This window comes from Limnohabitans sp. TS-CS-82, assembly GCF_002943475.1.
The window spans coordinates 56,018-111,269 of the sequence record NZ_PTQX01000016.1 but is presented as its reverse complement, the minus strand read 5'-3'; the positions used below and the strand labels follow the sequence as shown (position 1 = coordinate 111,269).

Here is a 55,252-nt window from a genome sequence, read left to right as displayed (position 1 = left end):
AAGCCACCCCAAGTGAAAGCTTGCGGTGGCTTTTTCTATGTCCAAGCTCCCAGTCTTTGATCCCCAACAAGTTCCCGTCTTCCAAGTGGATGCGCACTTGCAAGCCGTGCCTGCGCACCACCTCACGCCTGCGGCTTTGCAGGCACGCTTTGCCAACCCACCTGCGTGGCAGCCCGAATTGGTGCGCGAGCGCAAGTTCATGGACCGCGCACCCGCCCAAGCCGCAGTGTTGCTGGGGCTGGTGATGCGTGACGAACCTACGGTGTTGCTGACCCAGCGACCTGCGCACATGTCTACGCATGCAGGGCAAATCGCCTTTGCAGGTGGCAAGTGTGACGAGGGCGATGCCGATGTGGCTGCCACCGCTTTGCGTGAGGCGCAGGAAGAGGTTGGGCTAGAAGCGCACCATGTGCAGGTGCTGGGTACTTTGCCTGAATACGTGACAGGCTCAGCTTTTTATGTGACGCCTGTAGTGGCTTTGATTTCGCCAGATATGACGTTGCAGCTCAACACCCACGAGGTGGCAGATGCGTTTGAAGTGCCCTTGGCTTTTTTGATGAACCCCGCCAACCACCGCTGGCATCGCTACGAGTTTGAGGGGGTCACCCGCGAGTGGCTGTCCATGCCTTACCAAGACGGTGAGCAACTGCGCTTTGTATGGGGCGCGACCGCTGGCATGCTGCGCAACTTTTACCGTTTCTTGCGGGCTTGAGGCTCTTAAATTGCGTGTACCTACCGCTATCATCCGACTATGAGTTTTCTATCCCTGCTCCTCGCGTTGTTGATTGAACAAGCCCGTCCTTTGGTACGCGGCAATTGGGTGCACGGCACAGTGCGCTCGTGGGCCAATTGGATCAGCCAGACCTTAGATGCAGGCCACCCCCGTTTGGCGTGGACCACTTGGTCATTGGCTGTGGGCTTGCCTGCCGTCATCGCCACTTTGGTGCATTGGTTTTTGATCGGCGTGTTTGGCTGGCCTGTAGCCATGATTTGGAGCGTGGCGGTGTTGTATGTCACCTTGGGTTTCCGTCAGTTCAGCCACCATTTCACCGACATTCGTGATGCCTTGGATGTGGGCGATGAGCGCTTAGCGCGTGAGTTGCTAGCTGAGTGGCAACATGTCGAAGTTGACAACTTGCCACGCAGCGAGTTGCTGCGTCATGTGATTGAGCATTCGGTGCTCTCGGCACACCACCATGTGTTTGGTGTGCTCACTTGGTTCTCTGTGCTCGCTGCCTTGGGCTTTGGCCCCGCAGGCGCTGTGATTTACCGCATGAGCGAGATGGTGTCGCACGCATGGCGTGCTGCGCCCAAACCTTCCAAAGGCTGGGTGAGCGATACCTTGCAAAACGCCGCACATGAAGCGTGGCGTCGTGTGGATTGGTTGCCTGCACGGTTGACCGCTGTAGCCTTTGCTGTGGTGGGTAACTTTGAAGAAGCCATCGACTGCTGGCGCAACCACGCGCAGCGTTTCCCCGACGACAACGACGGCGTAGTCCTGGCCGCCACAGCGGGGGCGTTGAATGTGCGTTTGGGCGGTGAAGCTTTGCGTGCAGATGATGCCAGCGAAGTCCACGATCAAGACAGTGAAAGTACGCCAGGCCGCACACCTGAGATGGCGCATTTGTCTAGCGTGGTGGGTTTGGTTTGGCGCAGCGTCGTGTTGTGGATGGTGTTGCTGGCCTTGCTTACTTTGGCCCGCTTACTGGGCTAAACCCCAAGGATCAGCGCAACATTGAATCGTTCGCTGATGAACACCCATCACAGGCTAGTAATTCACAGGCTGCGTGAGCTCGGCAAACAGCATGCCGTATAGCTTGTAGCGCGAGGGGCTGATAGCCCCAGCAGCTGCTGCGTCTTGCACACCACATGAAGGCTCGTGCAAATGCGTGCAGTTGTAAAACTTGCAGTTCGCCACATGCGGTTTGAAGTCTGGCATGTAGGCCGCCAACTGCATGGCATCAATGTGATGCACCCCAAACTCTTGAAAGCCCGGTGAGTCAATCAATCCTGTTTTGCGCTCAGCATCGACCCAGTGCCAGGTGGTTGATGTGGTGGTGTGTTTGCCTGAATTGAGTGCTTGCGAAATCTCTGCCGTGGCCACATTGGCGTTGGGCACAAGAGCGTTGATGAGCGTGCTTTTGCCTGTGCCTGAGGGCCCAAGCACCAAGGTGGTTTTGTGTTTTAGGCGTTCAGGCAAGTCGCCTAAATCACCCGATTTAAAGGCACCTTGCAGCACGGTATAGCCCATCTTCACATAAGGCTCTAAGCGGGCGAGGGCGCGGGCATGCAACTCGGTCAAGTCACGCTTGTTGAGCACGATGAGGGGCTTGATATGTTCGGCTTCCGCAGCAATCAAAGCACGCGTGAGCTGCATTTCAGAGAACTCTGGCTCAGCCGCCAACAGAATCAACACTTGGTCTAAGTTGGCCGCAAACGATTTGGTTCGAATCTCGTCTTGTCGGTAAAACAAGTTGTGGCGCGGCTCCACTTTTTCAATCGTGCCTTCGTCGGTGCTGGCCAACCATTGCACACGATCGCCCACGACCACCTGGCTTTTCTTGCCTCGCGGGTGGCAAATGCGGCGCTCACCATCGGGTGTTTCCACCACGCAATGTCGTCCGTGGCTGGCCACCACTAAGCCGGTTTGCTTCATGCGGCCATCCGCGCCAAGCGCTGTGAAGCAGGCGGGTGCGAGTAGTAAAACGCAACGTACCAAGGGTCGGGCGTGAGGGTGGAGGCATTGTCTTGGTAGAGCTTGAGCAGGGCGTTGGCCAGTGCTTTGCCATCGCTGTTGGTCACTGCATAAGCATCGGCTTCAAACTCAAACTTGCGTGAGCGACATGCCGACAAAGGCGACACAAAGAAGGTGAACAAAGGCAGCACCAGCATGAACAACAACAAGGCCAATGCGCTGTTGTTGTCGTTCAAATTGGGCATCACGCCGAGGCCTGTGTAAAACCAAACTTGTTGCGACACCCAGCCCAGCAAAGCAAGACCAGCAAGGCTGGTGGCAAAGCTGGTGGCCATCATTTTCAAAATGTGACGATGTTTGAAGTGGCCCAGTTCGTGGGCCAACACAGCTTCCATTTCATCGCCATTGAGTTTGGCCAGCAGGGTGTCGAAAAACACCACGCGTTTGGCGGCACCAAAGCCTGTGAAGAAAGCATTCGAGTGGGCCGAGCGGCGGCTGCCGTCCATTACAAAAAAGCCCTTGGCAGTAAAGCCAGAGCGTGTCATCAGCGCGGTGACGCGCTCTTTGAGCGTGGCGTCTTCCAGAGGTGTGAATTTGTTGAACAAGGGCATGATGACGTTCGGTGCAATCCACATCACAAACAGTTGGTATACCACCAAGGCAGCCCAGGTGTAGAGCCACCACAGAGAGCCACCTGCTTGCATGAGCCACAACACCAGCCAAAGAATAGGCAATCCCAACACCATGCCAACCAACAAGCCTTTGAGCATGTCGCTCACCCACAGCTTGGGCGTAGTGTTGTTAAAGCCAAAGCGTTGTTCAACACCAAAGGTTTGAAACAGTGACAAAGGCAAACCTATCAAGCCACCAATCAGGCTAAAGCTCACCACCAGCGTGATTTGCTGGCCCATGCCTTCGCCCATCGAGTCCAGCGTGACTTGGTTGAGCAGGTCCAACCCGCCGAGCAGTGTCCACGCCACCAAGGTGAGGGCATCCAGCCCCATATCGGCTACGCCCACACGCGCTTTGGCCATGGTGTAGTCGGCGGCTTTTTGGTGAGCCTCTAGGCTGATGGTGTGTGCGAAAGCCGCAGGCACTTGAGAGCGGTGTTGCGCCACGTGACGCACTTGACGGCCGCTGAGCCAGAGTTTGGTAAGCAGGTTGGCCACCAGCAGAACTGCCAGTGTCAAGGTCATCGCGAGAGAGGGATTCATCATGGGGGAGGAGTTTAGATGAAGCTGCCCGTGTGCGATGGGCGACAATCTAGCCCATGTCTGAAGTTGCAACCACTCCTGTTACCCCTGTCGTCCCCAAACTCGCCAAGTCAGACCTGAACTTGGTTTGGCTCGATTGCGAAATGTCTGGCCTTGACCCCGAGCGCGAGCGCTTGCTTGAAATCGCGGTCATCGTCACCAGCCCCGATTTGTCGGTGCGCATTGAAGGCCCAGTGTTTGTGATTCACCAAAGCGACGAGTTGCTGAGCAAGATGGACGCATGGAACAAAGGCACACACGGCAAGAGCGGGCTGATTGACAAAGTCAAAGCCTCCACCGTGACCGAAGAACAAGCGCAAGAGCAACTCATTGCCTTCATGAAGCCCTATGTATCCAAAGGCGTGTCGCCCATGTGTGGCAATACCATTGGTCAAGATCGCCGCTTCTTGAACAAATACATGCCCAAGCTCGAAGCCTGGTTTCACTACCGCAATGTGGATGTGAGCACCCTCAAAGAGCTGTCACGTCGCTGGAAGCCCGAGGTCTTGAACGCCTTTAAAAAGGCGCAGAAACATACGGCCTTGGCCGATGTGCACGAGTCGATTGACGAGATGATTCACTACCGTGAACACTTTTTGAAACTTTAATTAGGTAAAAACCCGAATTCGTGCCATAATTGCGGTCTTCGCTACAAAGCCGTAGCGAATTTGTACATCTCCCTTCATTCACCGGGCTCGCCAAATGAGCCCCAAGCACTGAATAAACCCCCAGCGGGTCAGAGCAGGTTCCGTTTGATGGTTGATGTTTTTTAACCTAGAACGGGGCAGCCGCACAACTTGCGGCGCTCACGTGCGAGAAAAAATCATGACTGACACTTTAAATGTGACAGGCGAATTTGCGCCTGCCGAAACTATTTCTATTCCCGCTCAAGAAGCGGTTTCTACTGAGGGCGTTCACACACCTGAAGTTGCTCACGCTGAAGCCGAAGCACCTAAAGTCGATGCGCCTAACGGCTTCGTCGAATTGGGTTTGGCTCCTGAGTTGGTGCAAGCCGTGGGCGATTTGGGCTACACCCAACCCACCACTGTTCAACTCAAAACCATTCCTTTGGCTTTGCCAAACGACAACGCTGATGCCAAAGCTGGCTTCATCGACTTGATGGTATCTAGCCAAACTGGTAGCGGCAAAACAGCTGCGTTCTTGTTGCCTGTGTTGCACACCTTGATTCAACAACAAGCCCAAGCCGAAGCTGCTGACAAAGCTGCTTGGGACAAGCTCGTGGCTGACGCTGCGGCCAATGGCGAAGAGCCACCTAAGCGCGCCAAGCGCAAAGACCCCACGAATACACGCAACTTCAAAGCCCCAACACCAGGCGCCTTGATCGTTTGCCCAACTCGCGAATTGGCACAACAAGTGGCGCACGACGCCATCGACTTGGTCAAGCATTGCCGTGGTTTGCGCGTAGCCAACGTGGTGGGCGGTATGCCTTACCAGTTGCAAATCGCCAAGTTGCAAAACGCTGACTTGGTTGTGGCCACACCTGGCCGTTTGCTCGACCTGCAACGCTCCATGCAAATCAAGTTGGACAAAGTCCAATTCTTGGTGGTGGACGAAGCCGACCGCATGTTGGACCTCGGTTTCTCTGATGACTTGGCTGAAATCAACCAACTCACCATCGACCGCAAGCAAACCATGATGTTCAGCGCTACGTTTGCGCCGCGCATTCAACAGTTGGCCACACGCGTCATGCGTCAACCACAACGCGTGCAAATCGACTCACCGCAAGAAAAGCACAACAACATTCGCCAAGTGCTGCATTGGGCTGATAACGCCCAACACAAGCGCCGTTTGTTGGACCACCTCTTGCGCGACACCACCATCAACCAAGCCATCATCTTCGCCAGCACCCAAATTGAGTGCGACGGCTTGGCCAATGACTTGCAACAAGAAGGCTTCTCTGCTGTGGCATTGCACGGCGCGTTGAGCCAAGGCTTGCGTAACCGCCGCTTGATGGCTTTGCGCCAAGGGCAAGTGCAGTTCTTGGTCGCCACTGACGTGGCTGCTCGCGGCATTGACGTGCCCACCATCACGCACGTGTTCAACTTTGGCTTGCCTATGAAGTCTGAGGATTACACCCACCGCATTGGCCGTACGGGTCGTGCTGGCCGTGATGGCTTGGCCATCACGTTGGCTGAGTTCCGCGACAAGCGCAAAATTTATGATATCGAAGCCTACACACGCCAGCAGTTCACTGCTGAAGTGATTCCAGGCATGGAGCCCACACAACGCGTTGAACAACGTGGCGGTGCTGGCCGTGACTACGACCGCAAAGGCGGCGGCAAGTTTGGCGGCGGCGGTGGACGTGGTGGCTTCGGCGGCGGTAACAAGTTTGGTGGCGGCGGTGGACGCTTCGAAGGCAACGGCCAAGGTCGCTTCGAGCCACGTTCGGAAGGTCGCTTCGAAGGCCGTCAAGACAATCACCGTTCTGACGCACCTCGTGGCAACAGCTTCGAGCCACGTCAAGGCGCACCACGCGGCAACTTTGGAGACAACCGCGGCTTCGGTGAAAACCGTGGTTTTGGCGGCGAAGGCCGCGGCGCACCTCGTGGCAACTTTGGCGAAGGCGCTCCACGCGGTAACTTCGGTGCTCCACGTAGCTTCGAAGACCGCGCTCCGCGCAGCTTTGATGACCGTGCCCCAGCACGTGGCCCACGCGCTCCGTTTGAAGCAGGCCGCACACCGTTTGACAAGCCAGCACGCCCAGCCGGTGGCAAGTCGTTTGGTGGTGGTTTTGACGCTAAAAAACGCGCACCTAAGCCACGTACACCTCGTTAATTAAGTGTCCGCCTAAACAGCGGGCTTAAAACGCATTCAGCCACCGCGTTGCACTTTGTGTGCAACTCCGGTGGCTGAATTGTTTGTGCGCCGTGTTTTGGGTTTGTACTTTTACGACTTGAGAGCGTTGGCTACAAAATCCAAACGGTCTTGGCCCCAGAACATCTCGCCATCAATCACATAAGTGGGGGCGCCAAACACTTGGGCATCGATCGCGCTTTGGGTGTAGCTGTCATAACGGGCTTGCACCTCGGGCGTATTGGACAGCGCCAAGCAGGCTGCATCTAACTTGTGTTCGCTCAGCAAGGCTGCCAGGGTGGCAGCATCAGCAATATCGCGTTCTTCGTGCCACACCGCAGCGAGTACCGCACCTGTGATGGCCAAGGCCGCATCTGTGCCGTGGTGCATGTCCACCGCAATGATGAGCTTGGCTGCAGGGTCGCCGGCTACAGGGAAAAACTTGGGGTGCAGATTCATTGGCAAGCTCAAGGCTTTGCTGAAACGTGCCATTTCTACCAGTCGATATGCTTGACGCTGTGGCGCACGTTTACCCAAAGGCAATCCACCGGAGATGGGAAACACTTGACCTAAGTCCATGGGCATGACACGTACCTTAGCACCTGCTGCTTTGGCGATTTGTACCAAACGTTGGTGGCCTAAATAAGTCCAAGGGCTTTGTGGGGCCAAATAGTAATCGACGGTTTTTGACATGGATGTCTCCTTTTGAAATTTTTAAATAAACACGATAGACAGCATGGCCGCATCGTCAATGAGGTTGATGACGGCGTAGGCGCTCAGCCGGTACAGCGTGGACAGTACAAGTTCACGCACTTCGTCCCCAGACGGCACCGCTTGCATGGTCTTCGTCATTGGCTTGATCGTAGGCTTAATAGTGGGGCGGTAGTTCATCACGCAGGCTGGTGAAGCCGCCCGATCCGCCGTCGGGTGTTTGTTGACGCAGTTGGCTCACTTCGCGAATGAGCGCATCGATCTGCTGCTGTTGCTGAAAGATGGTTTGGTTGAGTTGCTCCACCAAGTCTTCGGTGAAGCTGGCCTTGATTTCTAGGTCCATCAAGCGTTTGTCAATCTCGGTGTGTGGCATGTGTGCTGGCGTGTTATTCGCTGGTTTGATTGATTTCGGCCAGCTGGTTTCGCAGGCGCTCTAGCTCTTGCTTGTAGCTTTCGGCGTCACCAAAGTCCACAAAGCCGGTGTAGTAAGGGTGTGCTGCCATGATTTTTCGGGCATGTTTGATAGGGCACCAATACTGCTCGGTGCGCGCCACCACTTCGCGGCCATAGGCCATCAGGCCGTTGCCATACGAGCAGTACGCACAGTTGATTTTTTCAATCAGGTTGAGATAGGCCAAATGCGCGCGGTCGTACACAAAGTAGTCGCTGCGTTTCACGCGAGGAATGCCGTAGGCGCGAAAACAAATGTGCTGGTAGATCGTGACCGAGAGATCTAGCAACACCATGGGGAAAAACACGGCATAAATGATGGGTGCTGTCAGCGCGGTTCGCAAATCGGCAGAGAGGATGTATTTGAACAAGCCTGTTTTAAAGCGGCGCTGCTGTTCCAGCACCTCTCGCTCAAAGCGCACGCGCGTTTCTTCGAAATCGGCTTGCAGTTCAGCGCGCTTGCGCTTCATCTCTTGCTCGATTTCTCGCTCCATTTGTTGGATGCGGGCCAGTAATTCACTGATTTTTGGATTCATAAATCACCTTGTTTCACTAGATTATGGGCGGTTACATGCGAAAATGCAGCGAACCTGTGGCCTAATTAGGGCCTGTCACTTTTTTATTTGGAAAAATTTCATGGGAAACAAAATCGTCACCGAAGCCGATCGCCAACGCGCACCAAAGCCAATCCCCCTGCCAGGCACCATGCTGCGCACCGGTGGTCGTGGTCAACGTGTGAGTCTTGAGCGCGGTGTTGCGACACGTAGCAAAAAGAACCCTGGCAAGCGTTCAAACAAAGGCGGTTAATCCCCTTTTGCTTGTGAAAGCCAAATAAAAAGCGACCCTCGGGTCGCTTTTTGTTTTGTGGGCTATGAAGCTTTTTACTCTGGGAGTTCGATTTTGACTTCGAGCACTTCGAGGTTGTCATGACGCTCCAAATTGACCTTGATGTCGTTTGGATTGATCTTCACATATTTGGACAGAACGGCCACCAAGTCGCGCTGCAAATCAGGCAGGTAGTCTGGCTGCGGGTTGCGGCCTGTGCGTTCGTGGGTGAGGATGAACTGCAAACGTTCTTTGGCAACGTTCGCTGTTTTTTTCTTCTCACCAAGTAAGAGAGAGAGCAACGACATGGCTTACTTCCCGCCAAAAATACGTTTGAGCAAGCCTGGCTTGACGTGCTCAGTAAATCGCATGGGCAAATCTTCACCCAAGAAGCGGCTGATCACGTCTTTGTAGGCTTCGGACACATCGGTGTTTTCCAGATGAACCGCGGGCAAACCTTGGTTCGAAGCGGTCAACACAGTTTCTGATTCGGGAATCACACCGATCAAAGGAATGCGCAAGATGTCTTGGATGTCGTCTAGCGACAACATGTGACCTTCTTCCACGCGACTCGGGTTGTAGCGCGTGATGAGCAGGTGTTCTTTGATGGGTGTGTCGCCATCGATCGCTCGTTTGGTTTTGCTGCTGAGCATGCCCAAGATGCGGTCAGAGTCACGCACCGAAGACACTTCAGGGTTGGTGACAACCAAGGCTTCGTCGGCGAAGTGCATGGCCATCATGGCGCCCACTTCGATGCCGGCAGGGGAGTCGCACACGATGTAGTCGAACTTCATGTCTTTGAGTTCATTCAACACACGCTCCACGCCGTCTTGTGACAACGCATCTTTGTCGCGGGTTTGAGAGGCTGCGAGTACGAACAAGTTGTCGCACTGCTTGTCTTTGATCAAGGCTTGGTTCAGCGTGGCTTCACCGTTGATGACGTTGATGAAGTCATACACCACACGACGCTCGCAACCCATGATGAGGTCGAGGTTACGCAGGCCGACGTCAAAGTCGATGACCACCGTTTTGAAGCCGCGCAAGGCGAGGCCAGAGGAAAAACTGGCGCTGGTTGTGGTCTTGCCCACGCCGCCCTTGCCAGAAGTCACCACCACGATTTTTGTCATGAATAAAGCCCTAGTTGTTTCTGTTATTTAATTGCCGAATTTTACAGTGCTTGCATCACCAACTTATCGCCTTGAAGGCTGATTTGTGCGGCTTTGCCAGCCACATCGGCAGGTAAGGGCGCATCGCCACTGGTGCGGTAGGTGCCCGCAATCGAAAGCAGTTCTGCTTCAAGGCATGAAGTGAAGATGCGCGCTTGCTCATCACCACGTGCACCTGCGATGGCTTTGCCACGCAGTGGTGCGTAAACATGGATGTGACCATCGGCCATGATCTCTGCACCCGGGTTGACCATGGCCAACACGATCAGGTCGCGACCCTTGGCATACACGTGCTGACCAGAGCGCAGCGGCTTGTCGATGACCATGGCGGCGCCACCGCCCGTTTGTACTTCGCGTACCACTTCTACCTCTCGAATCACCTCTTGCACCACGGTTTCTACGCGCGGGGAGGCAGGCGCTTGAATGTTCAAATCACTGGCTTCAAACAAGCCCGCTTTGCGTGCGTTAGCTAATTGGTGTTCATTTGCGCCGCGCACAGCGACAGGCAGCATTTGGTGTGTGCGTAGCATCAGGCAGACCGATGGGAGGTCGAGCTGCTCGTGAGGATCTTCTAGGACGCTCAGATCGATTACCACAGGGTCGTTGTCAAAGAAGCCGGGGGTAGCACCCAGACGTCGTGCCATATCGGCTTGGAGGGCTGATGTGTCGGGAGTTTTGAGGAGAAAAGACACCAAGGGCAACGAGGCACTTTTGATTTCGTAGGCGTGTGGTGCGGCAGCTTGGCTCATGGAAGATGGATCAGAAAGAAAACCTGAACTTTACACGGCAAGGGTATTCATACCTCGGTAAACTTTTTGATATGCATTTCACGCCCACTGCTCGCACCGTTTTCATCCCATTTGCTTTAAGTGCCGTTGCCGCTCTGGCGCAGCAAACCACGGCACCTGCAACGACGGCATCCGACATGGGGCGCATCGAAATCACCAGTGGCCGCGACAACGACACGCAGCAGCGCCGTGAATCTACTGCCAGCAAAATTGTGATTGGCCGTGAAGAGATTGAGCGTCAAGGTGATTCCAACCTTGGTGAGATTTTGAAGCGCATGCCTGGCATCACCTTGGGTGGTGTGCCAGGCCGAGGCGGCGGCATCCGCATGCGTGGCTTGAGCCAAGGCTACACACAAATCTTGCTCGATGGTCAACGCGTACCACCGGGTTTCAGTGTCGAGTCCCTCACGCCGGAGATGATTGAACGCGTTGAAATTTACCGCGCTCCCACCGCTGAGACGGGTGCGCAAGCCATTGCCGGCACCATCAACATCATCACGCGCGAAGGCCGCAAAGGCATGCCCACTGAGTTGAAAGTGGGTTCATCGTTTCAAGGTGGTTATGCGTCGCCCTCGGCTTCTTTGGTCAAGTACCACGATGCTGAAGAGTGGTCTGGCAACTACACCTTGTCGGTCAATCGCTATTCGGCACCTGACCACAGTGAGAACGATCTAACCCGTGTCGATAACCTGGGCACTACCGTGCGTCATCGTGTGAGCGACAGCCATTACGACCGTGAAGGCATGAATGCCACCGCACGTTTGCAGCTCAAAGGTGATCCAGGTGAAACGTTTACCTTGATGCCATTTGTAGCGCTGTCGCAAGGCAAGACGCCAGGCACCATGCAGGCCACAGAAACGTTCAATGGCACGGCTGTGGCCAATAGTCCCGCGACAGCGAATAGCGAAAATAAAAATCACTTTGCAGTGGCGCGTTTGAACGGTCAGTGGCGACGCAAGCTCTCAACTGACAGCAGCATGGAGTGGAAATTCAACGTGGGTGGTTGGAACAGCCATAACGAATTTCAACAAACATCCACCAACCTGTCGCTCATCCCTCGAGTGACAGAAAACTCGCATGTGCAAGACCGCTCTACCAACCTCAGTGGCAAGTACACCAATGTTATGGGCGGCGGTCATCAATGGGTGAGTGGTGCTGAGGCTGAATCGGTGCGACGCACGCAAGAGGTGCAGGGGTCTTATCAAGGTTTTGCACGCAGCGCTGACTACCAAGCCAGCTCCATGCGCTATGCCGTGTATTCACAGGATGAGTGGCAGCTCACACCACATTGGGCCACGCATCTCGGCGCACGCTACGAAGGTTTGACCACGGAAGGCAGTACAGCGACAGGCGATGTGACGAATCGCAACAGCGTATTTACACCCTTGCTGCATGCCATGTGGCGCCCTGATCCTGATAGCCGTGACCAAGTGCGTATGAGTCTCACGCGCAGTTTTAAAACGCCCACCATGCCCACTTTGTTGGCGCGCCGTACGTACACGCGTGACGACAACAGCGCGACCAACCCCGATGTGGCGGGTAACCCCAATCTCAAGCCAGAAGTTGCCACAGGCTTGGATGTGGCGGTTGAGCGCTATCTGCCACAAGGTGGTGTGCTGAGCGCCAGTGCATTTCATCGCCGTGTGCAAAATTTGATTCGCAATGTAACCACGCTAGAGTCGGGGGCGAATGGCCGCTGGCTGTCTAGCCCACAAAACATCAGCGAAGCTATCACAGAAGGCATCGAGCTAGAAGCCAAGTTCCGCATGGACCAGTGGATCACTGATGCCCCGCACATCGACCTGCGCAACAACCTGAGTTTTTACCGCTCACGCGTGCTCAGCGTCATGGGGCCAGACAACCGGCTCGACCAACAGCCCAGCATGACCGCCAACTTTGGTGCGGATTACAAGCTTAAATCCGCACCGCTCACGGTGGGTGGCAACATCAACTACAACCCAGGCTACAGCACCCGTTTGAGTGCTGAGCAACTCACCACCATTTCGCAAAAACGCGTTATGGATGTGTATGGCTTGTGGCGCGTGGACGGCAACACAGCATGGCGTTTGACCTTGAGCAACCTCAACCCCTTGAACTACAACACAGGCAGTGTTTACAGCGGTAACGGTGTGACGGAAAACAGCCGCACCAGCAACCGAAGCTGGACCAACGTGCAAATTCTTCTGGAGAAAAAACTATGACGCAACGCGACGGCGCTTGGTATGACCGCATGTACAACAACCGCGCCTTGGTGCCCGAGCATGCGGCGCACTTTGCGCATTGGAGTCAGGCATCAGCACAAGTGCGCGCCACACACCGTTGCTTTCAAGACGTGGCCTATGGCCGTGGTTTGAATGAAACCTTAGACATTTTTCCCAGCGAAACAGCGGGCGACAAAGCACCTGTGGTGGTGTTCATTCACGGCGGTTATTGGCGCTCACTCGACAAAGCTGATCATTCATTCATCGCGCCCGCCTTCACCGCGCAAGGCGCGCATGTAGTGGTGCCTAACTACGCGTTGTGCCCTGCAGTGACGGTGTCTGACATCACGCTGCAAATGGTCAAGTGCGTGGCTTGGGTGTGGCGCAACATCCACCGCTTTGGTGGCGACCCCAGCCGCATCACACTGGTGGGGCATTCAGCCGGTGGTCATTTGGTTAGCATGTTGTTGGCCTGCGACTGGAAAGCCTACGCTGCTGACCTACCTGCGCATTTGGTCACTAAGGCGTTGTCAATTTCTGGTTTGTATGAGCTTGAATCTGTGCAAGCCACCCCGTACCTCAAAGACAGCCTGCGCTTGACGGATGAGGTGGTGCTACGCAACAGCCCCGCATGGATGCCAGCGCCTAAGCAGGGCACGCTCTACAGCGTGGCAGGTGGCATTGAGAGCGAAGAGTTTATTCGCCACAACTTTTTGATTCAGCAGTCCTGGGGCAAAGACCGCGTGCCTGTGGCCGAGACCTTGGACGGCTTGCAGCACTTCAGCATCGTCGAGGCGATGACGCAGCCTGGACACCGCTTACACACGCTGGCGCTTGAGTTGCTGCACAAGTAAAAACCACAGCAATAAAAAAGCCTGTCATGCGCAAAGCAGACAGGCTTTTTTGTTTGGCCATCAATTGGCCAAAGTGCGAGGTTTACATCAACAGATGTTCGCCAGCGTTGTCGCCGCCCAAGGTCACATAGTTCACCTTGCGGATGTCCATCAACTTGGTGCCGCCGGCATAGCTGATTGAGCTTTGCACGTCTTGCTCCATTTCGATGAGCGTGTTGGCCAGTTTGCCTTTGACGGGCTCAAGGATGCGTTTGCCTTCCACGTGCTTGTATTCGCCTTTGTTGAAGTCAGAGGCTGATCCGTAGTATTCCTTGAACAGTTCGCCATTAACTTCCACGGTCTTGCCTGGCGACTCTTCGTGGCCTGCAAACAGCGAACCAATCATCACCATGCTTGCGCCAAAGCGGATGCTCTTGGCAATGTCGCCGTGGCTGCGAATGCCGCCGTCAGCAATGATGGGCTTGGTCGCCACGCGGGCGCACCACTTGAGCGCTGACAGCTGCCAGCCGCCGGTGCCAAAACCAGTTTTGAGCTTGGTGATACACACCTTGCCTGGACCCACGCCCACTTTGGTCGCGTCAGCGCCCCAGTTTTCGAGGTCGATCACGGCTTCAGGCGTGGCCACGTTGCCCGCGATGATGAAGCTCTTAGGCAACTTGGCCTTGATGTAGCCAATCATGTCGCGCACGCTGTCGGCGTGGCCATGGGCGATGTCGATGGTGATGTATTCAGGTGTCAAACCAGCTGCAGCCAGAGTGTCCACGGTTTCGCGGTCGGGGCCTTTGACGCCCAAGGAGATCGAGGCGTACACACCCTTGGCGTGCATGTCTTTCACGAATTGGACATTGTCCAAATCGAAGCGGTGCATCACGTAGAAGTAGTTGTTTTGCGCCATCCACAAGCAGATGCTTTCATCCACCACGGTTTTCATATTGGCGGGGACAACTGGCAAGCGAAACTTGCGGCCACCGAGTTCAACACCTGCATCGCATTCAGAGCGGCTTTCCACGCGGCACTTGCGTGGCAGCAACAAGATGTTGTCGTAATCAAAAATTTCCATATCCCAAGCTCCAGAATAAAACGTTCGAAGATTGAGCGCTTGGCTTGGCCGGTTTTTTCAGGTGCAAAAGGCAGGCATAAAAAAACCGAGCGCAAGAATCTTGGGCCCGGTGGCTGATTCTAAACCCTAAAATTGACAGATGCATTTTTCACCTGATACCTCGCCCTTGCTCCAAGGCCTCAACAACGAGCAAGCCGCTGCAGTCACGCTGCCGCAGGCGCATGCCCTTATCTTGGCGGGGGCAGGGTCGGGCAAGACGCGGGTGCTGACCACACGCATTGCGTGGCTCATGCAAACGGGGCAGGTCTCGCCCGGTGGTTTGCTGGCCGTGACCTTTACCAACAAGGCGGCCAAAGAAATGCTCACGCGTTTGTCGGCCATGCTGCCTGTCAATGTGCGCGGCATGTGGGTGGGCACCTTTCACGGGCTGTGCAACCGTTTTTTGCGCGCCCACTGGAAGCTGGCCAACTTGCCCCAGTCCTTTCAAATTTTGGACACCCAAGACCAGCTCAGCGCCATCAAGCGCTTGAGCAAGCAGTTTCAGGTGGACGACGAACGCTTCCCGCCCAAGCAAACCATGCGCTTCATCGCTGGCTGCAAAGAAGACGGCCTGCGCCCAAAAGACGTGGTGGCTCGCGACCCCGACGACCGCAAACGTGTGGAGCTGTACGAGCTGTACGAAGCCCAATGCCAACGCGAAGGCGTGGTGGATTTTGGGGAACTCATGCTGCGCTCGTACGAGCTGCTGCGCGACAACGATCCGTTGCGCGAGCACTACCGCCGCCGCTTTCAACACATCTTGGTGGACGAGTTTCAAGACACCAACAAGCTGCAATACGCGTGGCTCAAACAACTCGCTGGCCCTGTCGATGGCGGCGGAGGTTCCATCTTGGCCGTGGGTGACGATGACCAAAGCATTTACGCTTTCCGTGGCGCACGCGTGGGCAACATGGCCGACTTTGTGCGCGAGTACAACGTGACGCACCAAATCAAGCTCGAGCAAAACTACCGCAGCTACAGCAACATTTTGGACAGTGCAAACCATCTCATCAGCCACAACAAAGGCCGTTTGGGTAAAAACCTGCACACCACGCAGGGCGCAGGCGAGCCCGTGCGTGTGTATGAGTCCCCCACCGACTTTGCCGAAGCGCAATGGATGGTGGAAGAGATGAAGCAACTCTTGCGCGATGGCAAAAACGGCGATGGCGCAACCGGTGTGCAACACCGCAGCGAAATAGCCGTGCTTTACCGCAGCAACGCACAAAGCCGTGTGATCGAAACCGCGCTGTTCAACGCCGCCATGCCGTACCGCGTGTACGGCGGTTTGCGCTTCTTCGAGCGTGCTGAAATCAAACACGCTTTGGCCTATTTGCGTTTACTAGAAAACCCACGCGACGACACCAGCTTCATGCGCGTGGTCAACTTCCCGCCGCGTGGCATTGGTGCCCGCAGCATCGAGCAGTTGCAAGACGCCTCGCGTGCCATGGGCTGCGCCATGAGCGATGCCGTCACTGCCGTCGCAGGCAAAGCAGGGGCCAACCTCAGCGCCTTTGTGGCCAAAATTGATGTACTCCGCGAACAAACGCAAGGCCAAAACCTTCGCCAAATCATTGAGCTGTTGTTGGACCACTCAGGCTTGATCACCCATTACCAAACCGAGCGCGAAGGCCAAGATCGCATTGAGAACTTGCAGGAATTGGTCAATGCCGCCGAGAGCTTTGTGACGCAAGAAGGTTTTGGTCGTGATGCCGTGGCTTTGCCCATTGATGAGCATGGCGAGCCTGTGGCAACAGATGGCAACACACCCGCCACACCGCAAACCATGATCAACGCCGACACGGGCGAAACCCTGTCGCCTTTGGCAGCCTTCCTCACGCACGCGGCGTTGGAGTCGGGTGACAACCAAGCGCAAGCGGGCCAAGACGCGATTCAGTTGATGACGGTGCATGCCTCCAAGGGTTTGGAGTTTGATTGCGTGTTCATCACGGGCATGGAAGAAGGCTTGTTCCCCCACGAAAACTCGATGAACGACTTTGATGGCCTCGAAGAAGAGCGCCGCCTCATGTATGTGGCCATCACACGTGCGCGCAAGCGTTTGTACCTCAGCCATTCGCAAACCCGCATGTTGCATGGCCAAACGCGCTACAACCTGAAAAGCCGTTTCTTTGAAGAGCTGCCAGAGCACACGATGAAGTGGATCACGCCTGCGCGTTCAGCCTTTGCCGATGCGATGCCAACGCGGCGTGATGCATGGCAGAACAACAACGGCTGGCAAAACAACGCATGGGGTGGTGGTGCAGCCACGGCGGTTGCGCCCAAGCCTGTGCCTCAGCGTGCAGCCCCTGTGACCAGTGGCCCGAATGCATGGGTGCGTAGCGGTGTGCAGGTGTTCCACGCCAAGTTTGGCGAAGGCGCAGTGGTGAGCATTGAGGGGGTGGGCGACGATGCCCGTGCGCAAGTGAACTTCCCGCGTCATGGCACCAAGTGGCTGGCGCTGAGTGTGGCCAAGCTCACCCAAGTTTGAGAAGCCGTGAAGGTGTGATGCGTTTTAAGCGCTGCTTGTTGCAACGCGCTTGAAAGTTTTTTACGCGTAAATCACGTCTGACGTGAAGCAGTCTTTGAAGCTGTAATACGTGGAGCTAAAAAACATGGAAGCCAACATCAGCATGGCGGGCAGCAGGGCCATGGCGGCAAAGTCGCCATCGCCCACCAAGCTGCCAATGATGGTGATCGCAAATGTGGTGCCCAAGAAGATGGCGGACCACATTAAACCAAACACCAAGAATGCGCGCCAGTTGCTCAAGCAGGCCACGGTGCTAAAAAACAAGCTTTTGCCCACTGGTACGCCGTGCCAATGCGTGAGTGCAGGCGCATGCCAAAACACCAGCGACAAAGGCAGGTACAGCATCATCGAAAGCCACATGGCGTTTTGAAAATCGGGCTCCATGATGGTTTCCATTTCCAGTGAGCCGCCCACCAAATACAGCTTGGCAAAGTCACCGCCGTCCACGAGTGTTGACAAGCCCATCACGCCCACAAAGCACAGTGCGTAAATGAGGCCCAGCATCAGCATGTTGCGCTTGCCTTCTGCGCCGGTTCTAAAACCTGCGGCCAAGATAAACGGCATGGGGAACTTGCCCAACTCCACTTCGCGTGTGGCGGCCATCAAGCCCAAGGTGGCTGCTGGCAGCAGCATCAAGGCAAAAAAACTGCCCAATACGGGCACGATGGAGAGGACGGACATGCTCGCCATGAACATGAAGAACAAGCCTGTGAGTGCCAGCGGTTGCTTCCAAAAAGCACGGATGCCTTGGCGCACCCAGAGTGAGCCAGTTTTTGCGGGAACGACGTTGAGTTTCATAGCTCAGAGTGTGACAGGGTGTGCCACACGTTGGCGCAACACACGCTCAAAGTGTGTCGGATCGTGGGGTTGCAACATGCTCGCTTCGCGCGGCAGGTGGAAGTCCCACAGGCGAGACGTCCAAAAACGCAAGGCGCCTGCACGCAACATGGGGTTGAGCAGCTGGCGCTCAGCTGGTGTGAAAGGGCGGACGGCTTGATAAGCGGCTATGAACGCTTGTGCCTTGGCGGCATCGTGCGTGCCCTCGGCGTGCGTGATGCACCAGTCGTTCAAACACACAGCCACATCAAACAGCCATGTGTCCACGCCTGCAAAGTAAAAGTCGAAGAAGCCTGTTAGCTCGGGTGCTTCTACGCTGCCATCAAACATCACGTTGTCGCGAAAAAGATCAGCATGCACGGGGCCACGGGGTAGAGCGGTGTAAGCCGATGACGCAGCAATGTGGTTTTGGTGGGCCAGCTCGGTTTGAATGAGCGCGGCTTGCGATTCGTTCAAAAACGGCAGCACCACAGGCACGGTCTCGTTCCACCAAGGCAGGCCACGTAGGTTGGGCTGTTGGCGGTTGTAGTCGCGGCCAGCCAAGTGCATGCGGGCAAGCATGTCGCCCACAGCGGCGCAGTGGGCAGCGGTGGGGCTGAGTTCGCTTTTGCCGCGCAAGCGGTTGACCACCGCAGCAGGCTTGCCTTCGACGGTCAGCAAGATGTCGCCGTCTTGGTTAGACATGGGGTCTGGCACAGGAATACCGCCGTGTGCCAAGTGTTTCATCAGGTACAGATAAAACGGCAGTTGCGCGTGCGTGAGGCGCTCAAACAGCGTGAGCACGTATTGGCCTTCGCTGCTGGTGAGGAAGTAATTGGTGTTCTCAATCCCGCCTTGGATGCCTTTGAGCTCCACCAACTCGCCAAGCTTGAGTTGGGTCAGCAGTTCTTGCGCGGAGGACTCTGAAACTTCGGTGAAAACTGCCATGACAACCAAGGGATTAAAAAGTTCGCACATTGTAGTTGGCGCGTAAGCGACAGTTTGGCTTGTTTTGCTGGGCTCGCTTGTGGGCTGAGGGATGAGCGGGTTCCTCATGCTGGGGTACCAGAAATCGTCACCCGCTCATCCCTCAACCCCCAAGACTACGGCCTGCTGGTTTGTGGCTCCGCTGTTGCGATTGCCGCATTAGTTCCTACGAACGGCAGTTGTGTTTGCGTTGCATGGCAATGTGCCAACGGCACGAGCCATGCTGCAGGCGTTCCAAAACCTGTGTCGCAGACTGGGCGTGGCTGGTGGGCGTCGCCATGATTTCTGGTACTCCAGCATGAAGCAGCGACGCCCACCAGCCGCGTCCAGCGAGCCCAGCCAAAAAAAGCACACAAGGCACAATCACAACCTATGAGTGAATCCAAAACATTGCTGCTGGTTGACGGCTCCAGCTACCTATACCGCGCCTTCCATGCCATGCCCGACCTGCGCGCTGTGCCAGGCGATCCAACGAGCGCTGCCACTGGGGCCATCCGCGGCATGATCAACATGATGCAGGCCTTGCGCAAAGAAGTGCCCACTCAACTGGCCGCTTGTGTATTTGACGCCAAAGGCCCCACCTTTCGCGACGAGATGTACCCCGCGTACAAAGCCAACCGCTCGCCCATGCCGGATGACTTGCGCTCGCAAATCGAACCCATCCACGCCATGGTGCGCATGTTGGGCTGGACGGTGCTTGATGTACCGGGCGTAGAGGCGGATGACGTGATTGCCACTTTGGCCGTGACTGCAGCCAAGCAGGGCTTGACAGTGGTGGTGTCGAGTGGTGACAAAGACTTGAGCCAGTTAGTGAACGAGCACATCACCATCATCGACACCATGAACGGCAAGAAGCGCGACGTTGCGGGCGTGACTGCCGAGTTTGGTGTGCCGCCTTCGCTGATGATCGACTATCAAACCTTGGTGGGCGACACGGTTGACAACGTGCCCGGCGTGGCCAAGGTGGGCCCAAAGACTGCTGCCAAGTGGCTGATGGAATATGGCTCGCTCGACAACTTGCTGCAAAACGCCAGCGCCATCAAAGGCGTGGCGGGCGAGAACTTGCGTCAAGCCGTTGAGTGGCTGCCCACAGGCCGTCAGCTGGTGACCATGAAAACCGATTGCGATTTGTCGGCCTACGTGCCCAACTTGCCAGCACTCGATGCGCTGCACTTGGCCGAGCCTGATAAGCCTGCACTCAAAACCTTTTACGAAACCTATGGCTTCAAAGGTTTGGCCCGCGCCATCAGCGAAGGTGGTGATGCAGCTGGCGCATCAGAAGCTAAGCCGAAGTTTGAAACCAACCCCAGCCTGTTTGACGAACCCGAAGCAGTTGTATCTGCCGTGACCGACAAGCATTACGACTGCGTGCTGGACTGGGCCATGTTTGACACATGGCTGGCCAAACTCAATGCTGCTGAGCTGGTGGCGTTTGACACCGAGACCACCTCGCTCGACGCCATGCGCGCCGAGATTGTTGGCCTGAGCTTTTCGGTCAAGCCTGGCGAGGCCTGCTACATCCCGCTGGCGCACAGCTATGGCGATGCACCCACGCAGTTGCCCATCAATGAAGTACTGGCCAAACTCAAGCCTTGGTTTGAAAACGCCGACATCAAGAAGCTGGGCCAACACATCAAATACGACCGCCATGTCATGGCCAACCACGGCATTGAGGTGAAGGGCTATGCGCACGACACCATGCTGGAAAGTTATGTGCTGGAAGTGCACAAGCCTCACGGCCTGGCTAGCTTGGCCGAGCGCCATGTGGGTCGCAAAGGTTTGAACTACGAAGACCTGTGCGGCAAAGGCGCGCACCAAATTCCGTTCTCGCAAGTGGACGTGGCGCGTGCCACCGAATACTCGTGCGAAGACTCCGACATGACGCTAGACGTGCATCAAGTGTTGTGGCCACGTTTGCAAGCCGACGACAAACTGCGCTTCATTTACGAACTAGAAATTCAAAGTAGCGAAGCGCTGTATCGCATCGAGCGCAACGGTGTGTTAATTGACGCGCCAACACTCGCCGCACAAAGTCACGCGCTGGGTCAACGCATCGTGCAGCTAGAAACTGAAGCGTATGAAATTGCAGGCCAGCCATTTAACTTGGCCAGCCCTAAGCAACTGGGCGAAATCTTCTTTGACAAACTGGGATTGCCCGTTATCAAAAAAACCGCTACCGGCGCACGCAGCACAGACGAAGAAGTGCTGGAGAAATTGGCCGAAGACTACCCACTGCCTGCCAAAATTTTGGAGCACCGCAGTCTTAGCAAACTCAAAGGCACTTACACCGACAAACTAGCTCTTATGGCCTACCCACGCACAGGCCGCGTGCACACGCACTACGCACAAGCGGTGGCCGTGACGGGCCGCTTGTCTAGCAACGACCCTAACTTGCAGAACATTCCAATTCGCACTGCCGAAGGCCGCAAAGTGCGCGAAGCATTCGTGGCTCCAGCGGGCTGTGTGATAGCTAGTGCCGACTACAGCCAGATCGAGCTGCGCATCATGGCGCACATCAGTGGTGACGAGGCTTTAGTTAAAGCTTTCCACGACGGCTTAGACGTGCACCGTGCCACTGCGGCCGAAGTGTTTGGCGTGGGTGTGGATGCAGTCAGTACCGAGCAGCGTCGGTATGCCAAGGTCATTAACTTTGGCCTCATCTACGGCATGAGCGCGTTTGGTTTGGCTAAAGCGCTGGGCATCGACAACAGCGCGGCTAAGAACTACATCACCCGTTACTTTGAACGCTTCGCGGGTGTGAAGCGCTACATGGACGACACACGCGAACAAGCCAAAGCACAAGGCTATGTAGAGACGGTGTTTGGCCGCCGCTTGTACTTGCCCGAAATCAACAGCCCCAACGGCCCACGCCGCGCAGGCGCAGAGCGTGCCGCCATCAACGCACCCATGCAAGGCACAGCCGCTGACCTCATCAAGATGAGCATGGTGGCCGTGCAAAAAGCCATTGATGAACAACAACGTCAAACCAAAGTCATCATGCAAGTGCACGATGAACTGGTGTTTGAAGTGCCCGAGTCAGAAGTGGAATGGGTCCGCACCGAAGTGCCACGCCTGATGGCTGAAGTGGCGCAGCTGAAAGTGCCGTTGTTGGCTGAGGTGGGGGTGGGGTTGAATTGGGATGAAGCGCATTAAGTTGATGCAACAAACGCAGAGATGTGTAACCTTTTTGGGATTAAAAACGAATAGATGAATAACGCTCGCGCACTCATCTATTCCATATGCATCCACTCCAGCCAGCTACTGTTGCAGCCAAAACCTCGTGCTTTAACCGCGCAGGCATAGTTGCATCGCTACAGCCACATTACTCGCTGCAGCCCGCTAGGCTGACTAAGGGTCTAGCCTTACAGCACCATCAAGATTTGGCGGACGTGCTGCCGTATTTGGCCTGCGGCGAAGAGTCGGCGGTGTATGCCTTTACAGGGCGTTTGCAGTCGGCATTGCCCGCAGATGCGGCGCAGGTACTGCAGCGCATTGCGGATGACGAGCAAGGCCATGCTAATTTGATCGCCGCCATTCAGGCTGAGCTGCCCGCTGCGGGGATCAGTATTTCGCCATTGCGGCTGGCGCAATTTTTTAGACGCATTGAAGCAGCCACCCCTGCCGAACATTTGGCTCGTGTGGCCGCTCTGGATTGGGCAGTGTGCAAACTTTTGCAGCCGCTGTTGCGCATTGGCGGGCCTGTTAGCCAAGCCCCTTTGCTTCATAGCGCGATGTGTGATTTGCGCCAAGACGAAGCGCGGCATGTGCGTTTGGCCCGCGGCTTGGCGCAGCAAATGGGTTTTAGCGCCACGCAGCAAACTGCGATCAACCTTGACATGCAGCAACGCCTGCAGCGGTTGATGCAGCCAGTGCACGCTGCGTTGCAGCGACTAAGGGGGCAGTGATGCAAGCGGGGCGATTGACCATGGCGCAAGGGCGGCGCACTTTGTTAGGTTGGGGCTCAGCGTTTCCGGGTGAGGCCATCAGCACGCAAGATCTATGTGATCGTATTGAAAGCCGCTTTGATATTCCCACCCAACGATTTGCCAGATTTTTAGCGGGAAAGTTGGGTGTGCAAGCCCGCCATTTGTGCCGCGACTTTGTGCATGCCCAAGAGTCGCCACGGGCTGGCGCACGTAACCCCGAGTTGGCTGCGCGTGCCATGCAGCATGCGTTGCATAAAGCACAACTTCCGGCCGATGGTCTGGCGTACCTCATCAGTCACACCACCACACCCGCGCAGTTGTTGCCCGCAGGGTCTGCAGAAATTTCGCGCTTGGTGGGCCACACTGGCGCACACATGGAGTTGCGCCAAGCCTGCACGGGTTTTGCCAACGCGCTGCAAATTGCATTTGCCATGACGGTTCACCCAGATGCAGCGCCTGTAGGCATCGTGGGTGTAGAGACAGGCTCGGTTTACTTTGACCCCAACAGCTTGCGTGAGCGCACAGCACAGTGGGTGAATTTTTTACAAATGGGCGATGGCGCAGCAGCTGTGGTGATCGGTCCTGACACGGGCGACATCAACAACAGTCACAGCCCCATGATTCACAGTGCTTACTTTGGCCAAGCGCAGCAGCCACCCAAGCCCGGCTTGCGTTTAGCCGTAGGCGGCTCCGATAAAACCTATACGCACGCGGGCACAGCACAGTTTGAGCACGATTTCGACAGCGTCATGCAAGAGGGCTTGGCCTTGCTGCAGTATGGTCGCGATGCGCTGGCCGCACAGGGCAATGCGCTGCATGACGCCGCTTGGGTAGTCCCTCACCAAGCCAGTGGTGCACTTGCGCCTTGGTTGGCTAAACGATGGGCTTTGCAGCCAGAACGGGTTAGCGCACATGGCGCACGTGTGGGTAATTTGGGCAGTGCCAGCATTTGGGCAGCGCTAGATGATGTGCTGCAGCAGCGTGCCCAATGGGCGGGGCAGAGCGCAATGTTTTTGGGGGCAGAAGCAACGCAATACAGCTATGGCGGTTTTGTGTGTAACTTTTTAAGGGGCTAGGGCGAACTCACTTGTAACTACATTGATACATGAGGAACCCCTATGAAAAAAACGCTCGCACTTTTGGCCATCACATTGGCTGCTTGGACCACCCAAGCTAACGCACTCAACATCGAACCCTACAGCGCCCAAGCGCTGGCAGACAAGCAGCAAGCAGGCGAGGTGGTGGGTCTGCACTTTCATGCCATTTGGTGCCCTACTTGCTGGTCACAAGAGAAGGTGTTTAAAACCTTCAAAGGTGATGCCTCAGTGCCCGGCACTCTGCTGGTGGTGAATTACGACACCGAGCGCGAGCTTCGTCGCCAACTCAATGTGCGTACGCAATCCACCGTGATTGTTTACAAAGGCAAGCAAGAGCAAAAGCGTTTGGCGGGTGACACCGATGACAAAGTGTTGCGCGACGTTTTCACCACCAACTAAGAGCGCTCGCCATGGATATCAGCATTTCTCAACTCAGCCTCAGTGTGTTGGCCGGTAGCTTGACCACTTTGTCGCCTTGCGTGTTTCCACTTTTACCCATGGTGTTGGGTGGGGCGGTGCAGGGAAACCGTTGGTCCCCTGTGTATATGGGTGTGGGCATGGCCGCTTCGTTTGCGTTGATTGGCGTGGTGTTGGGTTGGGCAGGTCCTGCACTGGGCATTGACAACGAACACGTGCGTACCGCGGGGGCTTTGCTACTGGTGGCGTTGGGTTTTGTGATGTGGGTGCCTGCATTAAACGAAGCGTTCACACGCGCCATGCAGCCCATAGCAAGTCGCGCACACCAAACCTCTGCTGCGCTTGATGGTGGCTCGCCTCTTAGCGCGTTGCTGTTGGGCGCTGTGTTGGGCTTGGTGTGGAGCCCATGCTCTGGCCCCTTGTTGGCATCGGCCCTGACATTGGCGGCCAGCGAGGGTGGTGCAGCCAAAGGTGCTTTGGTGTTAGGCGTGTTTGGTGTGGGTGCTGCTTTGCCTTTGGTGGCAGTGGCTTACGCATCGCGACGTGGCTTTGATGCGGCCAAAGGCTGGGTCATGGGCGCGATTGACCGATTGAAGAAAGTATTTGGCTTGTTGATTGCACTCACCGGTGTGGCCATCTTGACGGGTGCAGATAAATGGCTAGAAGCCCAAGTGCTGGGCTTGTTGCCAGAGGCTTGGTTACGTGCAACCACCTTGTTTTAAAGCATTGCATAGCGGCTCCTAGAATGGGTGGATGCTCACCCTAGACCAGTTACTAGCCTTCTTGCTAGCCGCCAGCCTCATCACCATTTCCCCTGGCCCCGACAACCTAATGGTGCTGAGCCTTGGCATGTCGCGTGGGCGCAAGCAGGGCATGGCGTTTGGTTTGGGGTGTGCGCTGGGGTGTTTAAGCCACACGCTGTTGGCGGTGGTGGGGGTTAGCTCGTTGTTGGTAGCGTCGCCTGTGGCGTTTGCGGCTTTGCGCATTGGCGGCGGGGCGTATTTGTTTTGGTTGGGTGTGCAGGCTTTGCGCAGCCGAGGCGGGGCCACCGTACCCACCCATGCCGCCGATGCGCCCGAACAGTCTGCCATGCAGCTGCTGTGGCGCGGTGTGTTTGCCAACGCGATCAACCCCAAAGTGATGTTGTTCTTCTTGGCTTTTTTGCCGCAGTTTGTGGCGGCTGATCGTGGTGATGTGCCTTGGCAGTTGGCGCAGCTGGGCATGGTGTTTACCGTGCAAGCGGCTGTGCTGTTTGGCGTGTTGGGTTACTTTGCGGGCACGGTGGGGCAGTGGTTTGCGCGCTGGCCGCTGGTGGCGTTGTGGTTTGACCGACTAGCCGGTGTTATTTTTTGCGGCCTTGGCGCACGTTTAATTTTTATCTCTTAGGCCTCGTCGGCCAATTTGTCATGCCACACCACTTGACGTGCCAGCTTGATAAAGCGCTCTTGCTCGGCCGCGCTCAAGGGGTGAAGGATGTCAGCTTGCAGCTCATGCACGACGGGCTGCAAGGCCAAGTAAATTTTGTTGCCCTTGGCTGTAAGCGACAGCTCGCGCGATCTGCGGTCTTGCTCGCTCACCACACGGCGCACCCAGCCTTTGGTGTCTAAGCGTTCAATCACGCCGCCAATGGTGGCGCGGTCGTAGCCAATGATTTCGGCCACGCTGGCTTGGTCGACATGCGGGTTGTTGGCGATGGCGTCTAGCGCGGCGTATTGCACTGAGGTCAGGTCATAGCCCGCGGCTTGGGTGCGCTGCGCAAAGATTTGGGTGGATTGCTGTTGCAGGCGACGTATCAAGTGCCCCGCCATGTCGTGCATTGCCATGCCTGTGTCTCCGTAGAAATACCAATATGGTAATCATACATACCATCTTGACGGCCATTAGTAAGTATAGTTATCATTTGTCTGTGCCGAGGTTTCGGCGAGGTTTCAACAATGGAGACAAGACATGCAGTTTTACAAAGACGGATTTCGCGGCGGTAGCCCAGACATCAAGCAAGCCGCACCCAACCGCCGCAACCGTGGCATCAACGAGCCCTTGCCCGAAAAAGTAGATGTGTTGATTTCAGGCACAGGCCCTGCAGGCCTTTGCTTGGCCGCGCAGTTGGCACAGTTTCCAGAGATTGAGGTGATGATCACCGAGCGCATGCCCAGCAACATCATCAAGGGCAAGGCCGATGGCATCAACACGCGCACGATGGAAATGTTCCAAGCGTTTGGATTTGCCGACAAGGTCAAGCGCGAAACGTATTGGGTCAACCAAACCGCGTTTTGGATGCCCGACCCGACAAACCCCGAGCACATCAAACGCGTGGGCCGCGTGCAAGACGTGGCCGACGACAGCTCGGAAATGCCGCACATCTTGATCAACCAAGCGCGCTTGCACGAGTTGTTTTTAGAGGTGATGAAAAATTCACCCTCACGCCTAGAGCCCGACTACAGCTGGGAAGTGGTGGGCCTGACCATTGACGAGACAACCGACGACCACCCCGTGACCGTGACCCTGCGCGACGCCAGTGGCTTGAACTGGGGCGCCACGCGCACCGTGCGCGCCAACTACGTGGTGGGCTGCGACGGCGCGCACTCCGCTGTGCGCAAGGCCATTGGCGGCGAGCTGCATGGCGATGCCGCGCACCAAGCCTGGGGTGTGATGGACATTTTGGCCAACACCGATTTTCCCGATGTACGACAGAAGTGTTTGATCTCGTCAGCGAGCGAGGGTAACTTATTAATTTTGCCCCGCGAAGGCGGTTATGTGTTTCGCATGTATGTAGCGCTTGACAAACTTCGCCCCGACGAAAAAGCTGCCCACCGCAAGTTCACCCAAGACGACATGATTGCAGCGGCCAATCGCATCATCAAGCCGTATGCGATTGATGTGAAAGAAGTGGTGTGGTGGTCCATCTATGACATTGGCCACAGCATCACCGATCGCTTTGACGATGTGCCCGAGGGCGAGGATCGCGACCCACGCGTGTTCATCGCGGGTGACGCGTGCCACACCCATTCACCCAAAGCGGGGCAGGGCATGAACGTGTCGATGCAAGACACATTCAACCTGGGTTGGAAGCTGATTCATGTGCTGCAAGGTCGCGCCAACGCCAGCCTGCTGCGCAGCTACACCCAAGAGCGTTTGACCGAAGCCAAACGACTGGTGGAGACCGATCACAAATGGTCGCGCGTCATGTCTGCCCCCACCACACAGGCCGAGCGCGATGGCACCGAAGAGCCTCGCATCATTCGCCAGTTCAAAGACAACTTGGAGTTCACAGGCGGCACAGCGGTGAAATACGACACCTCATATTTGTTTGCCGCCAGCGCACACCAAGCGCTGGCCAAAGGCGAGGAGGTGGGTCGACGTTTTCACTCAGCGCCAGTGGTGCGTGTGTCAGACGCCAAGCAAATGCAACTGGGCCATGTGGCACAGGCTGATGCACGCTGGCGCATTTATGCGTTTGCAGGCAAGGCAGACACCTCTAGCGCAGGCTCAGGCATTCACAAGCTGTCGGACTGGTTGGAAACCAACGCCAACTCACCCATCGTCAAGCACACACGCAAGGGTGAAGACATTGATGCGGTCATCGACTTCCGCGCCGTGTTTCAACAAACCTTCGATCAGCTCGCTTACGAACACATGCCCTCGTTGCTCAAGCCCAAAACAGGCAAGCTGGGTTTGCAAGACCACGCAAAAGTTTTCTGTGTGGACCACAAAGGTGTGGGCGATATTTTTGACATGCGTGGCATCGATCGCGACAAGGGCTGCATGGTGGTGGTTCGTCCTGACCAATATGTGGCGCATGTGTTGCCGTTGGATGGCTATGAGGAACTGTCCGCTTTCTTTGCGGGCGTTCTGCGCTGATTAGCTCTTGGCCCAGCACGAGTTGAGCCAGGGTTGACTGCAGCAGTCCGTCGCTCTGTAATTTTTTAGAAAACGTAGCTTTTAGAAAGACCCGCGATGCGTCTATTGGGTCTAGATATAGCGCTTTGACATAGCTAAAAAACCGAACGGTAGAGATGCACAAGGTACCTCTAACGTTCGGTGAAGGTGCTTTCAGCTTACAGATTGCCAGCAGTGGCTGCGTGCAAATTCATCGCTTGCACCGACGTTTGAGCTGATGCTTTGACGATGGTGTCTGATACCAGCTCAGCGGTCACGGCAGACAGCGTCCAGCCCAAGTGCCCGTGACCGGTGTTGTAGAACACGTTGGCGGCTTTGCCCTGGCCTACGCGCGGCATCATATTGGGCATCATGGGTCGCAAGCCAGCCCATGGCACCACCGAGCGGGTGCTGATGCGGGGGAAGCATTGTTCAACCCACTCAACCAAGGGACGAATGCGGTCCGCACGAATGTCACGGTCGATGCCATTGAATTCGGCAGTACCCGCTACGCGGAAGCGGTTGAGGCCTAAGCGGCTGGTGACCAATTTGGTTTCGTCATCCAGCAAGCTCACGTTGGGTGCGCCCATTTGGCTTTCTTCATCGTTGAGGTTGACCGTGATGGAGTAGCCTTTGACGGGGTAAATATTCACGCGATCGCCCAGCTGAGCTGCAAAGTTTCGGCTGGCAACACCTGCACATACAACCACGCTGTCAAAGGTATGAACACAGGGGGACGCATCCTCTTGTGCCACGGTGATGACGGCTTGTTGGCCGTTGCTTTGAACCGAAGTCACATCTTGGCCATACAGCGTGTGCACACCCAGTCGTGCTGCCGCAGCGGCGAGTCCGTTGGTGAATTTGTGAATGTCACCTGTGGCATCGCTTTCGGTGAAGTAGCCACCGTAGTAAGTACCAGCCAAGGTGGGCTCGATGGCTTTCATTTCCTCTGGGGTCACGGCATGGCGAGGAAGTCCACCCTTGGCCAGCATGACTGACACTTTGCCTGCATGGTCAAACCCTTTTTTGTCGCGGTAGATGTGGAGGATGCCTTCTTTCTTCAGGTCGAAATCAATGCCTTCTTCTTGTGCCCAAGCAAACAAATGTTTGCGAGCTGCGACAGCTAAGCGCGCTGTCTCGACCGTGTTGCGCTCGTAATGGGGCATGGCCGCAATGAACTCTGCAAACCAAGAGAGTTTGTGCCATGTAGGTGCTGGGTTGACCAGCAGCGGCGCGTCACTTTTGAGCATCCACTTGAGGCCTTTGAGGATGGTGGACCAATGCGTCCAAACTTCTGCGTTGGATGCAGACAGTTGCCCGCCGTTCGCAAACGAGGTTTCCATCGCAGCATAGCGATGGCGTTCAAACAAGGTCACGGCAAAGCCGCGTTTGGCTAAGGCGTAGGCTGTTGTGACACCCGTGATGCCGCCGCCAATAACTGCGATTGTTTTCATGATGAAGGAACTTTCAAAACGTCAAGGGTTGAGCTTTGGCATGCAAACACGCATACACAAAGCGCCCCCTCTGTTTTTGGACCTGAGAGATTCACGGTGGCGTGTGACGGCCATCGCTTGCTCCTTCGGTGCACTGACGGACGAATGCGTCAGCAGCTCTTCAGAGTTGGGTCATGTCACCGGTCCGTTTGCCTGAGAGTTTCCGGGGCGGTTGCTCCTTCGGCGCTGCCCAGCACGCTTGGGCGTTGGCAGTCTCTCCCGATGACATGTCGACACAAGGTCGAGTAAAAATCAAATATCAGTTTGCCAGAAATCTTTCTACCAGCGCGACCCAATAAGCAGCGCCAGTGGCAATGTTGTCGTCATTGAAATCGTAGCCTGGGTTGTGCACCATGCACGCACCAGCAGAGTCTGCATCACCGTTGCCAATCAGTAAATAGCTACCCGGTATTTTTTCGAGCATGAACGCAAAGTCTTCACTGCCTGTCAAGGCTGGGCCTTGCAAGGTCACGCGTTCGGAGCCTACTAAATCAAGCGCCACTTGTCGTGCAAAGTCTGTTTCAGATTTTGAGTTCAGCAGCACACAGTAGCCGGGACGCCAATCGATATCGGCACTCACGCCGAAACTCTCGGCTTGCGCAGCTACCAAGGCTTTGATGCGCTGCTCTAACAAACGTCGCACCTCTGGGTTGAGGGATCGCACGCTGAGCTCTAGGGTGGCCAACGCAGGAATGACGTTGTTGGCTTGACCTGCATGCAATGCGCCCACCGTGACGACGGCCGTATCGAGCGGGTCGACGTTGCGCGACACGATGGTTTGCAGCGCCATGACGATGGACGATGCCGCTACCAAGGGGTCTGCCGCGCGGTGGGGCATGGCTCCATGACCACCGGTGCCGTGCACGCGGATGGTCACGTAGTCGCTCGAGGCCATGGCTGCACCGTCACGAAACACAAAGTGCCCCGCAGGTGTGCCTGGCATGTTGTGCATGGCAAAAACAGCATCGCATGGGTGGTGCTCAAACAGGCCGTCCTCCATCATGCGCACCGCGCCGCCGCCGCCTTCTTCGGCTGGTTGAAAAATCAAATTCAAGGTGCCGGTGAATGACGCATCTTGCGCAATCGATTTGGCAGCAGCCAAGAGCATAGCGGTATGACCATCGTGGCCGCATGCATGCATCACGCCGGGTTTCACACTCGACCATTCAGCGCCTGTGGCTTCTTGAATGGGCAGTGCATCCATGTCCGCGCGCAGGCCTAAGCGGCGGCCTTGCCCTCGCGTCAATGTGCCCACCACACCTGTGCCACCCAAACCACGGTGAACAGCATAGCCCCAGCCCTCTAGCTTGGCAGCGACCAAGTCAGACGTGCGGTGCTCTTCAAATGCCAACTCGGGGTGGCGGTGGATGTCGCGGCGCAGTTGGATGAATTCACCCACTCGCTCGGTCAGTGCATCACGCAAGTAGGTCATATCACTGGGGCTGCAAGTCGATCGATTTCGCGATGGCGCGGAATTGTGCCGTGCCATCCACATAGGCTTTATCCACAGCCTTCAAGGACAAAGGCTTGGCAACCAATTGGCTATTGGCGGCCAGACCACTTCTGACGGCAGGATCTGACAGCGAATCAGTGATCGCTTTGTGAATGACTTGAACCACAGGTTCAGGCGTGTCTTTTTTCACAAAGTAGCCTGTCCAAATGTTGAAGGTGAAATTCTTGAGTGACTTGCTTTCGCTGATCGCGGGGTAGTCTTTGACCGACTCCAAGCGCTCGCTGTTGAGCATGGCGAGCACTTTGAGCTTGCCTTGCTTTTGCAACTCCTCATAAGCCTTACCAAAGGGGGCCAAAAAGATATCGACTTGGCTACCCATCAAATCTTGGTTTGCAGGCGCTGCGCCTTTGTAGGGCACATGCGTCATGGGAATGTTGGTCACTTTGGACAAGTGCTCACCCAGCAGGTGATAAAAACTGCCAGGCCCAACGCTGGCGTAGGTGATGGGGCGACCGGCTTGTGCTTCTTTTTTAGCGTAGACCAAAAACTCATCGACAGAGTTCACGGGCAAATCTTTGCGTGCCAAAAATGCAATTTGTGCTGTCGCGATCATCTGCACCAAACGGAAGTCTTCGCTCTTGAACTTCACAGCAGAAATAGCCAAAGGCGCCAAGATCAATTCGTTCGGCGAGCCTTGAAAAATGATCTGACCATCGGCCGGTGCGTTCAACACTTTTTGTGCAGCGATGGAACCACTGGCACCTCCCAAGTTGTCGACGATCACGGTTTGTCCCAGGTTCTTGGACAGTGTGTTGTTGACCGTGCGGGCAATCACATCAGACAAGCCGCCTGCTGGGTAGGGCACCAACAGCGTGACGGGTTTGCTTGGGTAAGCATCTGCTTGGGCTGATGCTGTAACAAACAGGCTGCATAGCACTGTGAGTAGACTCAGAGTTGTACGGCGATTGAATGTCATGGGTTGTCTCCTTGTTGATATGAATGAATCGTAAGAAGTGATGGTTTGTATGTCCAATGCATAATAATTAATGAATCCATAATTTAAATGCATTGATTGGAGCCGCGATGACTTTGGTGCAATTGCGACATTTTTTAGAGCTAGCCAATACAGCTTCGTTCAGCAAGTCTGCTGTCAAATTGCACTTGAGTCAGCCTGCGCTGAGTCGAAGCATCAAGTCTATAGAGGACGAGTTTGGTCACCAACTCTTTGACCGTGTGGGGCGAAAAATTGAACTCACTGCATTTGGGCAGTACTTCTATGCGCAGGCACGAGACTTAGTTGACCGTGCTACCAACTTGAAGCAAAGCAGCCATCAGTTGCTCAGTGGTCAAACGGGTAAGGTCAGAGTCGGTTTGGGGTCTGGTCCAGGCGCCTTGCTGACGTCGCCTTTGATGAAGTACGTTGCCAGTGAATTTCCAAAAGCCCATCTAGAGATCGCACGGGGTCATACAACTCTGTTGGTTCAGGCTTTGCGTGATCGGCAGCTCGATGCGCTGGTGTTGGACATTCGGTCTTTGAATCCGTCCAGTGACCTGGAGGTGGAAGGTTTGTGCGAACTGCCAGGTGCATTCATGTGTCGCAAAGGCCATCCTTTGAGCAAAGCGCGTCAAGTCACGTTAGCAAAGCTCAAGGACTATCCTGTTGCCTCAACACCTCTCAGCGATGAGGTCGCCCGCATCCTGGTGGATCGTTATGGTGCAGATGCACATCCTGATGTTCTGGTCAATGTGCGTTGCGATGAAATTTCAAGTTTGCTGGATGTGGTGCGATCGACAGATGCCATCTTGGTCGCTGTTCGATCTTTAGGACCAGACTTAGTGGCCCTCAAGATGTCGCCGGAGTTGAATGCAACGGCAAAGTTTGGCTGGGTCTCGCTCAGGTCCCGCAGTGAGTCACCTTTGTGCGGCTATTTACGCACGGCTACAAAAGAAATATTGAGCGGGCATTAGCCATGCTCCCTCAGACCATCAAGACGCCACTTGATGCCAAGTGGCGTCTTGATTCACTGGAACCTTTAAACGCCAAGTAATTTGGGCAAGGTAGCGTCAAGTGCCACTTGGCTAGACGGTCCTGTAAGTGCCACTAAACCTTTTTGCAGCACGATCGCTTGATCGCTGTGAGCCAACACACGACGGTAGTCGCGGTCAACAATGAGCGTCGCAATGCCACTGTCCCGGATGTTGGCAATGACGTTCCAAATTTCATTCACGATCAAGGGTGCCAACCCTTCCGTGGCTTCATCCAGAACAATCAAGTCAGGGTGCGTCATCAAGGCCCGTCCAATAGATAGCATTTGTTGCTCGCCGCCTGATAGCTGGTTACCCATATTGCTTAGTCGCTCTGTGAGACGTGGAAAAGTCTGCATGACGCGGTCAAAGGTCCAGTCTTTTCGGCCATCGGTTCCGGGGCGTGCAGACATCAATAAATTTTCTCGCACCGTCAGATTTGGAAAGATGCCGCGGCCTTCAGGCACATAGGCAACGCCCAAACGTGCGACTTGGTGGGGTTTGAATCGGGAGGCATCTTCACCAAACAGCGTGATCGATCCCTCGCGCTGCGTGAGATGACCCAATAGCGTTCGGATCAGTGTGCTTTTACCCATGCCATTTCGCCCGAGTAGGCCCATGGTCTGGCTGCGCTGAATCTTGATATCAATGCCATGCAGCACATGGCTTGACCCATACCAGGCATGCAAGCCTTTAGCGTCGATCAAATAGTCGTTGGTTGTCATGTCAGTGTCCTTCTCCAAGGTAAGCGTTGCGCACTTCAGGGCTCTGACGAATAAAGGCCGCGTCACCTGAAGCGATCTTGACGCCGTTGACCATCACCGTGATGACATCGGCAATGCGAAACACTGCATCCATGTCGTGCTCTACCAACAAAATGGCGTGCTCAGCACGCAGGGTGTCGAGTAGCTTGAGCATTCGGTCGGTCTCTTCTGCACCCATGCCCGCAAGTGGCTCATCAAGCAGCAGAACTTGTGGCTGAGTCGCTAAGCACATTGCGATTTCAAGCTGACGCTTCTGACCATGTGACAGCATGTTGGCTTGACGATCGAGCATGTGTTCTAAACCCGCACGACAGGCGGCATCGTGCGCTGCAGCCTGGGTCACCGGACACGCATTGGCTGATTGCCACCAAAGCCAGGGTTTCTGTGACTGGGCTTGAGCAGCCAATCGGCAGTTCTCGTAGACCGTGAACGTTGGGTAGATGGTGTTTCTTTGGTAGCTTCTACCCAGGCCTGCACGCGCACGACGCGCTTGCGTCCACTGCGTCACATCTTCACCCATCAAATGCACTGAGCCGCTGGAGGCTGGAATCTCGCCAGACAACATGTTGATCAGCGTGGACTTTCCTGCACCGTTTGTGCCGATGACGGCATGCACAGTGCCACGTGTCAACTCGATGGAGACATCGTTGACCGCAACCAGACCTCCCCAACGTCGTGTGATGTGGCTGCCGCGTAGCAAAACTTCTGAAGGCTTCATGATGTACCTTTCGTGGTGGTCAGGTCACCCAACCCTGAGTCATCTGACTGCGCTCCAACCAAACGGGTTCGCAGTTGCCCCGGAAGACTGACCAGCCCATTGGGTAAAAGTGCCACAGTGGCAATGATGGCCAGGCCTAGTCCTAAGTGCCAGTGCTTGGCGAACTCGCCAAACACAGACTCTGATTTGAAAAATTCTTGCAACAGTGCAAATGCAAAGGCACCAACAAGTGCACCGCGCAGATGGCCAAGGCCGCCCAGAATGATCATCACCAAGACCGCACCTGACAAGTGCCAGCTCATCATCTCGGGGTTCACAAAACCGTCTTTCACTGCAAACAAAAAGCCTGCCAACCCCGCAATGGCGCCAGAGAGGGTGAACGCTGCCAACTTATAGGTGTAGGTTGAAAAACCAGTGGCGAGCATGCGTTGCTCATTGACCCGAATACCCGCCAAGGCTCTGCCAAATCGGGAGCGTAAAAGCACCGCTAAAAATACAAACACCAGAAAAAGGCAAGCCAAGGTGAAGAAATACATCGACGTTGGAGAGTCAAGGTTGATGAGATCTCCCAAGACAGGCTTGATGTTGAGATAAATACCATCTGACCCGCCACCCAGTGGGGTGTCATGCACCACAAAGTAGGCCATCTGGGCAAATGCCAACGTCACCATGATGAAGTACGCGCCCTTGGTACGTAACGACAAGGAGCCGACCACAAAGGCATAGAGTCCTGCCGCCAGCACAGCCGCTGGCAACAACCACACCAGCGATGCGGCTTCAGTGTCTGACGACGCGCGAACTGCTACGTAAGCACCAATGCCAAAGAAAGCGGCTTGGCCAAAACACACCAAGCCAGCCCCTCCCACGATCAACTCAAGGCTGAGTGCCAAGATGGCGTAGATCATGATCTTGCTCATCAGATCAATGCCGAAATTGCCGCTCAAAAATGGGAAGCACGCAAGCGATGCAAAAAACAGCACGACAAAAGTGAGTTTTGGGTTCTTGTTGTCAGTCATTTCATCCACCCACTTTAAAAAGGCCATCTGGTTTCCATAACAAGATCCCAGCCATCAAGAGATAAATCAATACGCCAGACGCTTGAGGCAAGAGAACCTTGCCAAAGGTATCCACCACGCCGATCATCAGTGCCGCAGCCAGTGCACCTTTGATAGATCCAATGCCGCCAATGACCACCACGACAAAGCAGATGATCAACACTTGGTTGCCCATGCCCGGATACACCGACGACACTGGTGCAGCCACCATGCCGGCCAACGCTGCAATGGCCACACCCGCAGCGAACACCACGCGGTATAAAAACTGGATGTCAATGCCTAGCGATTGCACCATTTCTCGGTTACTGGCGCCCGCGCGAATCATCATGCCCAGACGGGTTCGTGTGAATACGAAAAACATCGCCAATGCCAAACCTAGGCAGACGGCTGACACGAACAGTCGATAAATGGGATAGGTCATGACCTCGCCCAGTTGCAGTGAGCCCGCTAAGAGGTCTGGCACCTGAACGCCATACACATCGTCACCCACCAGCAAACTGCGCAGTTCCTCAAACACGAGAATCAGCCCGTAGGTCATCAGCACTTGCTGCAAGTGTTCACGGTCGTACAGGTAGCTGTAAAACGCCCATTCCAAAAAATAACCCAACAGAACGGACAGCACCACGCCGACACATAAAACCGCAAAGAACCCTCCGCCAAAGGTGCCACTCACGAGGGGTGACAACGCGAAGGCCATGTAGGCCCCAATCATGTAAAAGCTACCGTGGGCCAGGTTGATCACGCCCATGATGCCGAAGATGAGTGTCAAACCTGAAGCGACCAGAAACAGCAATAAGCCGTACTGCACCGCATTCAGACACTGAATGAGAAAGTTTGTGAGATCCATAGAGCTGATGCGTTACGTCCTTTCCACGGTTGGAAAGGACGGGTGTTGACGAAGGGCCGAAATTACAGGCGGCAACCCGTTGCAGGATCTTCAAGCGCCTTGCTGGCAATGCCAATCACCTTGTTTTCCTTGCCGGAAACTTGGCGCAAGTACATGTCCTGAATGGGGTTGTGTGCTTTGGAAATCGTGAATTTCCCACGCGGACTGTCGATGGTGGCTTTGGTCAGCGCAGCGGCAAAGCCTGCCGTATTTTTTGCGTCACCCTTGACCGCAGTCAAACCTATGCCCAACATTTGCGCAGCGTCGTAGCCTTGGACGGCATACACATCGGGCTGCATTTTGAAGGTCTTCACATAGGCAAGACGGAAAGCGTTGTCACGTGGGGTGTTTAAGTTGTCCGCGTAATGCAGCGATGTCAGTACACCTTCAGCAGATGCACCCTGAGCTTCCAATGTGCCATCGGTCAGAAAGCCGGTGCCAAAGAGAGGGATGTTTTTCTTCAGGCCAGCACCGTCATAGTCTTTGACAAACTTCACGGCAGCGCCACCAGCAAAGAAGGAGAAAACAGCATCAGGTTTTGCAGAGGCGATTTCAGTCAACAGGGATTGGAATTCAACGTTCGGGAAGGGCAGCGTCAATTCTTTGGTTACCTTTCCACCCGATTTCTCAAAGCCTTCTTTGAAGCCTTTGGCCATCTCATCACCAGCGGCGTATTTCCAAGTGATGGTGGCTGCGGTTTTATGGCCTTTAGCCGCCATGGCTTGACCAATCGCGAAACCCGGCTGCCAATTGCTAAAGCTGCTGCGGAAAATGTTCACCGCACACATGGAGCCTGTGACGGCGTCAGCGCCACCGTTGGGATTGATCATCAAGGTACCAGTGCCCTTAGCGACGCGAGCCATGGCCATTGCGACGCCTGAGTGCACGCTGCCGATCAAAACGTCCACGTTGTCGCGTTTGATCAGTTTGTTGACGTTGTCAATCGCTTTAGATGGATCTGACTCGTCGTCGACTTTGAAAAATTCAACTTCACGCCCACCGATCTTTCCACCTTGTTCAGCAAGGTAAAGCCTGAAACCATTTTCAATGGCAGTCCCCAATGCGGCAAAAGTGCCAGTGGCGGGCAACATGAAACCAACCTTGAGTTTTTGTGAGGTCTGTGCCATGGCCATTGGAATGGTGAATGAAACCGCTGCGGCGAGTGCAGCTCGGCGAGAAAATTGCGAGATATTCATGGTGTTTGTCTCCTGGGATGTGCCGATCAGTGACGGCTTTTTATCTGTGGGTGAGGGGTTTTTATCAACGGAAAAATGCATCAACCTTGGTCGCCACCACCGACAGGCAGGACTGTTCCGGTGATGTAAGACGAACGATCTGAAGCCAAAAAGAGGATGGCTTCTGCTTGTTCGTCGAGCGTTCCGTAACGCTTCATCAAGGTGCTAGAGATCGTTTGATCGACAATTTCTTGGTACCAAGCTTTATCTTTGCGACCCAGATTTGACGTGTTGCGTGGAATGCGACGTGGGGGTGCTTCTGTTCCACCAGGTGCTATCGCGTTGACGCGAATACCACGCTCACCGTTTTCGAATGCCAAGCATGCAGTCAATGCATTGACACCACCCTTCGCTGAGCCGTACGGAACGCGGTTGACGCTGCGTGTCGCGATGGAGGACACGTTCACAATGGCGCCCTTTTTTTTCTTCAGCATGTAGGGCAACACTGCGCGACAGCTCCACAAGGTGGGAAATAGCGAGCGTCGTACTTCAGCTTCGATCTGTTTAGGGTCGTAGTGCTCAAATGGTTTGGTCCAGATGGTGCCACCGATGTTGTTCACCAAAATGTCGATACGACCAAACGCCTTATGCGTTCTCTCTGCTGCTTGTTCTGCGCCCTCAAATTGCTCAAGGTCTGCTTCAATGGCAATGACCTCAGTGATGGCTGACAGCTGCTCGCGTAATTCTTGAACCAGAGGCGATCTGTCAACCAGCGCTAAGCGGGCGCCTTGCGCTGCTGCAAGCTCAGCAACACGTTGGCCTATGCCTTGTGCAGCGCCTGTGATGAGCATGACTTTGCCTGCAAATTCTTTGTTCATATGGGTTACTCCGAAATGGGGTTGGTCGCATTGGGCGTGAACTTTTCATAATGAAAACTCACGGGACTCAAGGCGATGTCTTTGAAATGTTTTTGTACGGCATCCACCATGGGAGGCGGACCGCACAAATACACATCGACATCGCCGTCATGCAAGACATCTGGTGACATGTATTGCGTGACAAATCCTTGTTTGTCATGGCCTGTTTGCGGGTCGGCCACACAGGTGGTGAAGGTGAAGTTGGGCAGTCGGTTAGCAAAATTCACTAAACGATCGACCATGACTAAATCTTGATCGCGTGTCACGCCATAGATCAAGTGAATCGGCAGAGCGTGCGCTTGTTTCTCAAGGACTTCTAGCATTGACAAAAACGGCGCAAGCCCAGTGCCACCTGCTAGAAAGAGCAAGGGTCGAGTGGGAGTTCGCAGATAAAAGCTGCCCATAGGCCCTTTGATGTCAAGCGTCTCTCCTGACTGGGCGCGATTAAACCAGCCGCTCATCAGCCCCCCAGGAACTTGCTTGACCAAGAAAGTCATGCGGGCACTTCCCGGTGCTGAACTGAACGAGTAAGACCGGTGTTGGTCGCTGCCTGGAACGCCGATGTTGACGTATTGACCTGGTAAGAAGTCCGGTGCATCCGATGGGGCATCCAAGACCAACTCATAGGCAGCATCGCCAAGCGAGGAGACCTCAGCCAATGTGGCAGAGAACTGCGCCGTGCCAGTTTTACAAGCAGTGGAGGGCACAGGCACCGAGATGACGCAATCTGAACTAGGCACCATTTGACATGTCAGAACCAAGCCCTCGTTGGCTTCATCTTGTGTCAAGGCTTCATCAATGTATTCATCGCCCATGTCATACGAGCCACTTTCTGCTCGGCATTTGCATGTGCCACACACACCATCCGAGCAGTCCATTGGCAAATTGATGCGATTTCTGAAAGCACTGTCGAGCACTTTTTCGTTTGCGCCACACTCGATGAAGCGTGTGACACCATCCTCGAAGTTCAAGGCTATTCGATAGCTGGTCATCTTGTGAGCCCTTCTGATCTCAGATGTGATAGATGTCAATGACTTGGCTGATGTAGTCATTCTTTAAGACAATCTTTTTGCGCGTGATTTGGAAACTGCCGTCGCCCATCACCTTCAGCGTTAAAAAGATGGCGCCGAAAAAATGATCTGTGACCTTGTAGCGGTGGCTCAACGTGTGGAAGTTGTATCTGACGTCCAGTGAGTCACCACGGTCCGCCAAGATCTCCACATTGCTTATCATGTGATTGGTGCGCGGTTCTGGCATGGAGGCACTAGAGCGCTCCGTCTTGATGCGAAACACGCGATCTTCCAAGCCATTGCGGTTGGGGTAGTAAATCAGTGAAATCTCACTTTGTGGATCCTCTGTCAACTGATCGTCATCATCCCAAGATGGCATCCAGTATTGAACCTCTGGGGCATACATGTCCAACCAAGCGTCCCACTCGCGGTCGTCAAGGTGGCGCGCTTCTTTGAATAAAAAGCCGCAAACATCGCTGAATTTTTGGCTCATCACTTTGCTCCTTCTCGCTCTTTGGTCAGCGCTTTTTGCATGCTCTCTGCCCAATAGTTGTGTTGACAAACGAAAAGACCTTCGTCTTCACTTCGACCGCCGCTGACCAGTGGGGTCATACCCATTTGTCGGGCGTTTTCATCTGGACCATGCACCCAAAGCGGTGCACCGCGACTCAAATCATTCCAAGGTGCAACCTTGGCGGCATAACCTGTTTGGCAGGAGCGAAATTCCTCGAGGTCATCCGCTGTTCCCATGCCCGAGACGTTGAAGAAGTCTTCGTACTGACGAATACGGGTGGCGCGGCTTTCAGCACTTTCACCCTTAGGTGCGAAACAGTAAATCGTGACTTCTGTCTTATCCACACTGATGGGGCGCGTGACTCGGATCTGTGTAGAAAATTGATCCATCAAATACACATTCGGGTAAAGGCACAGGTTGCGCGTTTGGTTCACGATCAGATCGGCCTTGGCTTCTCCGAGGCGATCTTTGAGCTCTTCACGATGGTCATACACAGGACGCACTTCTGGGTTCATGGTCTTCGTCCACAGCAGGATGTGACCGTTTTCAAATCCGTACACACCACCCACGCTCTTGCTCCAGCCGTTTGCATCGACAGCCTTGGTGCCACCATCTTTGCGTCGTCCCATCGTCGCGGCGTAATTCCAATGGACAGAGCTGACGTGGTAACCGTCGCTGCCGTTTTCCATTTGAAGTTTCCAATTGCCGTCGTAGGTGTAAGTCGAGCTACCACGCAAAACTTCAAGTCCTTCAGCGGCTTGGTCAACGATTTGGTCGATCACAACTTTCGTTTCACCTAAAAACTCTTGCAGGGGTTGCACATCAGCGTTCAAGCTACCAAACAAGAAGCCTTTGTAGCTTTCAAATCGAGCCACCTTCTTCAGGTCATGCGAGCCATTGGTGTTGAATTGGATGGGATATTCCGTGGTCTTCTCATCTTTGACCTTCAGCAACTTGCCTGTGTTTGCGAACGTCCATCCATGAAACGGGCAGGTGAAGCTGCCTTTGTTGCCGTGCTTGCGGCGGCACAGCATCGCGCCTCTGTGCGCACATGCATTGATGACAGCGTTCAAGCTGCCATCTTTGGTACGAGTGATGACGATTGGCTGTCGGCCGATGTAGGTGGTGAAGTAGTCGTTGATCTCTGGAATTTGGCTTTCATGCGCCAAGTAAATCCAGTTGCCTTCGAAGATGTGTTTCATCTCGAGTTCAAAGAGATCCTCGTCCGTAAAAATATCGCGACGGCAACGAAAAACGCCGTTTTCAGGATCGTCTTGCAAGGCGTTGTTCAATAAGTTTTCCACGTCGGCATATTTGTCGACGGATACGTTCGTATTCATGGGTGTGTTTCCTTTGGGTAGGGGCGTCCGCCGCAACTGAGGTTGCGGTTTTTCGTCTGTCGTCATGCCTGGTGGTGCCGAATGAAAGTCATTCGGCCCACCTCGGTTGAAGATCAGGCTGCTAGGCGAGGGCGCTCAACGATCTGGTTATCTGAGCCATTGACCAAGGGGCTCAGCGTCATGTCGAATTTGATTTCACAGAATGGGCCACTCAGGCCATGCGCTTTGATGCTGGCTTCGTCCGCGTGTTCAACAACTGGGGGCACCAAGCCGTCTCGTGTTGCGTAGGCGAAATCATCATTCACCAATGGGTCACCATCAATGTTGATTTGTGTTGTCAACTTGCGGTGGCCATCTGCTGTGACAAAGAAATGGATGTGTGCAGGACGATTGCCATGACGACCCAACTGATTCAGCAACGCCTGAGTTGGACCGTCGGGTGGGCATCCGTAGCCCACTGGCACGATGCTCTGGAACTTATAACGACCCTGTGCATCGGTCATGATGGTGCGGCGCATGTTGAAGGCCTTTTGCTCGCCCGTGGGATCAAAGTGAGAATAGAACCCCTTGGTGTTGGCGTGCCAGACTTCAACAGATGCATTTGAAACAGGCTTGCCATCTGCACCAAACACAGTACCGTGCATGATGAGAGTTTTACCTGCTGTATCGCTGCCATCATCTAATCGCGCAAAGCCTTGAACGACAGGCGCACCAGCGACGTAAAGAGGGCCTTCGATCGCACGTGGTGTGCCGTTGGTCAAGCCAAGTGCAGCGTCTTCTGCGTCCATGCGCATGTCGAAATAACGATCCAGTCCCAAACCAGGAGACAGCAAGCCAGCCTCGCTGCGTGCGCCAAGCTGATTCAGGTAAGCAACGCCGGCCCAGTATTCATCCGATGTGATGTCCAAGTCTTCGATGGCCTTGAACAGGTCAGACAAGATGCGATGAATGATGGTTTTGGTGCGTGGATTGCCGCCTGTTTGTGTCAGGCCACTGGCTATCTTTAAAAAATCTTGAACTTCATTTGTTTTGAAAATTTGAACGGTCATGGTTATCTCCTAGAGGTTGGTCTTACTTGGTTGCTTGGGGAACGCCCCCTTCACATTGCAAAAAACTGTCTGAGTTAGTTAACGTGTTTGTTGCATGGGTTGAATTAAAGGGCAGTGCCATCAATCCATCCAATACCAAATTCATCCACCTCGATACCTTTTGCATATAGTGAATCGTTTTTGTGTTAAAAATCAGCCACTTACAACGCACCATATCTAGCGGGTATGGATTACCCTAATGGATCTTCGTCAATTACGTTATTTCGTAGCAGTTGCCACGACCAAGAACTTCACGCGCGCAGCTGAGCAAATGCACATTGCACAGCCACCACTGAGTCGACAGATTCAGCTCCTTGAGGAGGAGCTCGGCGTCCTGTTGATTCAACGCAGCAGCAGGCCTTTGCGTTTGACCGACGCGGGGCGTGTTTTTTACGAAGAGGCCTTGCAGGTGCTTCATCGGGTTGAACAAATGAAAGCGGGTGCCAAACGCGTTGGCCAAGATCGACGCCAATCCATTTCAATTGCTTATGTCGCATCGACTTTGTATGGGGGTCTTCCTGTGCTGATTCGCAAGTTTCGCAAGCGTTACCCCGAGACAGACATTCATTTGGTCGATCTGAGTTCGGTGCATCAGATCGCGGAGCTGAAATCAGGGCGTATCGACTTGGGATTCGGGCGGATCCGAACTGGCGACACGTCAGTGGCTCGCGTGGTTTTAAGGGAGGAGCGTTTGGTTCTTGCCTTGCCGCCAAGTTCTCCCTTAGCGAAGGTGCGTGGCAGGATCAGTTTGAAGGAGTTGGTCAATCAGAATTTGATCGTGTTCCCCAAGGATCCACGGCCAAGTTATGCAGACCACGTCTTGAGCTTGGTTCATGACCAAGGCATTCAGCTCGGTGAAATTCACGAAGTTCGTGAGATACAAGCCGCTCTGGGTTTGGTGGCATCAGAAATGGGGGTGTGCATCATTCCTGCGGCGGCTCGCGTCAGGTCCGATCTGGTGTATCGCGTCATAGATGATGAGCGTGCGACTTCTCCGATCATCTTGAGTCATCGTCTCAATGACGATTCTTGGTATATCGCTGCTATCAAAGAACTGATCGTGGAGATGTATGCAGAGAATCCGCCATGGTTAGACCTAGAGAACAATGCATTCCCATCCCTGTTGGGCAAAGAGGTGCCCATCACAACGTCTACAAAAGTCAGTCGACGAAAAGAACCCAGTCAAAAGCTGTCGTCTAACTAAATTTGCTGCCACTTTGGGTCTGACTTCCCAGTTCCTGCACGAAGGCTTGGGCTGCCATTGAGCGTGATGCGCCCTTGCGCCACAAAATCCCAGCGTGTCGCAGAGGCTGTGGGGCATGTAATGAAATTGCCCGAAATTGCGTTTGGTTCATAGATGCGGCTCGTTCAGGAACGATCGTGGCCAGCGTTCCCGTTTTGCAGGCCTCGATCAACGCATTGACGGATTCCATCTCGACACGAATTTCGGGTGAGATGTTTGCTGATTTGAAAGCTTCATCGAGCATTCGCCGAGTCGCAAAACTTTTGGGCAGCAAACACAAAGGGACGTTTTTTAAATCTTGCATGCGCAGCGAACGGCGTTTGGCCAAACGGTGATCCACGCTGACGAGCAGCTGTAACTGTTCGCTGAACAAATGCTCGGCATCAATATCTGCATGTTGTGTTGGATGGAAAGCAATACCCACATCGAGTTGTCCTGAGACTAAGTGTTTTTCAATCAGGTCAGCACGAAGATCCCGGATCGAAACACGAATGCCAGGGTAGTTTGCACTGAAGTGCGCCACAGCAGCAGGCACAAGGGTATCCATGAACGTGGGAATAACGCCGACGGTCAATGTCCCAGATTGCAGTCCATTCAATTGAGCGAGCGCCATGCGACCTGCTTCTAGCTCTTGTATTGCTCTGCCTACAAAACTTTTGTAGGCCAATCCAGCCTGAGAAATTTTGAGACCTCGTCCAATTCGGTCAAACAAGACCGTCCCCAACTCATCTTCCAATTGACGCAGACCGTGGGAGAGTGTGGATTGGGTGATGAACAGGGCTTGTGCAGACTGCGTGAGATGTTCAGTTTCGGCAAGACTGAGGAAGTATCTGAGTTGTCGAAGTTCCATGGTTCAAAATATAGTTCGATTGAAACGAACATTATGTTCTAAATAATTCATTTGATGAATTGATTTGTGACACATAGGATTGCGATGTCGATGTGCTGAATTTTTGATTTTCTTCAAAACGGTGCGCGTCGATAGATCAAGAAACATCCATTCCAATTTCATCACTGAATAAGACGCCATGCCTCACATCATTTCGCTGCAACCGCGCATCATCGATATTCCAACAGTTCGGCCTCATAAACTGTCCTTTGGTTCAATACAGCAACAAAGTTATTGCATCGTTCGGATCGAGTTGTCCGACGGTGCAGTGGGGTGGGGCGAGGCGGCCACCATTGGTGGTGCGTCTTGGAATGAAGAGTCCCCCGAGAGCATCTTGCATGCAGTCAAGGCGTATTTGACGCCAGCAGTTCTCAACCAAGAAGCAGGTGGTTTTGAATCGATTTTGCTTCGCATGGATAAAAGCTGCCGTGGCAACTACTTCGCCAAAAGTGCCGTTGAGATGGCGCTCATTGATGCAGTGGCTCGGTCTCAGAATTTGCCAGCTTGGCAATTGCTTGGCGGTAAGTTGCATGAGCGTTTGCCTTTGGCTTGGACTTTGGCGACAGGCGATGTTGGCAAAGATCTAGAAGAGGCTTACCGAAAACTAGAAGAGCGGCGTCACCGCATCTTCAAAATAAAAATTGGCGCACGTTCGCCGCAAGACGATGTCGCACTGGTCAGTGCCATCGCGCGCGAATTGGCTGGTAAAGCACGATTCACGGTGGATGTGAATCAGGCTTGGGATGTCAATACGGCTCGAAGATACGTCCCCGAATTGGCAGATGCTGGTGTGGACTTGATTGAGCAACCTGTTGCAAAGTGGAACATTGAAGGTTTGACTTCGTTGGTCGGTATGCAGATGCGCACGCTCATCATGGCTGATGAGAGCGTTTGTACGCCTCAGGAGGCACTCATGTTGTCAAAACAAAACGCGTCACATGTTTTTTCACTGAAAGTGGCAAAGCATGGTGGCTTACTTCGCACACGCAAAGTCGCTGCGGTTGCCGAGGCTGCTGACATCGATTGGTATGGCGGCACGATGCTCGAGACATCGCTGGGCAGTGCTGCATCGGCGCACGTTTTCTCGACGCTCCCAGGTAAGCACCATGGTTGCGAATTGTTCGGGCCGCAACTGCTGGTTGACGACATTGTCGAGACACCCATGTTGGTGAAAGACTTCGATTTGCATATTCCAGATGGTCCAGGATTTGGCGTCACGATTGATGAGAAAAAGCTCGATCGCTTCGACAGAGAGAAGCAAGGCCTGACCCCCACACATTTTGATCTCGGACGCAAATAAGCATCCTGAAATCAGCCAATTAACCCAAGGAGAAATTAATGTTGTATCTCGTGCGCATGGATGTTCGTATTCCCACAGGTGCTGATCCTAAACAGATGGATGAAATCAAGGCTCTCGAAAAAGCGTATTCGCAAGAGCTGCAGCGTGACGGACGTTGGGTTCATTTGTGGCGTGTCGTCGGTGAGTACGCCAACTACAGTGTGTTTGATGTGAGTTCAAACGATGAGTTGCATCAGCTTCTTTCTGCGTTGCCTCTGTTTCCATACATGGAGATCCATGTCACACCTCTGGCTCAACATCCATCTTCCATTGTCTGAGGTCATGATGAAACTTCACAAACTAGTCAACAGCGTCAGCTTGAAATGGCTGGCTATTGCAGCCTGCGGTTGGATGGCCATCTCATCTGTGCATGCAGCCTATCCAGACAAACCCATCCGCTGGATTGTTCCGTTCCCACCTGGTGGCGCCATGGACAGTATTGCGCGCTCTGTTGGCGAGCAGCTGTCGCGCAAGTTTGGGCAACCTGTGGTGATTGAAAACAAAGCGGGTGCGGGTGGTAACTTAGGCGTTGACTTCGTGGCCAAGTCACCTGCCGATGGTTACACCATGGTGATCACATCCATTGGTATGGTGACCAATCGTCACTTGTACGCCAAGTTGGGCTATGACCCAATCAAAGACTTTGCGCCGGTGTCGATGCTGGCTGTCGTGCCCAACATGCTGGTGGTCAATCCAACGAAGGTGAAAGCAAAAAGCCTGCGTGACTTGATTACTGAAGTCAAGGCAAAACCCGGAAAGCTGACCTATGCATCAGCAGGTAACGGCACTTCAATCCATTTGGCCGGTGAGTTGTTCACATCCATGACCGGTTTGGACATCCAACACATCCCTTATCGCGGCAGTGGCCCTGCTGTTTCCGATTTACTGGGTGGACAAGTGGACATGATGTTCGACAGCGTGTCATCGGCACGTCCCTATGTACAGGCAGGTAAGTTGAATGCCTTGGGTGTCACCACGTCAAAGCGGTCAACCGCCATGCCAGAAGTGCCAACCATTGCAGAGGCTGGCGTTCCAGGGTACGTGCTTTCTCCTTGGTTTGGTGTCTTCATGCCTGCAGCAACGCCGCCCGATATTGTGAAATTTATGAATGCAGCGTTGATCGAGGCGATGAGCCGCACTGAAGTCAAAGCGCGCTTCTCCGTATTAGGTGCGGAAGCGATTGGCAGCACACCAGAAGCATTCGCTTCTAGTTTGCTGGCAGAGAGCGCGAAATGGGAAAAGCTCATTCGCGAGAAAAATATCCAGCCTGACTGAAAGAGAATGAATGTCTGATATTTACTCAGTGCAACTTTCAGATGGACCAGGACTTCCAGTTGTCGTGAGCCATGCCTTGGGCCTGGATCACGCCATGTGGTCGGGCTGGATAGATGCCCAAAAAGGACAACGTCCCATATTGGCGTATGACCATCGTGGACAGGGCCGATCTAAGCTCGGCTTGCGCCCGCTTGATTTAGACCTCTTGGTGGAAGATGCAGTCACACTCGTCAACGCTTGGAAGCGCGGTCCTGTCGTTTTCGTAGGCCTGTCGCAGGGTGGCATGGTCGGGCAAGGATTGGCCATCAAACATCCGAGTTTGGTGAGGGGGCTTGTATTGGCTCACACCGTAGGCAGTTATGCACCTGCAGCGCAAGCTGCTTGGAAGGAGCGCATCGCTATTGTTGAGCAGCGCGGAATGGCAGCTGTCGTCGACCTGATTTCGCAGCGGTATTTGTCTGAAGATTTTCGAGCAAACAACCCTCAAGTCACTGATGCACTTCGCGCTCAGATTTTGGCTAACGATGCAAAAGCCTATGTTGCCAATTGCCAAGCGGTTGCCAGCGTCAATTGGTTGAATGATTTGAAATTGATCGGCTGCCCCACCTTGGTTTTAGCTGGAGCGTTAGACATGGGGGCAACGCCAGCGATGGCAGAAGCGATACATCATGAAATTTCAGGTTCGCAATTAGAAATTTTTGAGCATGCATCTCATCTGAGCCCACTTGAGCAACCCGAAAAATTCCAACACGCGGTTAGTGAGTTTTTAAATAGACTTTGAGTCTATTTCTCCGCCTTTTTATTTGAAAAATTTCATAAAAATATGATCAACAAAATTTGCAAAAGTATTCCAGATGCCTTGTCCGGAATCAAAGACGGATCGACGGTCTTGATTGGCGGTTTCGGTACTGCCGGTATCCCAAATGAACTCATCGACGGATTGATTCAGCATGGTGCACGCGAACTGACAGTCGTCAACAACAACGCTGGCAACGGAGACACCGGGTTGGCTGCCTTGCTCAAGGCAGGACAAGTACGAAAAATCATTTGTAGCTTTCCTCGGCAAGCTGACTCATACGTCTTTGATGAGCTCTATCGAAGCGGAAAGATCGAGTTGGAGTTGGTACCTCAAGGGAACTTGGCTGAACGACTTCGTGCCGCTGGCGCTGGTGTTGGTGCGTTCTACACGCCAACTGGCTTCGGAACAGAGCTGTCATTGAATGTAGACGGAACACCCAAAGAGACGCGTCGTATCAATGGCAAAGACTACGTGCTCGAGTATCCAATCTACGGCGATGTGGCCTTGATCAAAGCTGAAACTGGCGATCGTTGGGGGAACCTAACCTTCCGCAAGGCAGCGCGTAATTTTGGCCCTGTCATGGCCACCGCAGCCAAATGCACCATTGCAACTGTTCACGATGTGGTCGAACTGGGCAAGATGAATCCCGAGTCCATCGTGACCCCTGGAATATTCGTCTCACGCATCGTGAAGATTGAACGCGTGGCGACACAAGCGGGCGGCTTCAAGCAAGCTGCGTAAGGAAAACTTGTATGACTAATTACATAAAACGAACAAAGCAAGAACTCGCTCAGCGCGTGGCGCAAGATATTTTCGATGGCGCGTATGTCAATCTTGGCATCGGTCAACCCACACTGGTTGCTAATTATTTGCCTGAGGGTATGGAGGTCGTCCTTCACAGCGAAAACGGCATCCTAGGGATGGGACAGGCACCGTTGACTGGAGAGGAAGATTACGACTTGATCAACGCTGGCAAGCAGCCTGTGACCTTATTGGCAGGCGGTGCTTATTTCCATCATGCAGACAGCTTTGCCATGATGCGTGGTGGTCATCTCGACATCAGTGTTTTGGGCGCATTTCAGGTGTCGGCGACTGGCGATCTTGCCAATTGGAGCACGGGTGAAGCAGGTGCGATTCCTGCGGTGGGTGGTGCGATGGACTTGGCGGTTGGTGCCAAACAGACTTGGGTCATGATGGATCTCCTCACTAAAAAAGGCGAGAGCAAGGTTGTGCAAGAGTGCTCATATCCCCTCACGGGATTGGGCTGCGTCAAGCGCATTTATTCTGATTTGGCAACGTTGGAATGCACCCCTGAAGGTTTGAAGCTGATCGATCAAGTGGATGGTTTGAGCAAAGAAGAGCTTGAACGACTCATCGGTCTCCCAGTTCACGTCTGATGAACAAAAATTAGGACTGAAATGGTGAAGAAGAATTTTTAAGAGAACTCGTATGACTGAAGCCTATATTTGCGATGCAATTCGCACCCCCTTTGGACGTTATGGCGGCGCGTTGAGTAGCGTTCGTGCTGATGATTTGGCCGCAGTTCCAATCAAGGCCTTGATGGAGCGCAACCCCACAGTCGACTGGTCGCAAGTGACCGATGTGCTTTATGGCTGTGCCAACCAAGCCGGCGAAGACAACCGCAACGTGGCGCGCATGGCTGCTTTGCTCGCAGGCTTGCCCATGGAGGTGCCAGGTGGCACGATCAATCGCTTGTGTGGTTCAGGCTTAGACGCGGTGGGCACAGCGGCACGCGCCATCAAATCAGGTGAAACAGCGTTGATGATTGCGGGCGGTGTGGAGAGCATGAGCCGCGCGCCATTTGTCATGCCCAAAGCCGAGAGCGCATTCAGCCGCAACAACGCGGTGTATGACACCACCATTGGCTGGCGCTTTGTGAACAAGCTCATGAAGGCGCAATACGGCGTGGACAGCATGCCCGAAACCGCAGAAAACGTGGCAGTCGATTACAAGATTGAGCGCGAAGCGCAGGACCAAATGGCTTTGCGTAGCCAGCGCAATGCATTGGCCGCCATCCAAGATGGTCACTTTGCACGCGAAATTTGTGCTGTGACCATTCCCCAGAAAAAAGGCGATGCTTTGGTGGTGAGCCAAGACGAACACCCACGCGACACCAACCTAGAGTCGTTGGCCAAACTCAAAGGTGTGGTGCGCCCCGAGGGCAGCGTGACAGCAGGCAATGCCAGTGGCGTGAACGATGGCGCTTGCGCTTTGTTGTTGGCCAACGAAGCGAGCGTGAAGCAATATGGTCTGACGCCCAAAGCTCGCGTGGTGGGCATGGCCACGGCAGGTGTAGCACCCCGTGTGATGGGCATTGGCCCCGCGCCGGCCACCGAAAAAGTGTTGGCACAAACGGGTTTAACGATTGACCAAATGGATGTCATTGAACTGAACGAAGCTTTTGCTGCCCAAGGTTTGGCCGTACTGCGTATGTTGGGCTTGAAGGACGACGATGCCCGCGTGAACGCTTGGGGCGGTGCCATTGCGCTGGGTCATCCTTTAGGTGCTTCGGGCGCGCGTTTGGTCACCACGGCCATCAACCGTTTGCACACCACGGGTGGGCGCTATGCGCTGTGCACCATGTGCATTGGGGTGGGGCAGGGGATTGCCTTGATCATCGAGCGGGTTTGAACTAAACCTTCCCTGTTTGTGGTGGTCGTCTTTGGGCGCGAGATAATCTGCTCATGACTTTGATTTCAATTCTTGTGGGTACCTTAGTTGCCGGCATGGGCAGTGTGTGGCTGGCGGCCTTGTTGGCTTATGCGCTGCTGTCGCGTTTCACCCAGCATTTGTTGAGCCTTGCGGCGGGCGCTTTGCTCGCGACGGCGTTCACTCGCTTGTTGCCAGAGGCGTTTGAGTTGTCTGTGGAAGCGGGCGTTTCAGCACATGCTTTGTTCGTGGCGCTTCTGGTGGGCTTGGTGTTTTTCTTCTTGCTCGACAAAGCTGAGTTGTGGCACCACGGGCATGAGCATGGGCACGACCATGCTCACAGCGATGCACACGACCATACGCATGAGCACGCACACCACACACACGATGCGCATCACCACCATCATGACCGTAGCCACCACAGCGGCGGCTGGGCGGTGTTGCTGGGCGACAGCGTGCACGCGTTTGGCGACGGCATTTTGATTGCTGCTGCATTTGTGGCTGATCCACGTTTGGGTATTGCCGCCGCATTGGCGGTGATGGCCCACGAAGTGCCGCACCATGTGGGTGACTTGGTGGTGTTGCGTCAAACACTCAGCAATCCACGCGCTGCCTTGTTCAAACTCACGCTGGCTGGTGGCGTGACGGCGATTGGTGGGGTGATGGGCTACTTGCTCGTGGGCGCATTGCACGAGTACTTGCCCTTCTTTTTGGTGGTGGCTGCCAGCAGCTTTATTTATGTGGCGCTGGCTGACTTGATTCCACAACTTCAAAAACGCCTCTCACCCAAAGAGACAGCCGCGCAAGTGGCTTGGCTGTTTGCAGGTATTGGCCTGGTTGCCGCGTTGGGCGAGTGGGCACAGCACTAAGCTAAGTTCAAGATTTTTCGCAGGGCAGGCCGGGTGTGTTGCACCACTCGCTCCAGCTGCCTGCATAGAGGGCAGTGCGTCCTAAGCCCGCCACTTCCATGGCCAACACATTGGGCACAGCGCTCACGCCACTGCCGCAGTGGTGCACCACGGTGTCTGGTTTGGCGTTGCCCAGCAAGGCTGCAAACTCAGCACGCAATTCGTCTGCACTTTTAAAGAAACCATTCGCGTTGAGGTTGGTGTTGAACGGGCGGTTCAAAGCGCCGGGGATATGTCCCGCCACAGGGTCGAGTGGTTCTACCTCGCCGCGGTAGCGCGGTGCGCCGCGTGCGTCGACGATGGTTTGGGTGCCGTCGTTCAAATGCGCAGACACAGTTGCGGTGTCTACCAATCTCACCAATGGCGTCTGCAGGGCAAAGTTGCCTGCCACATGCATGTCACTGGCTGTTGAGGTTGCTTCGCCTGAAGCGACAGAGCCGCTAGCCGCTACCCAGGCCTGAAAGCCACCATCGAGTACGGCCACTGCGTTATGGCCACACCACTTGAGCATCCACCACAAGCGTCCGCAGTAGTTCATGCCGTTGCGGTCGTACACCACCACTTGGGTGTCTTGGTTCACGCCCATGCTTTGCAACCAAGCTGCAAACACGTCGCGCTGGGGCAGCGGGTGGCGGCCACCATTCACACGCTTGTTTGCGTCGTGTGTGGCAAGGTGAAGGTCCAGGTCAGCGTGTTGTGCGCCTGCGATGTGTTGCTCTACAAACTGCGCGTGGCCTGCCGGTGGGTTCATCAAGTCGAAGGTGCAGTCAAACACAGCGACAGCCGCACCGCTGGTTTGCAGGGCTTGGAGTTGAGCAACAGAAATGAGTGTGGTGTACATGGTGTTTTCCTTTGCGGCTTCAACGCTTCACGGATGATGAGTGGTGTCAGTGTTCTTCGGCAGGTGTTTGTGGTGCGGCACGTGCACGCAGCAAAGTGGCAGAGATGCCGCTTAGGGTAATAAGTGCCATGCCCGCCCAACCGATGAGTGGGATGTCATCACCAAACAGCAGCAAGCTGTAGAGCGCAGCAAACACAATGCCCGAGTATTGCAAGTTGGCCACCACCAGCGTGGCGCCGTGGCTGTAGGCGCGTGTCATGCACAGCTGACCGAGTGAGGCAAAAATGCCCACGGGGATCAGCCACACCGCGTGCTCCCACTCCCACGTAGAGATACCCATGAATGCCATACCTGCCAGTCCTGCCAGGATGGTGCCGATGGCAAAGTAAAACACGGTGCGCGTTTCGGGTTCTCCAATGCGCCCCAAGGCCGTGACTTGCATATAAGCAAAGGCCGCGCAAAAGCCAGACATGAGGCCAATGAGACCTGCATAAATTTGGTCTTGTGCCATGGTGGGTCGCAGCACCATGACCACGCCCGCAAAGCCGGCCATGACGGTGAGGGCTAAGGGGCCTTGTGACCAAGCGCTTTGACCTTCACTCGGTTTCCAATTGATGAGAGAGCCGCCCACGATGAAGGCGGCAATCCAAACGCTGCTCATGTAGTTGAGCGTCATGGCAGTGGCCAGTGGCAGCTTGGCGATGGCGTAAAACCAAGCACTCAATGAGGTAACACCGATGATGGACCGCCACACGTGCATGCCCAAATATTGGGTGCGTAGCGAGATGTTTTGTTGTTGCGCAATGACTACTAAAAAAATGCAACCCACAACGCCACGGTAGAACACGAGTTCAGCCGAGTTGAAGTGGGCGGAGCCATATTTGACGCAAACCCCCATGGTGGCAAAAAAGGCTGCACCCAGCAGCATCCACAGGGCTTGCATGCGTATGGCTTAGCTTTGTGCGAAGTTGAGTTTGCCGCGGTACCACTCGTGGAAGTGCTGCATGCCGTCTTCCATCGGGCTTTGGTAAGGGCCGACTTCGTTGTCGCCGCGCTGCATGAGAGCCTTGCGACCTGCGTCCATGCGCTCAGCAATTTCGTCGTCCTCAATGCAGGTTTCCATGTAGGCCGCGCGTTGGGCTTCGACGAACTCGCGCTCGAAGGCCACGATTTCTTCTGGGTAGTAGAACTCCACCCTGTTCAACGTTTTGGTGGGGCTGACAGGGTGCAGTGTGGACACCGTCAGCACATGTGGGTACCACTCCACCATGATGTGAGGGTAGTAGGTGAGCCAAATCGCACCGCGCTCGGGCAGCGCACCGCTGCGGTAGTTCAGCAGCACGTCGTGCCATTTTTTGTAGACGTCAGAGCCGGGTTTGCCAAAGGTGTTGGCCACGCCCACGGTTTGCACCGAGTACTCGGGCTTGAATTCCCATTGCAAATCGTCGCAGGTGACAAAGTTGCCCAAGCCAGGGTGGAAGGGGCCGACGTGGTAGTCCTCAAGGTAGACCTCGATGAAGGTCTTCCAGTTGTAATTGCACTCGTGCAGCTCGACGTGGTCGAGGGCGTAGCCATCAAAGTTGAGGTCTTTGGCTGGGCCCATGCCTGCGAGGTCAGCCAAGATGTCGCGGCCGTTGTCTTCGAACAGCATACCGTTCCACTCGCGCAACTTGTAGTTGTTGAGGTTCAGACAAGGGTCGTGCGAGAAGTGGGGCGCACCCAGCAATTCGCCAGAGGGTGCATACGTCCAGCGGTGCAGAGGGCACACGATGTTGCCACCGGCAGAGCCTGGAGCTTGGGTGTTGAGTGAACCACGGCCCTTGAGCATCACCGCTTGGCGGTGACGACACACGTTGGATACCAGTTCTACGCCTTTGGCCGAGCGCACAAGAGCACGCCCTCCGCCTTCATGCGGCAAAGCGTAGTAGTCGCCCACATTGGGCACAGCAAGCTGGTGGCCCACATAACGGGGCCCTTGCTGAAAGATGGTCTCCAGTTCGCGCTGAAAAAGCGCCTCATCGAAATAACTGGTAACTGGTAGTTGGCTGTGCGCCTGCTGCAGTTGAAGACTTAAATCAGACATGGGTGACCTGACCTAAAGACTCCCCACAGGGAGATAAGTGGACAAAAATAAATCGGCCCGAAGGTCGATTGAAGGATGCCCATTGTACCCAAGGGGGTCAACCATGCCCCGCATGCAGCCTAAAATGGCAGGCTATTTGACCCACCTCAAAACGGATATCCGCACACCATGCCCAAGGCCAAAACCACCCCAAGCGGCGCAGACACTGCGCCCGTCAGCTATGAGGCTGCTTTGAAAGAGCTGGAAGGCTTGGTGCAGCAAATGGAGT

56 protein-coding genes and 1 riboswitch (1 of these 57 only partly in view) are annotated in these 55,252 nt (G+C 54.6%); of the genes, 26 read left to right on the top strand and 30 right to left on the bottom strand.

The genetic code is table 11. The annotated features are described in order from the left end of the window. Positions 1-37 precede the first annotated feature (37 nt). Positions 38-712 (top strand): CoA pyrophosphatase, encoded by a 675-nt coding sequence (locus tag C5F52_RS24585; RefSeq protein ID WP_104801004.1) that lies wholly within the window; start codon positions 38-40, stop codon positions 710-712. A 39-nt stretch (positions 713-751) separates the two neighbouring features. Then, positions 752-1,714, top strand: a complete 963-nt coding sequence (locus tag C5F52_RS24580) for a CobD/CbiB family protein (RefSeq protein ID WP_104801003.1) — start codon at positions 752-754, stop codon at positions 1,712-1,714. Positions 1,715-1,768: 54 nt separating this feature from the next. On the opposite strand, the gene rsgA is transcribed toward C5F52_RS24580, so the two are convergent. Both rsgA and C5F52_RS24570 read right to left on the bottom strand, forming a co-directional pair. Beyond that, positions 1,769-2,656 carry a ribosome small subunit-dependent GTPase A gene (gene rsgA, locus C5F52_RS24575; protein ID WP_104801002.1) on the bottom strand — a complete coding sequence of 296 codons (888 nt, stop codon included), beginning with the start codon at positions 2,654-2,656 and terminating at the stop codon, positions 1,769-1,771. Next, positions 2,653-3,909 (bottom strand): M48 family metallopeptidase, encoded by a 1,257-nt coding sequence (locus C5F52_RS24570; RefSeq protein ID WP_104801057.1) that lies wholly within the window; start codon positions 3,907-3,909, stop codon positions 2,653-2,655. Before C5F52_RS24570 ends, rsgA begins: the two co-directional genes overlap by 4 nt. Before the next feature lie 56 nt (positions 3,910-3,965). Between C5F52_RS24570 and orn the strand changes: the two genes are divergently transcribed. Both orn and C5F52_RS24560 read left to right on the top strand, forming a co-directional pair. Beyond that, positions 3,966-4,556 (top strand): oligoribonuclease, encoded by a 591-nt coding sequence (gene orn / locus C5F52_RS24565; RefSeq protein ID WP_104801001.1) that lies wholly within the window; start codon positions 3,966-3,968, stop codon positions 4,554-4,556. Between the two features lie 217 nt (positions 4,557-4,773). Then, entirely contained in the window at positions 4,774-6,744 is a 1,971-nt protein-coding gene (locus tag C5F52_RS24560) for a DEAD/DEAH box helicase (RefSeq protein ID WP_104801000.1), read from the top strand. Positions 6,745-6,855: 111 nt separating this feature from the next. On the opposite strand, the gene C5F52_RS24555 is transcribed toward C5F52_RS24560, so the two are convergent. Genes C5F52_RS24555 through C5F52_RS24545 form a run of 4 tightly spaced genes read right to left on the bottom strand, consistent with a single transcriptional unit; the run spans position 6,856 to position 8,459 of the window. Continuing rightward, on the bottom strand, positions 6,856-7,455 hold the full coding sequence (locus C5F52_RS24555; protein ID WP_104800999.1) for a 2-hydroxychromene-2-carboxylate isomerase: 600 nt from the start codon (positions 7,453-7,455) through the stop codon (positions 6,856-6,858). 21 nt (positions 7,456-7,476) lie between these two features. After that, positions 7,477-7,614, bottom strand: coding sequence for a hypothetical protein (locus C5F52_RS29955; RefSeq protein WP_161499763.1), 138 nt, complete (start codon positions 7,612-7,614; stop codon positions 7,477-7,479). A 16-nt stretch (positions 7,615-7,630) separates the two neighbouring features. Next, positions 7,631-7,846, bottom strand: a complete 216-nt coding sequence (locus tag C5F52_RS24550) for a SlyX family protein (RefSeq protein ID WP_104800998.1) — start codon at positions 7,844-7,846, stop codon at positions 7,631-7,633. A 13-nt stretch (positions 7,847-7,859) separates the two neighbouring features. Continuing rightward, positions 7,860-8,459 (bottom strand): hypothetical protein, encoded by a 600-nt coding sequence (locus C5F52_RS24545; RefSeq protein ID WP_104800997.1) that lies wholly within the window; start codon positions 8,457-8,459, stop codon positions 7,860-7,862. 100 nt (positions 8,460-8,559) lie between these two features. Here C5F52_RS24545 and C5F52_RS30090 point away from each other — a divergent pair, with 100 nt between their 5' ends. After that, complete coding sequence (locus C5F52_RS30090) at positions 8,560-8,730, top strand: hypothetical protein (RefSeq protein ID WP_170108465.1); 171 nt, start codon at positions 8,560-8,562, stop codon at positions 8,728-8,730. A gap of 74 nt (positions 8,731-8,804) precedes the next feature. Here the strand turns inward: C5F52_RS30090 and minE are convergent, their stop codons facing one another. Genes minE through minC form a run of 3 tightly spaced genes read right to left on the bottom strand, consistent with a single transcriptional unit; the run spans position 8,805 to position 10,663 of the window. Continuing rightward, positions 8,805-9,056: a cell division topological specificity factor MinE gene (gene minE / locus C5F52_RS24540; RefSeq protein ID WP_104800996.1), complete on the bottom strand. Its 252-nt coding sequence runs from the start codon at positions 9,054-9,056 to the stop codon at positions 8,805-8,807. Between the two features lie 3 nt (positions 9,057-9,059). Further along, positions 9,060-9,875, bottom strand: coding sequence for a septum site-determining protein MinD (gene minD / locus C5F52_RS24535; RefSeq protein ID WP_104800995.1), 816 nt, complete (start codon positions 9,873-9,875; stop codon positions 9,060-9,062). 41 nt (positions 9,876-9,916) lie between these two features. Next, positions 9,917-10,663 (bottom strand): septum site-determining protein MinC, encoded by a 747-nt coding sequence (gene minC / locus C5F52_RS24530; RefSeq protein WP_104800994.1) that lies wholly within the window; start codon positions 10,661-10,663, stop codon positions 9,917-9,919. Between the two features lie 71 nt (positions 10,664-10,734). Here minC and C5F52_RS24525 point away from each other — a divergent pair, with 71 nt between their 5' ends. Beyond that, positions 10,735-12,903 carry a TonB-dependent siderophore receptor gene (locus tag C5F52_RS24525; RefSeq protein ID WP_161499762.1) on the top strand — a complete coding sequence of 723 codons (2,169 nt, stop codon included), beginning with the start codon at positions 10,735-10,737 and terminating at the stop codon, positions 12,901-12,903. Beyond that, a complete protein-coding gene (locus C5F52_RS24520; protein WP_104800992.1) occupies positions 12,900-13,757 on the top strand; it encodes an alpha/beta hydrolase in 858 nt (285 codons plus the stop codon). The genes C5F52_RS24525 and C5F52_RS24520 overlap by 4 nt, the downstream gene beginning before the upstream one ends. Positions 13,758-13,839: 82 nt before the next feature. Here the strand turns inward: C5F52_RS24520 and C5F52_RS24515 are convergent, their stop codons facing one another. Then, positions 13,840-14,817, bottom strand: a complete 978-nt coding sequence (locus C5F52_RS24515) for a GMP reductase (RefSeq protein WP_104800991.1) — start codon at positions 14,815-14,817, stop codon at positions 13,840-13,842. Between the two features lie 139 nt (positions 14,818-14,956). Here C5F52_RS24515 and C5F52_RS24510 point away from each other — a divergent pair, with 139 nt between their 5' ends. After that, positions 14,957-17,341, top strand: coding sequence for a UvrD-helicase domain-containing protein (locus tag C5F52_RS24510; protein ID WP_104800990.1), 2,385 nt, complete (start codon positions 14,957-14,959; stop codon positions 17,339-17,341). Between the two features lie 60 nt (positions 17,342-17,401). On the opposite strand, the gene C5F52_RS24505 is transcribed toward C5F52_RS24510, so the two are convergent. Both C5F52_RS24505 and C5F52_RS24500 read right to left on the bottom strand, forming a co-directional pair. Beyond that, complete coding sequence (locus C5F52_RS24505; protein ID WP_104800989.1) at positions 17,402-18,178, bottom strand: BPSS1780 family membrane protein; 777 nt, start codon at positions 18,176-18,178, stop codon at positions 17,402-17,404. Positions 18,179-18,181: 3 nt separating this feature from the next. Beyond that, on the bottom strand, positions 18,182-19,144 hold the full coding sequence (locus C5F52_RS24500; RefSeq protein WP_104800988.1) for a homoserine kinase: 963 nt from the start codon (positions 19,142-19,144) through the stop codon (positions 18,182-18,184). A 411-nt stretch (positions 19,145-19,555) separates the two neighbouring features. Between C5F52_RS24500 and polA the strand changes: the two genes are divergently transcribed. The 6 genes from polA to C5F52_RS24465 all read left to right on the top strand — a co-directional run bounded on the left by polA (position 19,556) and on the right by C5F52_RS24465 (position 26,009). After that, the gene (gene polA, locus C5F52_RS24490; RefSeq protein ID WP_104800986.1) at positions 19,556-22,336 is read left to right on the top strand and encodes a DNA polymerase I; all 2,781 of its coding nucleotides are present in this window, start codon (positions 19,556-19,558) and stop codon (positions 22,334-22,336) included. A 227-nt stretch (positions 22,337-22,563) separates the two neighbouring features. Further along, complete coding sequence (locus C5F52_RS24485) at positions 22,564-23,088, top strand: hypothetical protein (RefSeq protein WP_104800985.1); 525 nt, start codon at positions 22,564-22,566, stop codon at positions 23,086-23,088. Continuing rightward, the gene (locus tag C5F52_RS24480) at positions 23,088-24,185 is read left to right on the top strand and encodes a 3-oxoacyl-ACP synthase III family protein (RefSeq protein ID WP_104800984.1); all 1,098 of its coding nucleotides are present in this window, start codon (positions 23,088-23,090) and stop codon (positions 24,183-24,185) included. Before C5F52_RS24485 ends, C5F52_RS24480 begins: the two co-directional genes overlap by 1 nt. Positions 24,186-24,227: 42 nt before the next feature. After that, complete coding sequence (locus C5F52_RS24475; protein ID WP_104800983.1) at positions 24,228-24,605, top strand: thioredoxin family protein; 378 nt, start codon at positions 24,228-24,230, stop codon at positions 24,603-24,605. A gap of 11 nt (positions 24,606-24,616) precedes the next feature. Continuing rightward, positions 24,617-25,345: a cytochrome c biogenesis CcdA family protein gene (locus C5F52_RS24470; RefSeq protein WP_104800982.1), complete on the top strand. Its 729-nt coding sequence runs from the start codon at positions 24,617-24,619 to the stop codon at positions 25,343-25,345. A gap of 31 nt (positions 25,346-25,376) precedes the next feature. After that, the gene (locus tag C5F52_RS24465; protein ID WP_104800981.1) at positions 25,377-26,009 is read left to right on the top strand and encodes a LysE family translocator; all 633 of its coding nucleotides are present in this window, start codon (positions 25,377-25,379) and stop codon (positions 26,007-26,009) included. Here C5F52_RS24465 and C5F52_RS24460 read toward each other — a convergent pair. Continuing rightward, positions 26,006-26,446 (bottom strand): MarR family winged helix-turn-helix transcriptional regulator, encoded by a 441-nt coding sequence (locus C5F52_RS24460; RefSeq protein ID WP_104800980.1) that lies wholly within the window; start codon positions 26,444-26,446, stop codon positions 26,006-26,008. The genes C5F52_RS24465 and C5F52_RS24460 overlap by 4 nt on opposite strands. A 124-nt stretch (positions 26,447-26,570) precedes the next feature. Between C5F52_RS24460 and C5F52_RS24455 the strand changes: the two genes are divergently transcribed. Then, positions 26,571-28,481, top strand: coding sequence for an FAD-dependent monooxygenase (locus C5F52_RS24455; protein ID WP_104800979.1), 1,911 nt, complete (start codon positions 26,571-26,573; stop codon positions 28,479-28,481). A 197-nt stretch (positions 28,482-28,678) separates the two neighbouring features. Here C5F52_RS24455 and C5F52_RS24450 read toward each other — a convergent pair whose 3' ends face one another. The 3 genes from C5F52_RS24450 to C5F52_RS24440 form a co-directional block, all read right to left on the bottom strand. Beyond that, positions 28,679-29,953 carry a D-amino acid dehydrogenase gene (locus C5F52_RS24450; RefSeq protein WP_104800978.1) on the bottom strand — a complete coding sequence of 425 codons (1,275 nt, stop codon included), beginning with the start codon at positions 29,951-29,953 and terminating at the stop codon, positions 28,679-28,681. A 170-nt stretch (positions 29,954-30,123) separates the two neighbouring features. Further along, positions 30,124-30,224: riboswitch (glycine riboswitch) on the bottom strand. A 27-nt stretch (positions 30,225-30,251) separates the two neighbouring features. Further along, positions 30,252-31,424 (bottom strand): M20 aminoacylase family protein, encoded by a 1,173-nt coding sequence (locus tag C5F52_RS24445; RefSeq protein ID WP_104800977.1) that lies wholly within the window; start codon positions 31,422-31,424, stop codon positions 30,252-30,254. 1 nt (position 31,425) lies between these two features. After that, positions 31,426-32,421 (bottom strand): tripartite tricarboxylate transporter substrate binding protein, encoded by a 996-nt coding sequence (locus C5F52_RS24440; protein WP_104800976.1) that lies wholly within the window; start codon positions 32,419-32,421, stop codon positions 31,426-31,428. Between the two features lie 107 nt (positions 32,422-32,528). Between C5F52_RS24440 and C5F52_RS24435 the strand changes: the two genes are divergently transcribed. Then, positions 32,529-33,413: a LysR family transcriptional regulator gene (locus C5F52_RS24435; RefSeq protein ID WP_104800975.1), complete on the top strand. Its 885-nt coding sequence runs from the start codon at positions 32,529-32,531 to the stop codon at positions 33,411-33,413. Positions 33,414-33,478: 65 nt separating this feature from the next. On the opposite strand, the gene C5F52_RS24430 is transcribed toward C5F52_RS24435, so the two are convergent. From C5F52_RS24430 to catA, 10 genes are all read right to left on the bottom strand, one after another. Beyond that, positions 33,479-34,195 carry an ABC transporter ATP-binding protein gene (locus C5F52_RS24430; RefSeq protein WP_104800974.1) on the bottom strand — a complete coding sequence of 239 codons (717 nt, stop codon included), beginning with the start codon at positions 34,193-34,195 and terminating at the stop codon, positions 33,479-33,481. Between the two features lies 1 nt (position 34,196). Further along, positions 34,197-34,952, bottom strand: coding sequence for an ABC transporter ATP-binding protein (locus C5F52_RS24425; RefSeq protein ID WP_104800973.1), 756 nt, complete (start codon positions 34,950-34,952; stop codon positions 34,197-34,199). Next, positions 34,949-35,968 (bottom strand): branched-chain amino acid ABC transporter permease, encoded by a 1,020-nt coding sequence (locus tag C5F52_RS24420; protein WP_104800972.1) that lies wholly within the window; start codon positions 35,966-35,968, stop codon positions 34,949-34,951. The genes C5F52_RS24425 and C5F52_RS24420 overlap by 4 nt, the downstream gene beginning before the upstream one ends. 1 nt (position 35,969) lies before the next feature. Further along, positions 35,970-36,854, bottom strand: coding sequence for a branched-chain amino acid ABC transporter permease (locus C5F52_RS24415; protein ID WP_104800971.1), 885 nt, complete (start codon positions 36,852-36,854; stop codon positions 35,970-35,972). 62 nt (positions 36,855-36,916) lie between these two features. Further along, on the bottom strand, positions 36,917-38,026 hold the full coding sequence (locus C5F52_RS24410; RefSeq protein WP_369954229.1) for an ABC transporter substrate-binding protein: 1,110 nt from the start codon (positions 38,024-38,026) through the stop codon (positions 36,917-36,919). A 143-nt stretch (positions 38,027-38,169) separates the two neighbouring features. Further along, positions 38,170-38,946, bottom strand: a complete 777-nt coding sequence (gene benD, locus C5F52_RS24405; protein ID WP_104800969.1) for a benzoate diol dehydrogenase BenD — start codon at positions 38,944-38,946, stop codon at positions 38,170-38,172. Positions 38,947-38,951: 5 nt separating this feature from the next. Continuing rightward, entirely contained in the window at positions 38,952-39,977 is a 1,026-nt protein-coding gene (gene benC, locus C5F52_RS24400; RefSeq protein ID WP_104800968.1) for a benzoate 1,2-dioxygenase electron transfer component BenC, read from the bottom strand. A gap of 19 nt (positions 39,978-39,996) precedes the next feature. Then, entirely contained in the window at positions 39,997-40,488 is a 492-nt protein-coding gene (gene benB, locus C5F52_RS24395; RefSeq protein ID WP_104800967.1) for a benzoate 1,2-dioxygenase small subunit, read from the bottom strand. After that, positions 40,488-41,849, bottom strand: a complete 1,362-nt coding sequence (locus tag C5F52_RS24390) for a Rieske 2Fe-2S domain-containing protein (protein ID WP_104800966.1) — start codon at positions 41,847-41,849, stop codon at positions 40,488-40,490. Before C5F52_RS24390 ends, benB begins: the two co-directional genes overlap by 1 nt. Before the next feature lie 113 nt (positions 41,850-41,962). Next, complete coding sequence (gene catA, locus C5F52_RS24385) at positions 41,963-42,898, bottom strand: catechol 1,2-dioxygenase (RefSeq protein ID WP_104800965.1); 936 nt, start codon at positions 42,896-42,898, stop codon at positions 41,963-41,965. Positions 42,899-43,136: 238 nt separating this feature from the next. Between catA and C5F52_RS24380 the strand changes: the two genes are divergently transcribed. Continuing rightward, complete coding sequence (locus C5F52_RS24380; RefSeq protein ID WP_104800964.1) at positions 43,137-44,141, top strand: LysR family transcriptional regulator; 1,005 nt, start codon at positions 43,137-43,139, stop codon at positions 44,139-44,141. Here C5F52_RS24380 and cynR read toward each other — a convergent pair. Then, positions 44,134-45,030 carry a transcriptional regulator CynR gene (gene cynR, locus C5F52_RS24375; RefSeq protein ID WP_104800963.1) on the bottom strand — a complete coding sequence of 299 codons (897 nt, stop codon included), beginning with the start codon at positions 45,028-45,030 and terminating at the stop codon, positions 44,134-44,136. The genes C5F52_RS24380 and cynR overlap by 8 nt on opposite strands. Positions 45,031-45,208: 178 nt before the next feature. On the opposite strand from cynR, the gene C5F52_RS24370 reads away from it, so the two are divergent. From C5F52_RS24370 to C5F52_RS24335, 8 genes are read left to right on the top strand one after another with little or no spacing between them, the layout of a single operon-like run. Continuing rightward, positions 45,209-46,369, top strand: a complete 1,161-nt coding sequence (locus C5F52_RS24370; protein WP_104800962.1) for a muconate cycloisomerase family protein — start codon at positions 45,209-45,211, stop codon at positions 46,367-46,369. A 38-nt stretch (positions 46,370-46,407) separates the two neighbouring features. After that, positions 46,408-46,686: a muconolactone Delta-isomerase gene (catC, locus tag C5F52_RS24365; RefSeq protein ID WP_104800961.1), complete on the top strand. Its 279-nt coding sequence runs from the start codon at positions 46,408-46,410 to the stop codon at positions 46,684-46,686. 7 nt (positions 46,687-46,693) lie between these two features. Then, positions 46,694-47,683 carry a tripartite tricarboxylate transporter substrate binding protein gene (locus C5F52_RS24360; protein ID WP_104800960.1) on the top strand — a complete coding sequence of 330 codons (990 nt, stop codon included), beginning with the start codon at positions 46,694-46,696 and terminating at the stop codon, positions 47,681-47,683. 10 nt (positions 47,684-47,693) lie between these two features. Continuing rightward, positions 47,694-48,464, top strand: coding sequence for an alpha/beta fold hydrolase (locus C5F52_RS24355; protein WP_104800959.1), 771 nt, complete (start codon positions 47,694-47,696; stop codon positions 48,462-48,464). Positions 48,465-48,506: 42 nt separating this feature from the next. Then, a complete protein-coding gene (locus tag C5F52_RS24350; RefSeq protein ID WP_104800958.1) occupies positions 48,507-49,223 on the top strand; it encodes a 3-oxoacid CoA-transferase subunit A in 717 nt (238 codons plus the stop codon). Between the two features lie 11 nt (positions 49,224-49,234). Further along, on the top strand, positions 49,235-49,879 hold the full coding sequence (locus C5F52_RS24345) for a 3-oxoacid CoA-transferase subunit B (protein ID WP_104800957.1): 645 nt from the start codon (positions 49,235-49,237) through the stop codon (positions 49,877-49,879). 52 nt (positions 49,880-49,931) lie between these two features. Then, a complete protein-coding gene (gene pcaF, locus C5F52_RS24340; protein ID WP_104800956.1) occupies positions 49,932-51,134 on the top strand; it encodes a 3-oxoadipyl-CoA thiolase in 1,203 nt (400 codons plus the stop codon). A gap of 53 nt (positions 51,135-51,187) precedes the next feature. Further along, on the top strand, positions 51,188-52,021 hold the full coding sequence (locus C5F52_RS24335) for a ZIP family metal transporter (RefSeq protein WP_104800955.1): 834 nt from the start codon (positions 51,188-51,190) through the stop codon (positions 52,019-52,021). Between the two features lie 7 nt (positions 52,022-52,028). Here C5F52_RS24335 and C5F52_RS24330 read toward each other — a convergent pair whose 3' ends face one another. The 3 genes from C5F52_RS24330 to C5F52_RS24320 are packed head-to-tail and all read right to left on the bottom strand — an operon-like array spanning position 52,029 to position 54,984. Further along, positions 52,029-52,901 (bottom strand): sulfurtransferase, encoded by an 873-nt coding sequence (locus C5F52_RS24330; RefSeq protein ID WP_104800954.1) that lies wholly within the window; start codon positions 52,899-52,901, stop codon positions 52,029-52,031. 46 nt (positions 52,902-52,947) lie between these two features. After that, entirely contained in the window at positions 52,948-53,844 is an 897-nt protein-coding gene (locus tag C5F52_RS24325; RefSeq protein WP_104800953.1) for a DMT family transporter, read from the bottom strand. Between the two features lie 9 nt (positions 53,845-53,853). Continuing rightward, positions 53,854-54,984 carry an aromatic ring-hydroxylating dioxygenase subunit alpha gene (locus tag C5F52_RS24320; RefSeq protein WP_104800952.1) on the bottom strand — a complete coding sequence of 377 codons (1,131 nt, stop codon included), beginning with the start codon at positions 54,982-54,984 and terminating at the stop codon, positions 53,854-53,856. Between the two features lie 168 nt (positions 54,985-55,152). On the opposite strand from C5F52_RS24320, the gene C5F52_RS24315 reads away from it, so the two are divergent. Then, positions 55,153-55,252, top strand: partial view of an exodeoxyribonuclease VII small subunit gene (locus tag C5F52_RS24315; protein WP_104800951.1) — the start only. Its footprint extends 146 nt past the window's final position; the window shows 100 of its 246 coding nt (coding positions 1-100); its start codon is at positions 55,153-55,155; its stop codon lies off the right edge, out of view.

What these genes read in the sequence shown, in the direction of transcription:
- C5F52_RS24585 (WP_104801004.1), top strand. Translation starts at nt 38, where the DNA reads ATGTCCAAGCTCCCAGTCTTTGATCCCCAACAAGTTCCCGTCTTCCAA.
- C5F52_RS24580 (WP_104801003.1), top strand. Translation starts at nt 752, where the DNA reads ATGAGTTTTCTATCCCTGCTCCTCGCGTTGTTGATTGAACAAGCCCGT.
- rsgA (WP_104801002.1), bottom strand. Translation starts at nt 2,656, where the DNA reads ATGAAGCAAACCGGCTTAGTGGTGGCCAGCCACGGACGACATTGCGTG.
- C5F52_RS24570 (WP_104801057.1), bottom strand. Translation starts at nt 3,909, where the DNA reads ATGAATCCCTCTCTCGCGATGACCTTGACACTGGCAGTTCTGCTGGTG.
- orn (WP_104801001.1), top strand. Translation starts at nt 3,966, where the DNA reads ATGTCTGAAGTTGCAACCACTCCTGTTACCCCTGTCGTCCCCAAACTC.
- C5F52_RS24560 (WP_104801000.1), top strand. Translation starts at nt 4,774, where the DNA reads ATGACTGACACTTTAAATGTGACAGGCGAATTTGCGCCTGCCGAAACT.
- C5F52_RS24555 (WP_104800999.1), bottom strand. Translation starts at nt 7,455, where the DNA reads ATGTCAAAAACCGTCGATTACTATTTGGCCCCACAAAGCCCTTGGACT.
- C5F52_RS29955 (WP_161499763.1), bottom strand. Translation starts at nt 7,614, where the DNA reads ATGACGAAGACCATGCAAGCGGTGCCGTCTGGGGACGAAGTGCGTGAA.
- C5F52_RS24550 (WP_104800998.1), bottom strand. Translation starts at nt 7,846, where the DNA reads ATGCCACACACCGAGATTGACAAACGCTTGATGGACCTAGAAATCAAG.
- C5F52_RS24545 (WP_104800997.1), bottom strand. Translation starts at nt 8,459, where the DNA reads ATGAATCCAAAAATCAGTGAATTACTGGCCCGCATCCAACAAATGGAG.
- C5F52_RS30090 (WP_170108465.1), top strand. Translation starts at nt 8,560, where the DNA reads ATGGGAAACAAAATCGTCACCGAAGCCGATCGCCAACGCGCACCAAAG.
- minE (WP_104800996.1), bottom strand. Translation starts at nt 9,056, where the DNA reads ATGTCGTTGCTCTCTCTCTTACTTGGTGAGAAGAAAAAAACAGCGAAC.
- minD (WP_104800995.1), bottom strand. Translation starts at nt 9,875, where the DNA reads ATGACAAAAATCGTGGTGGTGACTTCTGGCAAGGGCGGCGTGGGCAAG.
- minC (WP_104800994.1), bottom strand. Translation starts at nt 10,663, where the DNA reads ATGAGCCAAGCTGCCGCACCACACGCCTACGAAATCAAAAGTGCCTCG.
- C5F52_RS24525 (WP_161499762.1), top strand. Translation starts at nt 10,735, where the DNA reads ATGCATTTCACGCCCACTGCTCGCACCGTTTTCATCCCATTTGCTTTA.
- C5F52_RS24520 (WP_104800992.1), top strand. Translation starts at nt 12,900, where the DNA reads ATGACGCAACGCGACGGCGCTTGGTATGACCGCATGTACAACAACCGC.
- C5F52_RS24515 (WP_104800991.1), bottom strand. Translation starts at nt 14,817, where the DNA reads ATGGAAATTTTTGATTACGACAACATCTTGTTGCTGCCACGCAAGTGC.
- C5F52_RS24510 (WP_104800990.1), top strand. Translation starts at nt 14,957, where the DNA reads ATGCATTTTTCACCTGATACCTCGCCCTTGCTCCAAGGCCTCAACAAC.
- C5F52_RS24505 (WP_104800989.1), bottom strand. Translation starts at nt 18,178, where the DNA reads ATGAAACTCAACGTCGTTCCCGCAAAAACTGGCTCACTCTGGGTGCGC.
- C5F52_RS24500 (WP_104800988.1), bottom strand. Translation starts at nt 19,144, where the DNA reads ATGGCAGTTTTCACCGAAGTTTCAGAGTCCTCCGCGCAAGAACTGCTG.
- polA (WP_104800986.1), top strand. Translation starts at nt 19,556, where the DNA reads ATGAGTGAATCCAAAACATTGCTGCTGGTTGACGGCTCCAGCTACCTA.
- C5F52_RS24480 (WP_104800984.1), top strand. Translation starts at nt 23,088, where the DNA reads ATGCAAGCGGGGCGATTGACCATGGCGCAAGGGCGGCGCACTTTGTTA.
- C5F52_RS24475 (WP_104800983.1), top strand. Translation starts at nt 24,228, where the DNA reads ATGAAAAAAACGCTCGCACTTTTGGCCATCACATTGGCTGCTTGGACC.
- C5F52_RS24470 (WP_104800982.1), top strand. Translation starts at nt 24,617, where the DNA reads ATGGATATCAGCATTTCTCAACTCAGCCTCAGTGTGTTGGCCGGTAGC.
- C5F52_RS24465 (WP_104800981.1), top strand. Translation starts at nt 25,377, where the DNA reads ATGCTCACCCTAGACCAGTTACTAGCCTTCTTGCTAGCCGCCAGCCTC.
- C5F52_RS24460 (WP_104800980.1), bottom strand. Translation starts at nt 26,446, where the DNA reads ATGGCAATGCACGACATGGCGGGGCACTTGATACGTCGCCTGCAACAG.
- C5F52_RS24455 (WP_104800979.1), top strand. Translation starts at nt 26,571, where the DNA reads ATGCAGTTTTACAAAGACGGATTTCGCGGCGGTAGCCCAGACATCAAG.
- C5F52_RS24450 (WP_104800978.1), bottom strand. Translation starts at nt 29,953, where the DNA reads ATGAAAACAATCGCAGTTATTGGCGGCGGCATCACGGGTGTCACAACA.
- C5F52_RS24445 (WP_104800977.1), bottom strand. Translation starts at nt 31,424, where the DNA reads ATGACCTACTTGCGTGATGCACTGACCGAGCGAGTGGGTGAATTCATC.
- C5F52_RS24440 (WP_104800976.1), bottom strand. Translation starts at nt 32,421, where the DNA reads ATGACATTCAATCGCCGTACAACTCTGAGTCTACTCACAGTGCTATGC.
- C5F52_RS24435 (WP_104800975.1), top strand. Translation starts at nt 32,529, where the DNA reads ATGACTTTGGTGCAATTGCGACATTTTTTAGAGCTAGCCAATACAGCT.
- C5F52_RS24430 (WP_104800974.1), bottom strand. Translation starts at nt 34,195, where the DNA reads ATGACAACCAACGACTATTTGATCGACGCTAAAGGCTTGCATGCCTGG.
- C5F52_RS24425 (WP_104800973.1), bottom strand. Translation starts at nt 34,952, where the DNA reads ATGAAGCCTTCAGAAGTTTTGCTACGCGGCAGCCACATCACACGACGT.
- C5F52_RS24420 (WP_104800972.1), bottom strand. Translation starts at nt 35,968, where the DNA reads ATGACTGACAACAAGAACCCAAAACTCACTTTTGTCGTGCTGTTTTTT.
- C5F52_RS24415 (WP_104800971.1), bottom strand. Translation starts at nt 36,854, where the DNA reads ATGGATCTCACAAACTTTCTCATTCAGTGTCTGAATGCGGTGCAGTAC.
- C5F52_RS24410 (WP_369954229.1), bottom strand. Translation starts at nt 38,026, where the DNA reads ATGGCCATGGCACAGACCTCACAAAAACTCAAGGTTGGTTTCATGTTG.
- benD (WP_104800969.1), bottom strand. Translation starts at nt 38,946, where the DNA reads ATGAACAAAGAATTTGCAGGCAAAGTCATGCTCATCACAGGCGCTGCA.
- benC (WP_104800968.1), bottom strand. Translation starts at nt 39,977, where the DNA reads ATGACCAGCTATCGAATAGCCTTGAACTTCGAGGATGGTGTCACACGC.
- benB (WP_104800967.1), bottom strand. Translation starts at nt 40,488, where the DNA reads ATGAGCCAAAAATTCAGCGATGTTTGCGGCTTTTTATTCAAAGAAGCG.
- C5F52_RS24390 (WP_104800966.1), bottom strand. Translation starts at nt 41,849, where the DNA reads ATGAATACGAACGTATCCGTCGACAAATATGCCGACGTGGAAAACTTA.
- catA (WP_104800965.1), bottom strand. Translation starts at nt 42,898, where the DNA reads ATGACCGTTCAAATTTTCAAAACAAATGAAGTTCAAGATTTTTTAAAG.
- C5F52_RS24380 (WP_104800964.1), top strand. Translation starts at nt 43,137, where the DNA reads ATGGATCTTCGTCAATTACGTTATTTCGTAGCAGTTGCCACGACCAAG.
- cynR (WP_104800963.1), bottom strand. Translation starts at nt 45,030, where the DNA reads ATGGAACTTCGACAACTCAGATACTTCCTCAGTCTTGCCGAAACTGAA.
- C5F52_RS24370 (WP_104800962.1), top strand. Translation starts at nt 45,209, where the DNA reads ATGCCTCACATCATTTCGCTGCAACCGCGCATCATCGATATTCCAACA.
- catC (WP_104800961.1), top strand. Translation starts at nt 46,408, where the DNA reads ATGTTGTATCTCGTGCGCATGGATGTTCGTATTCCCACAGGTGCTGAT.
- C5F52_RS24360 (WP_104800960.1), top strand. Translation starts at nt 46,694, where the DNA reads ATGAAACTTCACAAACTAGTCAACAGCGTCAGCTTGAAATGGCTGGCT.
- C5F52_RS24355 (WP_104800959.1), top strand. Translation starts at nt 47,694, where the DNA reads ATGTCTGATATTTACTCAGTGCAACTTTCAGATGGACCAGGACTTCCA.
- C5F52_RS24350 (WP_104800958.1), top strand. Translation starts at nt 48,507, where the DNA reads ATGATCAACAAAATTTGCAAAAGTATTCCAGATGCCTTGTCCGGAATC.
- C5F52_RS24345 (WP_104800957.1), top strand. Translation starts at nt 49,235, where the DNA reads ATGACTAATTACATAAAACGAACAAAGCAAGAACTCGCTCAGCGCGTG.
- pcaF (WP_104800956.1), top strand. Translation starts at nt 49,932, where the DNA reads ATGACTGAAGCCTATATTTGCGATGCAATTCGCACCCCCTTTGGACGT.
- C5F52_RS24335 (WP_104800955.1), top strand. Translation starts at nt 51,188, where the DNA reads ATGACTTTGATTTCAATTCTTGTGGGTACCTTAGTTGCCGGCATGGGC.
- C5F52_RS24330 (WP_104800954.1), bottom strand. Translation starts at nt 52,901, where the DNA reads ATGTACACCACACTCATTTCTGTTGCTCAACTCCAAGCCCTGCAAACC.
- C5F52_RS24325 (WP_104800953.1), bottom strand. Translation starts at nt 53,844, where the DNA reads ATGCAAGCCCTGTGGATGCTGCTGGGTGCAGCCTTTTTTGCCACCATG.
- C5F52_RS24320 (WP_104800952.1), bottom strand. Translation starts at nt 54,984, where the DNA reads ATGTCTGATTTAAGTCTTCAACTGCAGCAGGCGCACAGCCAACTACCA.